Source organism: Pseudomonas syringae pv. tagetis (genome assembly GCF_022557255.1).
GTDB lineage: Bacteria > Pseudomonadota > Gammaproteobacteria > Pseudomonadales > Pseudomonadaceae > Aquipseudomonas > Aquipseudomonas caricapapayae.
In genome coordinates this window covers 1,776,404-1,834,074 of sequence record NZ_CP092923.1, presented here as the reverse complement: position 1 = coordinate 1,834,074, position 57,671 = coordinate 1,776,404, and the positions used below count along the sequence as shown (strand labels likewise).

General features: G+C 58.9%; 49 protein-coding genes and 3 tRNA genes (1 of these 52 cut by a window edge). 9 read left to right on the top strand and 43 right to left on the bottom strand.

All coding sequences use genetic code 11. From position 1 onward, the window contains the following. Positions 1 to 129: 129 nt before the first annotated feature. Together araD1 and MME58_RS08310 are read right to left on the bottom strand one after the other, a co-directional pair. Positions 130 to 1,122, bottom strand: a complete 993-nt coding sequence (gene araD1 / locus MME58_RS08315; RefSeq protein ID WP_054986981.1) for an AraD1 family protein — start codon at positions 1,120 to 1,122, stop codon at positions 130 to 132. A 71-nt stretch (positions 1,123 to 1,193) separates the two neighbouring features. Next, positions 1,194 to 2,501, bottom strand: a complete 1,308-nt coding sequence (locus MME58_RS08310; RefSeq protein WP_055005834.1) for an MFS transporter — start codon at positions 2,499 to 2,501, stop codon at positions 1,194 to 1,196. Positions 2,502 to 2,715: 214 nt separating this feature from the next. Between MME58_RS08310 and MME58_RS08305 the strand changes: the two genes are divergently transcribed. The 5 genes from MME58_RS08305 to MME58_RS08285 all read left to right on the top strand — a co-directional run bounded on the left by MME58_RS08305 (position 2,716) and on the right by MME58_RS08285 (position 7,559). Continuing rightward, positions 2,716 to 4,458: an IlvD/Edd family dehydratase gene (locus MME58_RS08305; RefSeq protein ID WP_055005833.1), complete on the top strand. Its 1,743-nt coding sequence runs from the start codon at positions 2,716 to 2,718 to the stop codon at positions 4,456 to 4,458. A 94-nt stretch (positions 4,459 to 4,552) separates the two neighbouring features. Beyond that, on the top strand, positions 4,553 to 5,266 hold the full coding sequence (locus MME58_RS08300; protein WP_054986978.1) for a FadR/GntR family transcriptional regulator: 714 nt from the start codon (positions 4,553 to 4,555) through the stop codon (positions 5,264 to 5,266). A gap of 336 nt (positions 5,267 to 5,602) precedes the next feature. Next, a complete protein-coding gene (locus MME58_RS08295) occupies positions 5,603 to 6,190 on the top strand; it encodes a PAAR domain-containing protein (RefSeq protein ID WP_055005832.1) in 588 nt (195 codons plus the stop codon). A gap of 5 nt (positions 6,191 to 6,195) precedes the next feature. Continuing rightward, positions 6,196 to 7,122, top strand: coding sequence for a DUF6402 family protein (locus tag MME58_RS08290; protein ID WP_055005831.1), 927 nt, complete (start codon positions 6,196 to 6,198; stop codon positions 7,120 to 7,122). Next, on the top strand, positions 7,119 to 7,559 hold the full coding sequence (locus MME58_RS08285) for a hypothetical protein (RefSeq protein ID WP_162491450.1): 441 nt from the start codon (positions 7,119 to 7,121) through the stop codon (positions 7,557 to 7,559). The genes MME58_RS08290 and MME58_RS08285 overlap by 4 nt, the downstream gene beginning before the upstream one ends. A gap of 670 nt (positions 7,560 to 8,229) precedes the next feature. On the opposite strand, the gene MME58_RS08280 is transcribed toward MME58_RS08285, so the two are convergent. The 17 genes from MME58_RS08280 to MME58_RS08200 form a co-directional block, all read right to left on the bottom strand. Beyond that, positions 8,230 to 10,620 carry an efflux RND transporter permease subunit gene (locus MME58_RS08280; RefSeq protein ID WP_055005830.1) on the bottom strand — a complete coding sequence of 797 codons (2,391 nt, stop codon included), beginning with the start codon at positions 10,618 to 10,620 and terminating at the stop codon, positions 8,230 to 8,232. Positions 10,621 to 10,647: 27 nt separating this feature from the next. After that, the gene (locus MME58_RS08275) at positions 10,648 to 11,694 is read right to left on the bottom strand and encodes a YCF48-related protein (RefSeq protein WP_082427317.1); all 1,047 of its coding nucleotides are present in this window, start codon (positions 11,692 to 11,694) and stop codon (positions 10,648 to 10,650) included. Positions 11,695 to 11,922: 228 nt separating this feature from the next. Next, entirely contained in the window at positions 11,923 to 13,278 is a 1,356-nt protein-coding gene (locus tag MME58_RS08270; protein ID WP_055005829.1) for a DUF1329 domain-containing protein, read from the bottom strand. A gap of 500 nt (positions 13,279 to 13,778) precedes the next feature. Further along, positions 13,779 to 14,936 (bottom strand): glutathionylspermidine synthase family protein, encoded by a 1,158-nt coding sequence (locus tag MME58_RS08265; protein WP_055005828.1) that lies wholly within the window; start codon positions 14,934 to 14,936, stop codon positions 13,779 to 13,781. 9 nt (positions 14,937 to 14,945) lie between these two features. Continuing rightward, a complete protein-coding gene (locus tag MME58_RS08260; RefSeq protein ID WP_054986972.1) occupies positions 14,946 to 15,692 on the bottom strand; it encodes a DUF1190 domain-containing protein in 747 nt (248 codons plus the stop codon). Positions 15,693 to 15,719: 27 nt separating this feature from the next. Further along, complete coding sequence (locus tag MME58_RS08255; RefSeq protein WP_032614232.1) at positions 15,720 to 16,145, bottom strand: DUF350 domain-containing protein; 426 nt, start codon at positions 16,143 to 16,145, stop codon at positions 15,720 to 15,722. A 13-nt stretch (positions 16,146 to 16,158) separates the two neighbouring features. Continuing rightward, complete coding sequence (locus tag MME58_RS08250) at positions 16,159 to 16,824, bottom strand: YjfK family protein (RefSeq protein ID WP_055005827.1); 666 nt, start codon at positions 16,822 to 16,824, stop codon at positions 16,159 to 16,161. 49 nt (positions 16,825 to 16,873) lie between these two features. After that, positions 16,874 to 17,428, bottom strand: a complete 555-nt coding sequence (locus MME58_RS08245; RefSeq protein ID WP_055005826.1) for a rhomboid family intramembrane serine protease — start codon at positions 17,426 to 17,428, stop codon at positions 16,874 to 16,876. Positions 17,429 to 17,458: 30 nt separating this feature from the next. Continuing rightward, entirely contained in the window at positions 17,459 to 18,166 is a 708-nt protein-coding gene (locus tag MME58_RS08240; RefSeq protein ID WP_054986969.1) for a PspA/IM30 family protein, read from the bottom strand. Between the two features lie 26 nt (positions 18,167 to 18,192). Next, entirely contained in the window at positions 18,193 to 18,846 is a 654-nt protein-coding gene (locus MME58_RS08235; RefSeq protein WP_054986968.1) for a YjfI family protein, read from the bottom strand. Between the two features lie 257 nt (positions 18,847 to 19,103). Beyond that, entirely contained in the window at positions 19,104 to 21,770 is a 2,667-nt protein-coding gene (gene pepN / locus MME58_RS08230; protein WP_055005825.1) for an aminopeptidase N, read from the bottom strand. 12 nt (positions 21,771 to 21,782) lie between these two features. Continuing rightward, positions 21,783 to 22,616, bottom strand: a complete 834-nt coding sequence (locus MME58_RS08225; protein ID WP_054986966.1) for a DUF2797 domain-containing protein — start codon at positions 22,614 to 22,616, stop codon at positions 21,783 to 21,785. Further along, complete coding sequence (locus tag MME58_RS08220) at positions 22,613 to 22,873, bottom strand: YeaC family protein (RefSeq protein ID WP_003368468.1); 261 nt, start codon at positions 22,871 to 22,873, stop codon at positions 22,613 to 22,615. Before MME58_RS08220 ends, MME58_RS08225 begins: the two co-directional genes overlap by 4 nt. A gap of 28 nt (positions 22,874 to 22,901) precedes the next feature. After that, the gene (locus MME58_RS08215) at positions 22,902 to 23,774 is read right to left on the bottom strand and encodes a rhomboid family intramembrane serine protease (RefSeq protein WP_055005824.1); all 873 of its coding nucleotides are present in this window, start codon (positions 23,772 to 23,774) and stop codon (positions 22,902 to 22,904) included. Continuing rightward, positions 23,771 to 24,742 carry a metallophosphoesterase gene (locus MME58_RS08210; protein WP_055005823.1) on the bottom strand — a complete coding sequence of 324 codons (972 nt, stop codon included), beginning with the start codon at positions 24,740 to 24,742 and terminating at the stop codon, positions 23,771 to 23,773. Before MME58_RS08210 ends, MME58_RS08215 begins: the two co-directional genes overlap by 4 nt. Then, the gene (locus MME58_RS08205) at positions 24,742 to 25,632 is read right to left on the bottom strand and encodes an NAD(+) kinase (RefSeq protein ID WP_002554505.1); all 891 of its coding nucleotides are present in this window, start codon (positions 25,630 to 25,632) and stop codon (positions 24,742 to 24,744) included. The genes MME58_RS08210 and MME58_RS08205 overlap by 1 nt, the downstream gene beginning before the upstream one ends. A 142-nt stretch (positions 25,633 to 25,774) precedes the next feature. After that, positions 25,775 to 26,842, bottom strand: a complete 1,068-nt coding sequence (locus tag MME58_RS08200) for a GGDEF domain-containing protein (protein WP_055005822.1) — start codon at positions 26,840 to 26,842, stop codon at positions 25,775 to 25,777. Between the two features lie 323 nt (positions 26,843 to 27,165). On the opposite strand from MME58_RS08200, the gene MME58_RS08195 reads away from it, so the two are divergent. Continuing rightward, positions 27,166 to 28,149: a DUF1853 family protein gene (locus tag MME58_RS08195; protein WP_054986963.1), complete on the top strand. Its 984-nt coding sequence runs from the start codon at positions 27,166 to 27,168 to the stop codon at positions 28,147 to 28,149. Here MME58_RS08195 and MME58_RS08190 read toward each other — a convergent pair. The 5 genes from MME58_RS08190 to MME58_RS08170 form a co-directional block, all read right to left on the bottom strand. Continuing rightward, entirely contained in the window at positions 28,115 to 29,395 is a 1,281-nt protein-coding gene (locus MME58_RS08190; protein WP_054986962.1) for an arsenic transporter, read from the bottom strand. The genes MME58_RS08195 and MME58_RS08190 overlap by 35 nt on opposite strands. After that, positions 29,395 to 30,603: an MFS transporter gene (locus MME58_RS08185; RefSeq protein WP_054986961.1), complete on the bottom strand. Its 1,209-nt coding sequence runs from the start codon at positions 30,601 to 30,603 to the stop codon at positions 29,395 to 29,397. The genes MME58_RS08190 and MME58_RS08185 overlap by 1 nt, the downstream gene beginning before the upstream one ends. A gap of 439 nt (positions 30,604 to 31,042) precedes the next feature. Then, a complete protein-coding gene (locus tag MME58_RS08180; protein ID WP_054984183.1) occupies positions 31,043 to 32,377 on the bottom strand; it encodes an MFS transporter in 1,335 nt (444 codons plus the stop codon). A 149-nt stretch (positions 32,378 to 32,526) separates the two neighbouring features. Continuing rightward, the gene (locus MME58_RS08175) at positions 32,527 to 33,471 is read right to left on the bottom strand and encodes a 1-aminocyclopropane-1-carboxylate deaminase/D-cysteine desulfhydrase (RefSeq protein ID WP_055005557.1); all 945 of its coding nucleotides are present in this window, start codon (positions 33,469 to 33,471) and stop codon (positions 32,527 to 32,529) included. Positions 33,472 to 33,543: 72 nt separating this feature from the next. Continuing rightward, positions 33,544 to 35,583 (bottom strand): NADPH-dependent 2,4-dienoyl-CoA reductase, encoded by a 2,040-nt coding sequence (locus tag MME58_RS08170; protein ID WP_055005555.1) that lies wholly within the window; start codon positions 35,581 to 35,583, stop codon positions 33,544 to 33,546. 203 nt (positions 35,584 to 35,786) lie between these two features. Between MME58_RS08170 and MME58_RS08165 the strand changes: the two genes are divergently transcribed. The 3 genes from MME58_RS08165 to ilvA all read left to right on the top strand — a co-directional run bounded on the left by MME58_RS08165 (position 35,787) and on the right by ilvA (position 40,061). Beyond that, positions 35,787 to 36,920 carry a nitrilase-related carbon-nitrogen hydrolase gene (locus tag MME58_RS08165; protein ID WP_054984185.1) on the top strand — a complete coding sequence of 378 codons (1,134 nt, stop codon included), beginning with the start codon at positions 35,787 to 35,789 and terminating at the stop codon, positions 36,918 to 36,920. 2 nt (positions 36,921 to 36,922) lie between these two features. Next, the gene (locus MME58_RS08160; protein ID WP_055005556.1) at positions 36,923 to 37,963 is read left to right on the top strand and encodes an AraC family transcriptional regulator; all 1,041 of its coding nucleotides are present in this window, start codon (positions 36,923 to 36,925) and stop codon (positions 37,961 to 37,963) included. 562 nt (positions 37,964 to 38,525) lie between these two features. Then, positions 38,526 to 40,061: a threonine ammonia-lyase, biosynthetic gene (ilvA, locus tag MME58_RS08155; protein WP_277623055.1), complete on the top strand. Its 1,536-nt coding sequence runs from the start codon at positions 38,526 to 38,528 to the stop codon at positions 40,059 to 40,061. Positions 40,062 to 40,259: 198 nt separating this feature from the next. On the opposite strand, the gene MME58_RS08150 is transcribed toward ilvA, so the two are convergent. The 19 genes from MME58_RS08150 to MME58_RS08060 all read right to left on the bottom strand — a co-directional run. Continuing rightward, positions 40,260 to 41,081, bottom strand: a complete 822-nt coding sequence (locus MME58_RS08150) for a DUF2242 domain-containing protein (RefSeq protein ID WP_055006635.1) — start codon at positions 41,079 to 41,081, stop codon at positions 40,260 to 40,262. 234 nt (positions 41,082 to 41,315) lie between these two features. Beyond that, a tRNA-Asp gene (locus MME58_RS08145) sits at positions 41,316 to 41,392 on the bottom strand. Between the two features lie 114 nt (positions 41,393 to 41,506). Next, positions 41,507 to 41,583: transfer RNA gene (locus MME58_RS08140), tRNA-Asp, on the bottom strand. A 79-nt stretch (positions 41,584 to 41,662) separates the two neighbouring features. Then, positions 41,663 to 41,738: transfer RNA gene (locus MME58_RS08135), tRNA-Val, on the bottom strand. 149 nt (positions 41,739 to 41,887) lie between these two features. Then, the gene (locus tag MME58_RS08130; RefSeq protein WP_055007245.1) at positions 41,888 to 42,706 is read right to left on the bottom strand and encodes an SDR family oxidoreductase; all 819 of its coding nucleotides are present in this window, start codon (positions 42,704 to 42,706) and stop codon (positions 41,888 to 41,890) included. Further along, on the bottom strand, positions 42,703 to 43,914 hold the full coding sequence (locus MME58_RS08125) for an O-succinylhomoserine sulfhydrylase (protein WP_054984662.1): 1,212 nt from the start codon (positions 43,912 to 43,914) through the stop codon (positions 42,703 to 42,705). Before MME58_RS08125 ends, MME58_RS08130 begins: the two co-directional genes overlap by 4 nt. 20 nt (positions 43,915 to 43,934) lie before the next feature. Next, a complete protein-coding gene (gene purF / locus MME58_RS08120; protein ID WP_055007244.1) occupies positions 43,935 to 45,443 on the bottom strand; it encodes an amidophosphoribosyltransferase in 1,509 nt (502 codons plus the stop codon). A gap of 12 nt (positions 45,444 to 45,455) precedes the next feature. Beyond that, positions 45,456 to 46,043: a CvpA family protein gene (locus MME58_RS08115; RefSeq protein WP_003318487.1), complete on the bottom strand. Its 588-nt coding sequence runs from the start codon at positions 46,041 to 46,043 to the stop codon at positions 45,456 to 45,458. Positions 46,044 to 46,161: 118 nt separating this feature from the next. After that, complete coding sequence (locus tag MME58_RS08110; protein ID WP_055007243.1) at positions 46,162 to 46,827, bottom strand: SPOR domain-containing protein; 666 nt, start codon at positions 46,825 to 46,827, stop codon at positions 46,162 to 46,164. Continuing rightward, the gene (gene folC / locus MME58_RS08105) at positions 46,811 to 48,115 is read right to left on the bottom strand and encodes a bifunctional tetrahydrofolate synthase/dihydrofolate synthase (RefSeq protein WP_055007242.1); all 1,305 of its coding nucleotides are present in this window, start codon (positions 48,113 to 48,115) and stop codon (positions 46,811 to 46,813) included. The genes MME58_RS08110 and folC overlap by 17 nt, the downstream gene beginning before the upstream one ends. After that, positions 48,112 to 49,032, bottom strand: coding sequence for an acetyl-CoA carboxylase, carboxyltransferase subunit beta (gene accD, locus MME58_RS08100; RefSeq protein WP_054984658.1), 921 nt, complete (start codon positions 49,030 to 49,032; stop codon positions 48,112 to 48,114). The genes folC and accD overlap by 4 nt, the downstream gene beginning before the upstream one ends. Positions 49,033 to 49,283: 251 nt before the next feature. Next, positions 49,284 to 49,904, bottom strand: coding sequence for a phosphoribosylanthranilate isomerase (locus tag MME58_RS08095; RefSeq protein ID WP_054984657.1), 621 nt, complete (start codon positions 49,902 to 49,904; stop codon positions 49,284 to 49,286). Positions 49,905 to 49,965: 61 nt separating this feature from the next. Beyond that, positions 49,966 to 50,790, bottom strand: a complete 825-nt coding sequence (truA, locus tag MME58_RS08090; RefSeq protein WP_054984666.1) for a tRNA pseudouridine(38-40) synthase TruA — start codon at positions 50,788 to 50,790, stop codon at positions 49,966 to 49,968. A gap of 159 nt (positions 50,791 to 50,949) precedes the next feature. After that, on the bottom strand, positions 50,950 to 53,772 hold the full coding sequence (locus tag MME58_RS08085) for a FimV/HubP family polar landmark protein (protein ID WP_055007241.1): 2,823 nt from the start codon (positions 53,770 to 53,772) through the stop codon (positions 50,950 to 50,952). Positions 53,773 to 53,881: 109 nt separating this feature from the next. Next, a complete protein-coding gene (locus MME58_RS08080; protein WP_054984655.1) occupies positions 53,882 to 54,895 on the bottom strand; it encodes an aspartate-semialdehyde dehydrogenase in 1,014 nt (337 codons plus the stop codon). A gap of 85 nt (positions 54,896 to 54,980) precedes the next feature. Beyond that, positions 54,981 to 55,541, bottom strand: a complete 561-nt coding sequence (locus MME58_RS08075) for a DUF1285 domain-containing protein (protein WP_054984654.1) — start codon at positions 55,539 to 55,541, stop codon at positions 54,981 to 54,983. Positions 55,542 to 55,562: 21 nt separating this feature from the next. Beyond that, positions 55,563 to 56,165, bottom strand: a complete 603-nt coding sequence (locus MME58_RS08070; RefSeq protein WP_054984653.1) for a DUF4823 domain-containing protein — start codon at positions 56,163 to 56,165, stop codon at positions 55,563 to 55,565. A gap of 123 nt (positions 56,166 to 56,288) precedes the next feature. Beyond that, on the bottom strand, positions 56,289 to 56,957 hold the full coding sequence (locus MME58_RS08065; RefSeq protein WP_054984652.1) for a TetR/AcrR family transcriptional regulator: 669 nt from the start codon (positions 56,955 to 56,957) through the stop codon (positions 56,289 to 56,291). 157 nt (positions 56,958 to 57,114) lie between these two features. Next, positions 57,115 to 57,671: the 3' portion of a LysE family translocator gene (locus MME58_RS08060; RefSeq protein WP_054984651.1), read on the bottom strand. It continues 97 nt past the right edge of the window; the window shows 557 of its 654 coding nt (coding positions 98-654); the start codon falls outside the window, past its right edge — the gene reads right to left on this strand; the stop codon is at positions 57,115 to 57,117.

The following is a 57,671-nucleotide window of genomic DNA, read 5'->3' as shown; positions in this document are numbered from 1 at the left end:
AAAAGGCAGGCGCAGATACACTGATCTGCGCTGTGAGACAGCCAAGAGCGGACGCAGAGCGCCCAGAAAGGCATGCCAACGCAAAGCGCCGGCACGATGAGCAATCAAACAGGTACTACTCGCCGGCTCTCAGAGCTTGCCGATGCCGCCCGGCTGAAACACTGGCTCACTCGGTGCCAGACCGTTGACCAACGGCTGGCCGAACTCGGCCTGGCTGACCTCGAAGCGATCCCCCGGCTGAGTGCGCACGCCGTCGGCAAACGACAGGGTCGCGGTGCCGAAAAAGTGCACATGCACATCACCGGGCCTGAGGAACTGGGCGTATTTGAAATGATGATATTCAAGGTTTTCCAGGCTGTGGCACATATTGGCCTCGCCGCTTAGGAACTCTTTCTCCCACAGCACTTGTCCGTCGCGCCAGATCCGGCTGGTGCCCGTCAGGCTCTGGGGCAGTTCGCCAACGCGCAGCTCCGGCCCGAATGAACAGGCGCGCAGTTTCGAATGCGCCAGATACAGATAATTGCGACGCTCCATGACGTGGTCGGAATACTCGTTGCCGATGGCGAAGCCCAGCCGGTAAGGCTTGCGGTCATGACCGATCACGTACAGGCCACTCAGTTCCGGCTCTTCCCCGCCGTCTTCGGCAAAGGGTGGCAATGAAAACGAATGCCCCGGCCGCACGACAATGCTGCCGTCACCTTTGTAGAACCATTCCGGCTGAACACCCGCCTGCCCCGCCGCTGGCTTGCCGCCTTCCACGCCCCATTTGAAGATGCGCATGGTGTCGGTCATCGTGGCTTCGTCGCCGGACTGCTGGTGCATCTTGTCGCGCGCCGACGCGCTGCCCAGGTGCGTCAGCCCCGTACCGCTGACCAGCAAATGCGCCGGGTCAGGATGGTCGAGCGGCGGCAGAATCCGCAGTTCTCTCAGCAGTTGCGGGTAATCGTGGGTCTCGCCCACGCCACGCTGTTCGACCTGACGCGCCAGCACAGAACCTGCCTCGATAGCCGCCAGCGCCAGCTCGCGAACACTCTCGACACCCAGTACCTCACGTACCTGATCACCGTCGACCAGCCCGACCCGGCGCTGACCATCACTCAATTCAAATTGCACTAACCGCATGAAATACTCCTTACACAATCATTGAAAACGCCCAGGTCGACTGCTTCTTGCCGCTTAAAGCGTGCAGCTGTTCATCTGGCACTCGCCGCGAACTCGTCTGCCGGCAGCACATGCTTGCGCTCCAGCACGTGATAAACGATCCCGGTCAGCAGCAGCCCGAACACCATCACGCCTGACAGGAAGTACAGGCCCGACGCCAGACTGCCGGTGATTTCCTTCAACGCACCAATCACGAACGGGCCGATGTAGCCGCCCAGATTGCCGACCGAATTGATCAGCGCGATACCGGCTGCAGCACTGGCACCGGCGAAGAACCGCCCCGGCAAGGTCCAGAACACCGCCGTGCAAGAAAACAGCGCAAAGGCCACGACACACAGCGCAGCCAGTTGCGCCACCGGCATGGTCAGCCAGGCACTGCAGAACAGGCCGATGGCCCCCAGCACATACAGCACCGCCAGGTGCCCGTAACGGTCATTGAGCCGGTCGGAACTGCGCGGCACGATCAACAGGCCAATGATGCCGAAGATGTAGGGCACCGAAGATACGAAGCCTGTCGTCAGGTCACTGCCACCAAACTGTTTGATCAGCGTTGGCAACCACAGGCCCAGACCGTAGATGCTCAACGTCACCGGCAGATAGAAAAGCGCCAGCAGCAGCACACGCTTGTCCTTCAAGGCGTGCAACGGATTGCCGTGGCGAGTCTGACCGTATTCTTCCAGGTCCTTTTTCAGTTCGCCGGTCAGCCAGTCTTTCTCGGTCTGATCCATCCACTTGACCTGCTGCGGACCATCCGGCAGCCAGCGCAGCACTGGCCAGGTGAGCAGAATCGCCGGAGTACCGATCACGATGAACAGCCACTGCCAGCCATGCAGACCGAGTATGCCGTCCATCCCCAGCAAACCACCGGACACGGGGCCGGTGATCATCATGGCAATGGGTTGCGACAGAATGAAAAGGCCGAGGATCTTGCCGCGATGACGCACCGGAAACCACTGGGTGATGTAGTACAGCACTCCGGGAAAGAAGCCCGCTTCGGCCGCCCCCAGCAAAAAGCGCATCACATAGAAACTGTGGGGCCCCTGCACGAAGGCCATGCCGATGGTGATTGCGCCCCAGGTGATCATGATTCGCGCGAACCAGCGGCGCGCGCCGAAACGCTCGAGCATCAGATTGCTGGGGATTTCAAGCAGGAAGTAGCCGATGAAGAACAGCCCGGCACCCAGACCGTAGGCAGCATCGCCGATACCAATGTCCGCGCCCATGTGCAGTTTGGCGAAGCCCACGGCAGAGCGGTCCACATAGGCGATCAAGTACAGCAGGATAAGGAAAGGAATCAGTTTGAACGTGATGCGGCGTATAAGCCGCAGTTCCTGGCTCATGTAGGCGGTCTCCCATTGTTTTTGTTATGGAACCTGCGGGGATCGCCTCTGTGCCTGGAGGCTGAATGAAGCTGCACATGCGCCAGGATGATCCCTCGTCTGCGATCGACTATATAGTAATACTATTTGAACTGACAACTCTTCCAATACGCGTTTTTTAGGCTTACCTTAGCCAGCAGCATCGCCATTAAGTCTTACAATAAGAGAGCCGATCATGTCTGACTCCGATAAAAAACCGACCCTCCGTTCTGCCCAGTGGTTTGGCACCGCCGACAAGAATGGCTTCATGTACCGTAGCTGGATGAAGAACCAGGGCATTGCCGACCATCAGTTTCAGGGCAAGCCGATCATCGGTATTTGCAACACCTGGTCGGAGCTGACCCCCTGCAATGCGCATTTCCGGCAGATCGCCGAGCACGTCAAACGTGGCGTGATCGAAGCCGGTGGCTGGCCGGTGGAGTTCCCGGTGTTTTCCAATGGAGAATCCAACCTGCGCCCGACGGCCATGTTTACCCGTAACCTGGCGAGCATGGACGTCGAAGAAGCGATTCGCGGCAACCCTATCGATGGCGTCGTGCTGCTGACCGGTTGCGACAAAACCACGCCTGCCCTGTTGATGGGTGCTGCCAGTTGTGACATCCCTGCCATCGTCGTGACCGGTGGACCGATGCTCAACGGCAAGCATCAGGGCAAGGACATTGGTGCCGGAACCATCGTCTGGCAGATGCATGAGTCGTACAAGGCCGGGACCATCAGCCTGGATGAGTTTCTGTCCGCCGAAGCCGGCATGTCGCGCTCGGCAGGCACCTGCAACACCATGGGCACGGCCTCGACCATGGCCTGCATGGCCGAAGCGCTGGGTACTTCATTGCCGCATAACGCCGCCATTCCTGCTGTGGATTCGCGCCGTTACGTGCTGGCGCACATGTCCGGCATGCGTGCGGTGGACATGGCCCGCGAAGACCTGCGCCTGTCGAAGATTCTCACCAAGGCGGCGTTCGAAAATGCGATTCGGGTCAACGCGGCCATCGGCGGCTCGACCAACGCCGTTATCCACTTGAAAGCCATTGCCGGACGCATCGGCGTCGATCTGGATCTGGATGACTGGTCACGGATGGGCCGTGGCATGCCGACCATCGTTGACCTGCAACCTTCCGGACGCTTCCTGATGGAAGAGTTCTACTACGCCGGTGGCCTGCCTGCCGTCCTGCGGCGCATGAACGAAGCCAACCTGCTGCCCAACCCCGACGCACTGACCGTGAACGGCAAAAGCATCGGCGAAAACACCTGCAATTCACCGATCTATGGCGAGGATCAGGTGATCCGTGCGTTGGACAACCCGATTCGCGCCGACGGCGGCATCTGTGTCCTGCGCGGCAACCTCGCGCCACTTGGCGCTGTACTCAAGCCTTCAGCTGCCACACCGGCATTGATGCAGCACCGTGGCCGTGCGGTGGTGTTCGAGAATTTCGAGATGTATAAATCGCGGATCAACGATCCGGATCTGGACATCGACGCCACATCGGTAATGGTCCTCAAGAACTGCGGACCCAAGGGTTATCCGGGTATGGCCGAGGTTGGCAACATGGGTCTGCCAGCCAAACTGCTCGCTCAGGGCGTCACTGACATGGTGCGTATTTCTGATGCGCGCATGAGCGGCACGGCTTACGGCACGGTGGTTCTGCATGTGGCACCGGAAGCCGCAGCGGGTGGCCCGCTTGCCGTGGTTCAGGAGGGCGACTGGATCGAACTCGACTGTGCCGGCGGCCGCTTGCATCTGGACATCCCGGAAGCCGAACTGGCTGCGCGCCTCGCCGACTGGCAGGCCCCGCCACAATTGTTGCTGGGCGGCTATCGTCAATTGTACGTGGACCGGGTGATGCAGGCCGATCAGGGCTGCGATTTCGATTTTCTGGTCGGCTGCAGGGGTTCCGAAGTGCCACGCCACTCGCATTGAACGAAACGGCGGTCGCCTGACGCAGGTGGCCGCCGCAACCGTTTCGCGATGGTATGATGCCCAGCAATCACCGCCAGGACCGAATTGCGTTCTCATGGATTACCGAAAGCCTTCCGACCGTAAAAGCATGCACGCGCGCATTGTCCAGGAACTGGGCATGCAGATCGTATCCGGGCGTTTCAAGCCTGACGAAAAACTGCCTCCCGAAGCGCTGCTCTGCGAAGAGTACGCCGTCAGCCGTCCAGTGCTGCGTGAAGCCACACGGGTTCTGGTCGCCAAGGGGCTGGTCTACTCGCGCCCGCGTGTCGGCACAGTGGTCAAGGCCCGACGCGAATGGCACCTGCTGGACCCGGATGTGCTGCATTGGGTCATGCAAAGCTCGCCACAGAATGAATTCTTCAACCTGCTGACCAGCGTACGCGCTGTCATCGAACCGGCGGTTGCAGCACTGGCTGCGCAACATGCCACGGACGCAGAAATCGAGTCGATCCACGAAGCCTACCTGCGCATGGAAGCCGCACCGACGCCGGAAGACCTGCTGCAACCCGATCTCGACTTCCACAGCCGCATCGCCGACGCCACCCACAACGACCTGCTGGCGCACTTGTGCAACATGCTCTCACTGGCGTTGCGCGAAGCGCTCAAATACTCCAACAAACGCCCCAATCTTCACGAACTGGCTATGCCCCGCCACAAAGCCATCCTCACTGCCATCCAGAACCGCGACGCACTGGGCGCACGCCATGCCTCGCTGGTGCAACTGGACGATGCGCGCAATGCGCTGAGCGTAGTATTGGGCGGCGGTTGATCAATCGGTTCAACTGAATCGATCACGTCTTGGGTCTGTCTGTTCGTCGTGTTTATCAATCAAGCAGGGCGAACCCTATCGATTACCGATACCCACCTCTGAGTATTCTATTTCTGTGGGATATATCCAGCCTATATGTAAGAGCTTTATCAACCCAGCGTAAGCTCAGCCCTTAAATACCATAAATAGCGATCTGCCATTTCCGAAAACATAAAGTAATGATATCTCTCCTTGCACCTTAATTAAAACGCCGCGCCTGTTCATACACGTCGATTAGAAAAATCAGACGTCAGGGATTCGTGCGGCCTGCAGAAAACATTACTCAGGGAGAGTTGCATGAAACTTCTGGCCATCGTCCAGGGCGATACTACAGACCACGGAGGGTCTGTTATCAATGGCGATCAAACAACGCGCATCAATGGTTTCCCCGTAGCGCACAGGGGCTGCGACGTCATCTGCCCGCTACATGGCGCCAGCAAAATCATCGGCGAAGAAAACAACTTTCATATCGAAGGAAATATCATCGCACTGGAGGGCAATCTGACCAGTTGTGGGGCTCGGTTGATATCCAGGCAACAAAACTTCTTTTGGATCGAAAGGCGGTCCAGTGCTGTGGGGGCTGCGCCCGACAGTTCGGCCGGCCTTCATCAGGAGGTGGCCAGCGACGAAGGTGTGGTGCACGGCTGCGTACAGGCCATTGATTCGTTGCTGAGCCCGCAGAACTCAATGGCATGCGACGAACGTTTTCGTCTGTTCAACCAACAGCGTTCCAGCCTTGGCCATCTGGGCTATGTGGTGATGCAAGACCAGCGCTGCACTGCCGTCGGCGCGCTTGACCTGCAAGGCTACAGCCGCAGCCATACAAGCCCCGCGGTCACCGCTCTACAACTCGCAACCACCGCCCCTTGGCCGGTCATGGAGTAACCCCGATGTCCCTGAACGATTTCCAACGCACCAACGCCTTGGGCCCCGACACCTTCTACGCCTTGCCGCAAGGAGCCTCACATACCTACGCCCCGACAGACACCCCGGCCAAAGAAGTCATTATCCAAAGCCTGGCCCTCTCCCGCATCCCCGGAGCCATGCGCAACATGGGTTGGAACACCGCAGCGGCGCTGATGCAGCGATGGTTTGACAGTCCAGCGTGGGAGATGCCGGAGGAGTGGAAGGAGCGAGAAACGCAGCCTGACCCAATGAGCCTGTCTCCCGCGCAGTGCGATGAAAGCATCGTGAAGATGGAATGGGCAATGCAGTTTGAGCGATGCAGGCAGGCTGTTGAAGTGGCTGAGTCAAGATTGAATACAGCTAACGCCGTCAATCGACTGAAAGAACTGCTAAAAGAAGCTGGCTGGCGTGATCACATTGACTGCCAACTGGGTTCAAACACGATGTCCGCCAGACAAATGGACGCTTGTTCTCAAGTAAACTTCGCTAAATTTGGTAGTACATGGAGCACGCTGGATGATATGTACGGAGCATTGGGCTTTGCAACGATGAAAATTGGTGTAACAGGAAAAACCTTTAGCAAGGAAATTTCTGGCACCCAACATCGCCAGCATTACTTTCAAGTTGAGCAGGTAGGTCTTTATATCCGAGATCATTACGACTTCAATGGCATACAATACTTGGGCACATGGACAGAAGATCGCGTACTCACCAAATCGGAAACACTCATAACATTGCACCCTCAAGGAAACTTAATAATCAGATTGAAAGATGGGCCCTTTGCTGCAATAACAAACGCAAACTTTCGAAATTATCGTGTAGAAAAAATCAAAGGGGGCGACTTCATAATTTATTCGGACATCCTGTGGAAGAAATCCGATCAAATCATTGAGCTAGGGACATGGCTATGAAAAAATCATCTCGCACAATAGTATTTTTTTTGTCATACGTCATCATCGCAGGCGGTCTCTGGATAGCTTCTGAATGGTGGGAAAAAGGACTGGCTGAAAAATCGAGCGGCCCGCATATAAGTCCGGGCGGATGTTATCGGGTAGATATATTTAAACCATTTTGGGTCTTACCTATGATGTTTCATCGAGAATCCGATCCCAACGAAGATCGACCACCCACGTGGTTTCCCTGGTGGGGTTACCCAGCCTTTTTTCGACTTTATGATCACCGCACTGGCGTATTGATTTCAGAGACGAAGATTTACGATCTGGAATCAGCGGGCGATAAACTGTCGTGGGGAAGTGGATCGGGAGTGGTAATGTCCGGTTTGATCTTGATTGGCCCCAATCTCCCTGATTGCATGGGTGATCGCCCTACTCGCATGAACCCTCAATAACGAGGGCATCACGATGCTGGACATTTTTAAATGATCGTTCCAACGCTCCGCGTGGGAATGCCGTTCTGGACGCTCTGCGTCCTGTGCCAAGTAAGCAGCGCGGTGCAAATTTGTGACGCAGAGCGTCACTAACTGCATGCCAACGCAGAGCATTGGCACGATATTCATCTTGAGGCGTAAGTCATCGTCCCAACGCTCCGCGTGGGAATGCCGTTCTGGACGCTCTGCGTCATGTGCCAAGTAAGCAGCGCGGCGCAAATTTGTGACGCAGAGCGTCACTAACTGCATGCCAACGCAGAGCATTGGCACGATATTCATCTGAGGCGTAAGTCATCGTTCCAACGCTCCGCGTGGGAATGCCGTTCTGGACGCTCTGCGTCCTGTCCCAAGTAAGCAGCGCGGCGCAAATTTGTGACGCAGAGCGTCACTGACTGCATGCCAACGCAGAGCATTGGCACGATATTCATCTTGAGGTGTAAGTCATCGTTCCAACGCTCCGCGTGGGAATGCCGTTCTGGACGCTCTGCGTCATGTGCCAAGTAAGCAGCGCGGCGCAAATTTGTGACGCAAAGCGCCACGCACTGCGTGCCAACGCAGAGCATTGGCACGATATTCATCTTGGGGCGTAAGTCATCGTTAAAAGGATACCGGGTTACAGGCCGCCCCAACCTCAATGCGAAAACAACGAATTCCCCACCTTCCCCGCCATCTTCTCTGGCTTGATCAGGAACCGCGCCAGCGCGGGCAGCAGCCACAGTGCGCCGAACATGTTCCACAGCAGCATGAAGGTCAGCATCAGGCCCATGTCGGCCTGGAACTTGATCGCCGAGAAGATCCAGGTGCACACACCGATTGCCAGGCACAGGCCGGTGAACAGTACGGCTTTGCCGGTGGATTTCAGCGTTTCGTAATAAGCCTGCTGTAACGGCAGGCCAGCGCGCAGGAAGCTTTCCAGGCGGCTGTAGATGTAGATGCCGTAATCGACACCGATGCCCACTCCCAACGCCACCACCGGCAAGGTCGCGACCTTGACGCCAATGCCCATGAACGCCATTAGTGCGTTGCCCAGTACCGAGGTCAGTACCAGCGGCAGGACAATGCACAGGGTGGCTGCCCATGAGCGGAAGGTGATCATGCACATCGCTGCCACGCAGAGGTAGACCAGCACCAGAATCACCAGCTCGGACTGCTTGATCACTTCGTTGGTCGCCGCCTCGATCCCGGCGTTGCCGGCAGCCAGCAGAAACTGCAGGTCCGGCGTGTCATTGTCTTTGGCGAAGTCCTGAACGGCGTGCACCGCGCGGTCGAGGGTTTCGGCTTTGTGGTCATTGAGGAATACCAGCAGCGGTGCCAGCGAGCAATCGGTGTTGTACAGGCCGTCGGCGCGGGCGATGGAGTTGTTCAGCACGTCCTTGTTGCGCGACAGGCTTTCCCATTTCAGATTGCCCTCGTTCATGCCTTTGATGACCTGTCTGGAAACGGTCACCAGCGAAATGGCCGACTGCACACCCTGGGTGTTCTCCATCTTCCACGCCAGTTCGTTGATCGCCGAGAGCGTCGAATACGCCGAACAGCCCTCGGGCGGTGTCTTGACCATGACCACCAGCACGTCGGAACTGGTCGAGTAATGATTGATGATGAACGCGTTGTCCTTGTTGTAGCGCGAGTCCGGACGCAGCTCGGGGGCTCCTTGGTCCAGATCGCCGATCTTCAGGTTCTGGCTGTACCAGAGCCCGCCACCGAAGGCCAGTAATGCCAACACGATCGATACCGGCGCGACTTTTGCGCTGGCAAAGTTCGACAGCAGTCGCCAGAAAGGATGCTCGCAGACCGCATCCTGTTTGCTGCGGTTCACCGCCCGTTTACTGATGCCTGCGTAGGAAATCGCCACCGGCAACAGAATCAGGTTGGTGAACACGATCACCGCAACGCCGATGGACGCACCGATGGCCAGCTCGCGGATTACCCCGATGTCGATGATCAGCAGCGTGATAAACCCCACTGCATCGGCCAGAATCGCGATCATGCCGGGCAGGAACAGCTGGCGAAACGTGCGACGTGCAGCGGTCAGGGCATTGTCAGCCTCACTGGACTGCAGGGCGATACCGTTGATCTTCTGTACGCCGTGAGAAATACCGATCGCGAAGATCAGGAACGGCACCAGCATGGAATACGGATCGATGCCGAAGCCGACGACATGCATCAGCCCCAGTTGCCAGATCACTGCGATGAGTGTGGTGCTGAGTACGGCGATGGTGCTGCGGATGCATCGGGTGAACCAGATCAGCAATACCAGCGTGATCAGAAAGGCAATGCCAAAGAACATGACTACCATGAACAGGCCATCGATCAGGTCGCCGACTTTTTTGGCGAAACCGACGATGTGAATCTTGATGTTTGGGTTCTGCGCCTGGTACTTGTCGCGAATCTTCTCTTCAAGCTGATGGGAGAATTGCTGGTAGTCCAGGGCCAGCAACCTGCCCTGGTCTGCCGGGTCCGGGTAGGACTCCTGCAGCGGCACATCGATGATGCTCGACCTGAAATCGTTGGCGACCAGTCTCCCGACCTGTCCGGATTTGAGCACGTTGTTGCGCAACTGATCCAGGCTGGCGTCCGAGCCGTCGTAACTCTGCGGTATCACCTCGCCCCCGGCAAAGCCCTCTTCCGTCACTTCGGTCCAGCGTACGCTGGGGCTCCACAGCGACTTGAGACCGGAGCGGTCTACGCCGGGGATGTAAAACACTTCGTCGCTGATCTGGCGCAGGGTCTCCATGTAGTCCTTGGAGAAGATATCGCCATCCACCGCTTCGACGGATATACGCACGGTATTGCCGAGATTCGCCAGGTCGTTGCGGTGTTTCATCATGTTCTGAATGAACGGATGAGACAGCGGGATCATTTTCTCGAAACTGGTGGACGGCCGGACCTGAGTGGCTTGCCAGAACAGGAAAATACTCGCCAGCAGGCAAAGGATGATCACCGCCGGGCGATGATTGAAAATCAGGCGCTCAAGGAAGGTTGCCTTGTCATCTGAATATTGCGTGTGTTGAAGAGTGCTCATGCCGGAATGTCCCCGCCCTGAAAGGTCTTATTGTTGGGTCGTATCGGCGCCCGTCGGCGAGGTGATGCGCACGCCGCCTTGTCCTACCAGAATCAGATTGCCTTGCAGGTTGCTGGTAACGCCGGCCAGCGAAATGCGGTCGGGACGATTGAAGACCTCGAACGTTTCGCCGTCGTCATGGCTGCGCATGACGCTGCCACCGTTGCCGACCAGTACCAGCGAACCGTCAGCCAGCAGCGTGGCGCTGGCCAGACCGAACTCGACCGGGCCACGCGCGCCTTTCAATTCGATGGGCTGCCAGCTGTCACCAAAATCGCTGGAGCGAAACAGGTTGCCGCGCAGACCATAGGCCAGCAGCGTGGAAGGCTGAGCGGTGCCGATCACGCCGAACAGCGAGCCTTGATAAGGACCTTGAAGTTTCTCCCATGTCTGTCCCTCGTCACTGGAGCGAAACATGCTGCCCGCCTCGCCGACGATGAACAGGCCGGCATCTTTGACCTGAGCGATGCTGTTCAGGTGATACTGGTCTTCGTTGTCCAGGCGCTCGCTGACATCCTCCCAGTGCTGACCGCCATCACCGGTGCTCAATAATGCACCGTAGGCGCCCACGGCAAAGCCGTTATCGAGGTCCTTGAACCAGACGTCCAGCAGCGGGGCCTCGCGCTTGAGGTCCTCGAACTGCTTGCTCCAGCTCTTGCCGCCATCATTGCTGGCCAGTATCTGTGCGTCATGCCCCACTGCCCAGCCATGCTGTTCGTCCACAAAAAACACCGCCGTCAACAGTTGGCGGGTCGGCACGCGCGCCTGGCTCCAGCTCTTGCCTTGATCGTCGGAAAACAGAATGTGCCCGTGATCACCCACCACGACCAGGCGCGCGCCGGCATGGGCCACGTCCAGCAACAAACTGCGCGAAGCTCTGGCCGATTCGACAGCGTAGACAGCCTTGTCTGCGGAAGTCGCTGCACTGGCTACCGAACCGGAGTCGGCCGTTGCAGGCAGCACAAAGCATGCAGCACAAATAGCCAGGTACATGCCCGTACATGACCGGATGCGCAGATGGAAAAACTCACGCATGGACTTCTCCCCTCTTATTATCAGGTGAGCGTTATCGGATTCGGGTATCCGTCAGCTCGACTGACTCCGATACCCACAGCCCTCCGGCGTTACCCGTCTGGAAGACCGGTCATCCTAGGCAGTTTTGCAAATGCCTGACAATCGACATGTCGTTATCTTTTGTTAAGCGCACAGAATGTGATTGACGGATCATCACGACAGTTGATCGAACGGGTTAGCCGAGACCTGTCAACGAATACCCCTGCGACGCAATGCATCAGGTTTGAAAGCGTTCATACCAGGCGCAGGCTGGGAAAAATCACTGGTGCCGGGCTCCTGATTGTCTAGGTTCTGTACGTGATAACGGCGTGCCTGCAAGTCGTGAAAGACATCCAGCGCAGACCATGTGGTGGGTAACTCGTAATAGTTTTTCAGGTAGGCCATGGAGACCCGCCACAGCTGTCCGCGACCGTCATACTGATCGACAATTGCAGCCTGCCAGCTGTCTTCATCCAGATACAGGGTGCGCCGCGAATAGACGTGCCGTGCCGTAGGTTTGAGGGTGCCCTCGACCACCCAGACACGGTGTAGCTCATGGCGTGTGTAAGCAGGGTTGAGGTGACCGACCTGCAACAATTTTCGGTAACTGATAGAGGGACTGGATATCCGGTAGTTGTTGTAAGGAATGTATATTTCGCGTTTGCCCAGCAACCTCCACTCGTAACGGTCCGGTGAACCGTTGAACATGTCGGTGTCATCAGCGGTGCGCAATCCCTCCGAAGCCGGGATCGGCATGTCGTAAGCCAGACTCGGCGCCCGCCTTACCCGACGTTGTGCCGCACTGTAAGCCCACGCCTGCCGAGGCTCCTGCACCTGATCAAGTGTCTCGTGAACCAGCACGGCGGAGCCGGCCATCCGTGTCGGACACTGGATAAATGACAGGTAATAAAACAGTACGTTGTCCAGACTGGCAAAACTGCCAGCGGGATCATAGAAACGGAACAGCACTTCCTGACGCGAGGTGTTCAATTTGAAGCTGCCGTCGCGCTGGATCGCAACTTCCGACGTACGTCGCACCACGTAATGACCGCGGTAGCGGGCAATGTGATTCCACACGGCCTGAATACCCTTTTCCGGCAGAGGAAACGGAATACCTCCATAGGCATCGACAAACCCGTTACCGCCACCGATCAAGCGGGCTTTTTCCGCATTACGACGGGTGTTGTCGTATACCCACTGGGGTGCCGATCCGGAACGTCGAGTGGTGTACACCGGCATCTGATAGCTGTCCGGATAGGTTTCGAACATCGCCACCTGACCAGGCGTGAGGTGCGTGCGATAGTGCTGCATGTTGGCGTGGGTAATGGTGAACAAGGGCTTGTCAGCGGCATACGGGTCCACATGCCGTGTGCCGGAGCCCTCGTATCCGGGCGGCGGGCGGGTGATGCCGCCGCTCCAGGCCGGGATGGTGCCGGTCGCGTTACCCGCCACCTCGCCTCCCAGCGGTGTCAGACGTTTTCCGAGCAGCGTTGCGTCGACTGCCAGGCTGGTATTGATCGCGAGCAGTATCGCCAGTGCGATCCCCAGCAGTTGTTTCATGAGCATGTTGGCTCTCCTTGCGTGGCCGGTCCGGGACAAGTGTCTGGCGTCCAGGCCAATGGTATTTCCGATATAAACGGCGTGTGATGAGAGGCGTATAGCGTGGCGGCCTGGTAATAACGAGTTATTAAACGGACGAACACAGTCAACTTCACCAATGATCCCGCGAACGCGGTGCAGGCAGGCATGAGCCTGTAGGAAACTTCCTGAACTTACAGCGCACTGTTACCGATAAAGCACCCACCGGGACCGCCCCAGCAATGCAACGCAAATGCCAATACGTGTAAAAAAAACAGATTAAAACGAAGCGTCCATACAGATCAGTTAATGGCCGACTGTATTGATAACGTCAGGATTGAAAATACGATAACGTTCGTTTGATTGTCAGACATCTCATCAGCAAAGCGACCGACTGAGTCCATTCATTATTGGCGATATAGCAGGTCGGTAACAGCGAACGTGTTACGTGCCCCGGGCAAGTAACACTTATCGAGAATACCCGCAGCTCAATCAATGACAACGTGAGGCAGGAACCGACTGGTGTCTTTGGTAATCAGGCTGTCATCTTCGCGAATGCCTATTCCGGAGGCCAGATCGCCGATGACCCAGGAGCCGATCAGCGTGTAACTGTCAGCAAATCGCGGAAGCGGTGAATACGCCTGCAGAATGTAAGGCGCGTCGGTGTAAGGCCCATCGACTGAAATCAGCTGATCGCCAAGTGTGCGCATTTCGATGTTGGCACCCTCGCGGGAAAAGTAAGGCTTGCGCACGCAGCCTCTGGGGACCGGCCGGGTCGGATCCTGATCGACGCAAGAAGGCAGCAGGTTCGGATGGCCTTCATTGAACTGCCACAACAACGGCAGAATCCCCTTGTTGCTGAGAATGGCCTTCCAGGCGGGTTCAACGAACTGAGTGCCGCTGCCTGGCACGTGCTGGCCGAACTCTTCGTGAAAGATATGCTCCCACGCGTGAAGCTTGAACAGCCGTTCGATCCAGCGCCCGTCCAGATCGACAAAACGCCCCTCGGCATTGAGCCCGATATCCTCGATATCGATATGCCGGGCATCAATCCCAACGTGCGCCGCCATACGCCGCAGAAAATCGGTAGTGCCACGGTCTTCGACAGAGCCCGACATCGCCGAAAAGTAGAACGGACTCGCGCCCGGAAACTCGGCGAAGGCCCGAACCAGGTCCTCGGCAATCGAATTGAACTGACTGGCGTGCGCAGGCAGAACGCCACGCGCCATCTGCTCATCCAGCCAGAGCAACTGAAACGCACCGGCTTCCATCAGACTGGTCGGCGTATCGGCATTGATTTCGTACATCTTTGCCGGTCCCGTACCGTCGTAGGCAAAGTCGAAGCGCCCGTAGAGATGCGGATGCCCATCCTTCCACGAAGCACGGATCACATCGAAGAACGCTTCCGGGATCGCCAACTGGTGCAACAACGCCTCGCTCTCTACGACCCGGGCGACCGCGTCCAGACACATCTGGTGAAGTTCCTGCGTAGGAGCTTCAAGGTCGCGGGTAATCTGCTGTTCGGTGAACAGGTAATACCCGCGCTCATCCCAATAGCGCTCGCCGTCGATGGTGTGGAAGTTGAGCCCTTCACGCTCCGCCGTGGCGCGCCAGTCCGGGCGTTCCTCGATGCTGATCTTTTTCATGACCGACCGTCAGCCTCCGAAACTGCTACTGCCACTGCTGCTCTTGCCGCCCCAGCCGCTGCGTGCCGACGCCTGACTGCCGAAGCCGCCACGCGAGATGGTCGATGATACCGACGACGAGCCTGACCCCGAACTGCCAAGGTTGCGCCCAAGTGTGCTCTTGCCATAGCTGCGGTCCGGGCTGGATTGCGCTTGGGTCGAACGCCCGAACGTCTTGCCTCGATCGATCTGGCTTGGCAAGGACGAGCTGTAGTAGCCACCGCGGTCATCGCGAGTCTGGTAAATGGGCTGCGAGTAATAGCGGTTATTGCCAAAACCGTTGCTGAGCAGATTACCGATCAGCAGCCCGGCCATCAGCCCGGTGGTACCACTCATGCCTGCGGGGGCGGACTGAGCGGCTTCCTGATTGGCCCGGTCCAGCGCCTCTTTGGGCACACGGCCGGAAAAGCCCAGCTCGAAACCGCCGAGCTTCGGCATGTACTTGCCGTCAGAGGTGACCTGGCAATAATCCGGCACGAAGTCCGCGTCGCAGGAAGCCTTGTCATCGTAGGTCGGCGCTATGCGGCGATGGTCGGATAGCGCCTGCATGTAGGCGTCCGAACAGACATTTACCGGCACCTTGGCATCGACGCATTCCTGCACCGAGCTGAAGTTGGCCTGGGCATTGAAAGTGTCCTTGTCTTCCGACGGACCGCAGCCGGCAAGGGCCAGGGGAAGCGTACTGGCGAGCACCAGCTTTACTGAACTACGTCTCATCATGAGTCTCCTTGTTCAAGGCCGCCATCAGACCGAAGGGGTCATGCAGGCTGCATTGAGAAGACCGACGCTGATCGCGACACTCGCCGAATAGATAGCTGCCGCCATCTCGCCCTTGGCAATGCGTGTCGACAACCCCTTGAGTACAAGGCTGGTAACGCCGAACGCCAGCAGTTGCACAACGGCTGCAATCACTGCCCAGACGATCACGTCCAGAATACTGATGCTGTAACTGATGATGTTGCTGGCCGGCAGTGCGAAACCGATCAGCGAACCACCCAGCGCCAATGCGGCAGCACTGTTGTTCTCGCGGATCAGCGCAAACTCCTTGTGCGGTGTAATTCTGCTGTAAATGAACTGGAACAGCGCAAACAGGATGGCCGCCACCAGAATGTACATGACGAAGCCAAACACGGCAGTGGCATTGAGCGACATACGCAGCGCGTCGATCATGAAGATTTCCTTGTCAAAGAACGTTGATATCGGTGGATTGCAGCGTTATGCCAACCGCCGTGGTGAGCGTGATGCTGCCCTCCTCGTCCTCCTCTACGGAAAACAGCAGAAACTCACGGCGGTTGATCAGACCCGTTTCGCGGGCATACAACATGCTCAGGTGTTTGACGCGATACGCGGCGTCCGGACTGACGATGTCCTCATCCAGAGGCGTCAGCTCGGTCTGGCCGGGCGACGTGCCCCACTGCCGTTCGAACACCTCGCCATCGTGCTCATAGGTGGGCAGGCCGATCTTCGACGACGGGCCGGTCAGGCGCAGCAACTCGTTCTTGCTGGTGATCGGCTCGACACTGTAGTAACCGAACAGGATGATGTCCTGCACGTCCTGCGCAGAGGGGCCGTTGCTGACCACCTGCAAAAAATAGTCCTCGTCATCGAGGTAGAAACGATGAAGCGCCATCGACTGGCCGAGGTCGACATTCCCCACGGCCCAGACCTTTTCGTCGCCAGGAACAACCACCTCCGAGTGGCCATCGAGCAACAGCTTCAACGCACTGTCCAGACACAACATACGACCGGAGGCCAGGCCAAGCGGACTGACCGTACCGACGGACTGTGCGCCATCCCCGCCGGCTGCCTTGGGTGCTTCCAGCCCCATGGCACGTTTGAACCAACTCATAGTGCATATCCTTGAAGACCGGAATAAACCAACGGTTTGCGAAACGGGCTCAGTTCTGCGCCAGCAACGCCCTGGAATGCATCAGCCACGCCACACCAATACCGGCAACGGCCCCGGCAATATGTGATTCAAACGAAACACCCGTCACCGGTACGAAGCCAAAAATCAATCCGCCGTAGCCTGCCAGCACCATCAGGGCCAGCAACAGGCTTGCAATACTGCGTTGATAGCACGCCCGCGCCAGCAGATAAGACCACAGGCCGAAAATCAACCCGCTTGCCCCGACATGAATATTACTGCGACCGAACATCCAGACCAGCAACCCGCCCACCAGACAAACCAACCCCACCACCCACGCATAGCGCCTGACACCCTCGGTGGCTACCAGCCAGCTGAGCACAATGAACGGCAACAGATTACTGAGCAAGTGCTGAATCGAACCATGCAGAAACGGCGCAAACACAATGCCACGCAACCCGGTCGAACTGCGCGGCATGATACCGAAATGGACCAGGCTGTTACCGGTGACCGAGTTCAGCACTTGCACGGCGATCATCACTGCCGACAGCGCGAGGATGACGTTGAGTCGTCTGGAAAACTCCATTCACCCTCCTTGTCTGCGCCGCTGCTCCGCTTACTGGGACGGTGTCTGGTTTTTGGCTTTGAGGCGTGCCAGCACATCTTGCGCGCCGCCACTTTTGGCCCCAATCCCGGCATCCTGCAGACGACGCTCCAGATCGCTGCCGCTGGACTGGCTGGCCAGCTCCTCGGCCGCTTCGAGCTTGGCGTCCTGTTCGTCCTGGCGTTGCTTGAGACGCGCCAGCGACCCTACCGCGGTTTCGACGGCACCACTGGCACCGCCGGTTGCGGTTGCCGTTGCAACGCGAGCCTTTTGCACGGTTTCACGGGCCTTGGCCATCTCGACCTGCTGCTTGAGGCTCTTGATTCGCGATTCGGCCTTGATCACCTGATCCTGCAGCAGGTTGACCTGCTTACTGAACTGATCGGCCAGTTCCTGCTCCTGATCACGCAGGGCTTCGATCTCGGCAATCTTGTTTGCACATTCGACAGCCAGGGCTTCTTCACCCTTGTTCAGGGCCTGCATGGCGCGGCCTTCCCAGTTGGCAATGCTGGTGGCGTGCTCTTCAAGACGCTGTGCCGAAAGTTTGTGCTTGGCCTTGATCGTGATCAGCCCGTCGCGGGCCTTGACCAGCGCGTTTTCGGCGTCGCGGATTTCCTGGTCCAGAATGCGGATGGCATTGGCGTCGGCAATCGACTCGCCCACTTCGGAAGCGCCGCCACGAACAGCGGTCACCAGTTTTTTCCAGATACTTGTCGTCATGAATGTTCTCCGCCTGACAGCGCTGTTCAGTAGATGAAATGATCTTCAAAAGCGTCGGCCGCACGGATCACGTTGTCCGCGAGGGTGAGGATTTCCTGCACCACGACCGTGAGCGACGATGCCGCGCTCAATGCGCCGAACAGGCAGTAGACTTCCTGACCGCCGCCCAGCTTTTCGATGCCGACCGAGGACAGCGGGAACAGGTCGCGGCTGCGCAGGACCACGTCGTTGAAAGCCTGCACGTTCTTGATCTTGTTCACTTCGATCAAGGTCGCGTCAGCGAGAATCTGCTCGCCTTCCACGGCGATGTAGATCGGCAGGTCGCCGTAGTCGGCCATGGTCAGCCTGATCCCCGAGGCATCGCCCTCGGTCACGTCGAGCTCGATCTTGCCGTTCGTCACCAGCTCCAGTTCGCTGAGTGCCTTCTGCAGAGAGCTGATGGTCCAGTGGGTATTCTCGGTCATGAAATCCTCCAGTTTTATTCTGTCGCCCAAAAAGGGCTGTCTCAGGGCTTTTTCAATGCCACGCAGGGCATCGACGTTCTCGGGCCGTATCCAGAATTCCCGCTTGACCAGCCCTGCTTCCTTGAGTCGCAAACGCATTTCACGCATGTAATCGGTGGAGCTCTTGGAAACCCTGGCCTGGACTGCTGCGTTATCGCCTTGGATCTTGCGAGGCATAGGCGCTTCCCCTTGTCACTGCCGTGGATCAGGTGAGCAACGTAGCAGATGTTTTCGAGGATGGATATACCTCACATGTGAGATTTTTTACGGGCAACCTTTGCGTGTGAGCCCTTGTGGGAGTGGACTTGTCCACGAAGACGGATCACCAGGCACCGAATGAATCGGTACAAAAAACTCAAAAAAAGCGCCATCCACATCAGCAGATAGCGCCTTTCTCCTGAGCCCTAACCACGCACTCAGCACCGCATCACCCATTATTCAGCCAGGCTTTTGCTCACCACTTCATACACATCTGCCGACAGTTTGCCGGAGGCAAGGATGCGCTCAAGCTCGGCCTTCATCAGCGCCTGACGGGCACTGTCATATTTACGCCAGCGGGTCAAAGGAGCCAGTTGGCGAGAAGCGATTTGCGGGTTGAGGGCATTCAGCTCGATGACCAGATCCGCCAGGAAGCGGTAACCTGAACCGTCTGCTGCATGGAAGTTGATCAGGTTCTGCCCAGCGAAGGCACCGATCAAGGCGCGGACCTTGTTCGGGTTTCTGATGCTGAAGGCCGGGTGCTTCATCAGTTCCTGCACGCGCTGCAAGCCACCGGGCTGAGTGCTGGCCGCCTGGACACTGAACCATTGATCCATGACCAGCGCGTTGGCTTTGAAGTTCTCGGCGAACACTGCAAGTGCCTGGTCACGCTCCTCGGTAAAGGGCGAGTTGACCAGCACCGCCAATGCCGTCAGGCGCTCGGTCATGTTGTCGCTGGTATCGAACTGGTCGATGGTCGCCGTCAGCACCTCCGGCTTGCCGCTGAGCATCAGGTAAGACAGCGCAATGTTCTGCAGGGCACGCCGTGCGAAATGCGCTGCTTCCGCGACATAAGGCGTGACTTTCGAGACCTCACGGTTGGCTTGATAACGCGCCAGCAGGCCATCGAACAGCCCTTCTGCCAGCTGCTGACGGGCAAACTCGCGAGCCGCGTGAATAGCGTCGACATCTGCTACTTCACTGATTTCGGCCAGATAAGCCTCGCCTGGCAGCGAAAGCATTTCTGCCACCATCGCCTGATCGAGCTGCTCGTCCGCCAGCACGGTGCCCAGCGCGGTAATCAACCGCTGATCCATGACCAGCGGCTGACCTTGCTGATGCTGAACGATCAGTTCCTGTAACACCTGAACCGACAATTGCTGGCCGGCGTCCCAGCGATTGAAACCATCGCTGTCGTGCTGCATCAGGAACATCAGTTGATCGCGGTCATATGGAAAGCTCAGCCTGACCGGCGCAGAGAATCCACGCAGCAGCGAAGGCAAGGGCTTTTCAGCGACGTCGACGAAGGTGAACGTCTGCTCGGCTTCGGTAACCGACAGCACACGTGTGGTGCCGGTAGCGGCCGTTTCGTTTGCCAGACGCAGGGCCACTTCGGCACCTTTGCTGTCCAGCAGTCCCAGCTCGACCGGTATCACGAACGGTTGCTTCTGATCACCGGGCTGACCCGGCGTGGTCGGGCAGCTCTGGCGGAAGGTCAGGCTGTAGGTTTTTGCAGCGGCGTCATAGGACTCGCTGACGGCCAGGCGCGGCGTACCCGCCTGGCTGTACCAGCGCTTGAAACGGGTCAGATCGACACCGTTGGCGTCTTCCATGGCTTTGATAAAGTCGTCGCAGGTCACGGCCTGGCCATCGTGGCGCTCGAAATAAAGGTCGCTGCCCTTGCGGAAGCCCTGGGCCCCCAAAAGGGTGTGAAGCATGCCGACCACTTCCGAACCCTTTTCATACACGGTCAGGGTGTAGAAATTGGAAATTTCGATAAAGCTGTCCGGGCGCACAGCATGCGCCATCGGCCCGGCATCTTCGGCAAACTGGTGAGTACGCAGATAAGCCACGTCCTGGATACGCTTGACCGTCGCCGAGTTCATATCCGCAGAGAAACCGGCATCGCGGTAAACCGTGAAGCCTTCCTTGAGCGATAGCTGGAACCAGTCGCGGCAGGTCACGCGGTTGCCCGACCAGTTGTGAAAATATTCGTGGGCGACGATCGCCTCGACACGCTGGTGTGCCGCATCAGTCGCGGTTTCGGCACGCGCCAGTACGGCGCTGGAGTTGAAGATGTTGAGGCCTTTGTTCTCCATCGCACCCATGTTGAAGTCGTTGACCGCAACAATCATGAAGATGTCCAGGTCGTACTCACGGCCATAGGTTTCTTCGTCCCAGCGCATGGACTTCTTCAGACTGGTCATGGCGTGCTGGCACTTGTCGATGTTTTCCGGCTCGACGTAAATGCGCAGGGTCACTTCCCGCTGACTCATGGTGGTGAAGGTGTCTTCGATGCACCAGAGATCACCGGCCACCAGCGCAAACAGGTAAGCCGGCTTCATGAACGGGTCTTCCCAGGTCGCCCAGTGCCGTCCGCCCTCTTCTTCACCGCTGGCCACCGGGTTACCGTTGGACAGGAGGATCGGGAAGCCCTGCTTGTCGGCGCTGACCGTGGTGGTGAACTTGCTCATCACGTCGGGTCGGTCGAGGTAGTAGGTAATCTTGCGGAAGCCTTCGGCCTCGCACTGGGTGCAGAACATGCCGCTGGACTTGTACAGGCCTTCCAGCGCGGTATTGGTTTCAGGATGAATGCGCACCGTGCTGTCAACCGTGAACCGTTCAGCCTGAGGGTGCAGCGTCAGGTGATCGTCCGTCAGTTGGTAATCCGCAGCGCTCAGCTCCACGTCGCTCAGTTTGACCGACACCAGTTCCAGATGCTGACCGTCCAGCACCAGCGGCGGCAGACCTGCACCGCGCTCCGGGTTGCGGCGCATGACCAGTTGGGCATGCACCAGCGAGTGGTCGTCGAACAGTTCGAAGGTCAGGTTCGTCTCGTCGATAAGGTACTCGGGAGCCTGATAGTCCTTCAGGTAAATCATTTTCGGTTGTTCGGTGCGCATGCTGGAATCCTTCTACTGATGCACGGCCAGTTGATAGGCCGTGTATTTGCGAATATTGATCACGCCGGTATCGAAAATCAGGTATTGGCCCTTGATCCCCAGCAGCGTGCCCTCGGCAATCGGGTGCTTGTCCAGGTTGAAGCTGACTATCTTGGCTGGATAAGCCTCGACCGGGTAACGAAACTCGACAGGCTCGGCGTCATGTAGCAGTTGGATGGCTTGCAGACCGAATCGTTCTTGCAATCCCAGCAGTCCCGCGCCGCAACTGTCGAACAGCTCCTGACGAATGGCCTTGAGGTCTACCGGCTGGGCATCGCCCTTGAGCAGGGCACGCCAGTTGGTACGGTCGGCCACCTGACTGCGCAGCAGGTCTTCGACAAAGCCGGACTGCTGGCGGGTAGCCACGCGCAGAATCGGCAACGCCTGGCTTGCGCCCTGATCCAGCCAACGGGTCGGCAACTGCGTTGAGCGGGTAATGCCGACCTTCACGCCTGACGAATTGGCCAGATAGACGATGTGGTCCGTCATGCAGAACTGCTCGCCCCACGCCGGATCGCGACAGGTGCCCTGATCGTGATGGCATTTTTCCGGGCTCATGATGCACATGTCGCATTGCGCCAGCTTGAGCATGCATGGGTAGCAATAGCCCTGGCTGTAGCTGGATTTGGTCTTGCGCCCGCAATGACTGCAATGAATGGCGCCGAGAAACTCCAGGCGCAACGTCTTGCCGATCAGCGGGTTGACCGCAATTTCAGTATCACCAAGACGAAAAGCGTATTGCACACACGACGCGTCATCCTGACGCGCCGACATTTTGTTGACGGCTCCGCGACCAATTTCGATCAATGAATTGCATCCGATTTGAACAGAATATTGGGCACTGGCGCTGATTTGGAGGCGCATTCCTGCGGCCCCATATAGCCGGTGCGCTGGTCTTCAGGCAGGTTCTGCGCTTCCCAGGCGATCAGCGCCTGCAAAGACAGCTCGCGCTGCTCCTGAGTCAGCTTGCGACCGTCGGACCATTTACCGATTTCCACCGCCAGTTTCAGGCTCTCGTAGATATCCGGGGTGATGTTTTCGATCATTTCTATAAAAGACGACATGGCGCGCTCCAGAAAATAGCGGATTATTTTACGCCTTACGGCGCGCGAGCGCACCGCCCAGGAGGCCGGTGACACAACCGATGACCAAACCGCCGACATGTGCGCCGTTGGCGATTTCGCAAAAGCCGAGCATGCTCACCAGCCCGGACAAACAAAGTGCCAACCAAATCAGCATCATGATCAACACCCCGCGCGGCAGACGGTAGACCGGATTGGGTGCCAGCAACTGGAAGATCCAGCAATGGCCGAGCAAACCGTACAGCACGCCGGACAAACCACCGAACAGGCTCGGGCCGCTGAACAGGTATTGCACATAATTTGAAACGGCTGAAAACAGCAGCGTGAGCAGCAACAGCGCCAGGCTGCCCTGACGAATTTCGATACGCCGCCCCAGTTCCCAGAACCACATGCCGTTCATGGCCAGGTGCAGGATGCCAAAGTGGATCAGCATCGGTGACACGATCCGCCACCATTGCCCGTCGGCCAGGCTGGCGGACAACGGCAGAAATGTCGCGTATTCGCCATTGATACGGAAATCCTGAAAGGTCAGCCAGCGGATCACCTCAAGGTTGTCGCCCAGCAATGTCATGCCAGCCACAAGCAAGGTGACCAGCAACACCAGAGCCGTCACCGGGCTGTTACGTAACTGTTCAATCAGGCCTGGCGGCTTGTAGGCGGGGCTCGGAGTGTCATGCGCCAGTTGAAAATGCTCGTCGCCTTCCGGAAAGCGCGTGTACAACTCGCGAACTTCGTCAGCCAGTCGCGGCGCGTCCGGTACCCAGAGCACTTGCTCGCCCGCCTCTTCGCTGACCCGGTGGGGAATCCGCAAGCGCTGCAGCAGGCTCACAAAACCACTCAGGTTGGTGGTCAACGGCAAACGCAGAACTGCAACAGCACTCATTCTGAAACCTCGGGACGCTGCACGTCGACCCAGACGAACTTGTCCGGGTCGATCTGTGTTTCATGGTCCAGCCGATAAGCGACCAGCTTGCCATAGAGCACGGCACTGTAATCCAGACAGGCCAGGTTCGGCCGGATCGGCGCAGGGATGCCGCTGCGCCAGTAATGGCCGACAAACAGCAGCGGTTCATTGATGCCGTACCGCAACAATGCGTTTTTTTCGGACGTGGAAAGCGGCGTCTTGGCGACGCCTTCGGGTAGCGCGTCCGGCTGAAAGACCACATCGCCATAGGTCTGCGGGTCGTCTTCCCAGAACTTGGTACGGAAAAACTCACGGGTCAGCCCATCGCCACCGGTCAGCGTCAGGCCATGTGGCAGACGCATGTCGGTGCCGCGCAACAGACGGTTGAAGACGTTGCTGGCGAAGCTGCCGGGCACTGCCGACGCCTGGACGAAATGCCTGTCGATACAGCCATTGCCATGCAGGCCACGCAACGGGTCGATCAGGGCCGCATCCCAGCAGGCATGCACTACCCTGAAACGACCGGCATCGATATACAGCGGCAGTTCGTAGAACCAGTTGACGAACTCGCTCCACTCATCCGGATAGCGTTCGAACTGCGCCAGGGTTTCACCGATAAGCCGAGCGTGCCGCGGAGTGTGCTCGCGCACAAACTGATGACCGCTTTCCGGCAAGGCCAGCGTCACCCAGCCCAGCGCATTGAACTCATGGTTGCCCATGATGCAAAGGGCATGGCCGGCCTGAACCATATCGCGGACGATGTGCAGCGACTCGCGAATACGCGGACCACGATCGATGATGTCGCCAAGGAAAAGTGCAATGCGCTCAGGGTGGCGCCACACGCCAGCCTGCAGACGGTAACCGAGAAGCTCCAGCAAGTGCTCGAGGGTATGGGCACACCCATGCACGTCACCGATCAGATCGTAGCCACGCGCCGGATCGAGCATTAATCGCCCCCGCCGCCGAGCTTGCTGCCCCAGCCAAGTTTGGTGCGGCAGACTTCGTAATAGTTGTGATCCAGTGGATGAATCAGACGCAGCTTCTGCGGTTTCTTGCTGACCGTGATGGTGTCGCCCGGCGCGCAGGTAAAATGATTCTGGCCGTCACAGGACACTTGCGGGTAGATGGTCATGTCCTTGGACACCACGATTTTCAGCTCGCTGTTACCGTCCACCACAATAGGCCGCCCGGACAGGGTGTGCGGGTACATCGGCACGATGACGATTGCGTCGAGCTTGGGATGCATGATCGGCCCGCCCGCCGACAGCGCGTAGGCCGTCGATCCGGTCGGTGTGGCGACGATCAGGCCATCGGCCTTCTGACTGCACACGAACTGACCGTCGATATAGATCTCGAACTCGATCATGCGCGTGGACTTGCCTGGGTGCAGCACCACGTCGTTGAGCGCATCGCCCTGGCCGATGGCCTCGCCATGACGGCGCACTTCGGCCTGAAGCAGAAAGCGGTTTTCGACCAGATAGTGCCCGTCGAGCACTTCGGCGCACTTGACCTCCAACTCGTCGGGACGGATGTCGGTCAAAAAGCCCAGGCTGCCGCGATTTATGCCCAGCACCGGCACGTTGTGCCTGGCCAGCGCGCGCGCGGCACCGAGCAGGCTGCCATCACCACCGACCACAATAACCATGTCGCAGACCTCGCCGAGCATCTTGCGCGACGAGGTTTGCAGACCATGACCGGGCAGAACTTCGGCAATCGTCTCTTCGAGAATGACGTGCAGGTGGCGGTCCAGCAGGAATCTCTTGAGTCGGCGGACGGTATCGAGCACCTGAACGCTGCCCAGACGACCGATGATGCCGATATTGCGAAATTGCTCCATGAGGCTCCTGCTGCGGGTTCGATGCGACTTAAAAACGTGATTATGGGCGAAAGGACCTTACAGCAGCAAACCGGGGCGCAAAAGGAGGCAGGAAGACGTTGCAGGGCTGTGCGCGGAAGGCGCTGAAAAGTCCGCTTGTGGCCTAGGGTGTCAACGCCTGGGTGCCGTCATACGCAAGGCCCGTGCTGCCCGCCGGCACCTCCTCCAGCGGCACGCCTCTCCAGAACGCCCGATCCTTGCCGTCTCGCTTGGCTTTGTACAAGTTGATGTCGGCTGTCTTCAGCACTTCCGGGCTGCTCGACGCAGAGAAGATGTCGGCCAGCCCTGCACTGCAGGTCAGCGGGCTGACGACGAGCGATGTTCTGATCCTGTCCAGAAGACGCAGGACATAATCCCGAACGTCATTTTCACTGCACATCGGCAGGATAACGCCGAACTCCTCTCCGCCCATTCGTCCAACAGCGAGACTGCCCCGGGTTTCCTTCAGGCAGGCCGCCATGACACGAAGCGCCTGATCACCTGCGTCATGGCCGAACTGATCATTAATGCGTTTGAAATCATCAATGTCGAGCATCAGAAAATAACCCGCGGTGTTATTCAGTACATGATTATCCAGTGCCTGCATCAATGCCCGACGATTCAATATCGCGGTCAGGTCATCGGTCAGCGACCATTCACGAAACTGGCACTCCAGGCTCAATACGGTGCGCAAGGCGCGGGTATAAGTGTGATTGAGCACACTGCCCATACTGGCAGACGCAATAAAGAACAGTGTCATGAAAACAGACGCCACGCTGTCGCCCTCAACCCTCTGGGCGGGAGAGAGAATACACCAGACGAGCAACGTCACCAGAAGATAGTCACGGGTATAAACCACTAACAATGCCGAGACCAGGATAATCATCACCGCGACCGGCAATGCCCCGTCGATACCCAGCCCGATATTCAGCTGGCTGGCCCGGGAAAAGCACAGGGCAGCGATGATCACAAACGCAATGCCGGCCAGCCGCCAGGCTCTGAAATCGGCGACCCGATATTGCCAGAAACAGGCCGCCAGCAACCCCAGCGTCAACAGTATTTCCCGCACGCCATATTGAACATGTGGTGTGACAAACAGAACAATCAGCCAACAGACAATCGCAATACATTGTACGCGTGCAATGGCGGGTGAGAGCAGATGTTTTATCCGCGCCTGCATATCACCATTCATAAAAAGCTCCAGGCATCCCGTTGGCAAGACAGACTATCCGCCGTCTGAAATCTTTTGTATAGACGGCCGATATTCAACCGGTGGAGTGCAGAATACCCATGACAATTGAATGACTGTTCATAGGGCCTGCGTCAATAAACATGTTTGGCACAGGCGAGCAGTATTTAACATTGAAAACAGACAATCCCTCAATGGCAGCGCGCGCTCAATTTCATATCAGTGTCTGCTCACTTGATGTCCATTCAGCGCGCGTTCATACGCCGCAGCACCCGCTCTGCCGAAACAGACTGTCTGTCGGCAGCGAGTCACGCTATCCTCGGTGCATGACTCTATTTCCCAGCCTGCTTGACCTCCCCCACCAGTTACGGCACCCCGAAGTGCGTGACCTTGCCTGGGTGATACTTGCCCCGCCCATGCTGGACGTCACGCCCTGGCCGCAGCGCCATCCGCTGGCGGGCAGCGACTGGGTACAAGCCCCTGGACAGCTCGCGGAGTTTCTCTGGCAGCTCGACCGCGACAGCCATCCGCTGGAGGAGTGGCTGGCGCTGGCGACGACACGTCGACTGGGCCGCTATTACGAACGACTCTGGCAGTTCGCAGTGCAGCAGGCACCGGGGGTAGAAATCATTGCCGCCAACCTGCCCATCCGGCTCGGCAGCCAGACGCTGGGCGAGTTGGACATGTTGCTGCGTGATCGTGAGGGCGTGCATCACCTCGAGCTGGCAATCAAGCTCTACCTGGGTCCACAGGACGGAGACGGTCGCGATCCGGCCTGCTGGCTGGGGCCTGGCTGTCAGGATCGTCTGGACCGCAAGCTCGCCCACCTGAGCCAGCATCAGTTGCCGATGTCGGCACGCCCGGAAAGCCGTGCCGCGCTGGCAACCCTGGGTGTCGAAGCCTTCAGCGCACAGCTATGGCTGGGCGGTTATCTGCTGTACCCATGGCCAGGCTCATGCGAATCACCCGCAGGTGTTCATCCGCAGCACCTCAAGGGCCGCTGGTTGCATCAACGCGACTGGCGATCGTTTCTGGCACAAAGCAGCCCAGGACGCTGGCAACCGCTGCCGCGTCATGCCTGGCTGGCACCTGCGCGGTACAGCGAGGCCTGGAGCGATCAGCAGTTGCACGAGTGGCTGGCAGAGCTCGACCCGCTGGCGCCAGCACAACTGCTGGTGCGTCTGAGGGAGAATACCGAGGGTAGCTGGGAAGAAGCCGAGCGGCTTTTTCTTGTGTCGGACATGTGGCCGAATCTGGCCGACACCAGTCACCTGCTCAATTCAATCGCAGTGCCAGCGCAGCCAGTGTGACAAGCAACACAGGCACGGTCAGTACGATACCGACCTTGAAGTAATACCCCCAACTGATGGTTATCCCCTTGCGCTGCAACACATGCAGCCAGAGCAACGTGGCCAGGCTGCCGATGGGGGTGATTTTCGGCCCCAGATCGCTGCCGATCACGTTGGCGTAGATCATTGCTTCCTGGACAGCACCACTGGCATGGCTTGCGTCGATAGAAAGCAGCCCGATGAGCACGGTGGGCATGTTGTTCATGATCGAAGACAGAAATGCCGTCATCACGCCAGTGCCCATCGCAGCGCCCCAGATGCCGTAGCCCGCGAACCAGTCCAGCAGACTGGCCAGGTAACCGGTGAGTCCTGCATTGCGCAGGCCGTAGACCACCAGGTACATGCCCAGCGAAAAGACCACAATGTGCCACGGCGCTTCTTTCATGACCTTGCGCGTCTTGATCGTATGCCCTTTCGCGGCGATAGCCAGCAACAGCAATGCGCATACCGACGAAATCGCACTGATCGGAATGCCCAGCGGCTCAAGGGCGAAACAGCCCACCAGCAGAATCAGCAGGACAGCCCAACCGGCCAGGAACGTGGCACGGTCATGGATAGCTGTCTCGGGCTTATCCAGATGCTCGGGCTCGAATTCGCTGGGGATATCCCGACGGAAGTACACCATCAGCACTGCCAGGGTGGCCGCGACACTGGCCAGGTTCACCGGCACCATGACGGCTGCGTAGCGGTTGAAGCCGATCTTGAAATAATCCGCCGAGACGATGTTCACCAGGTTTGAAACCACCAGCGGCAGACTGGCTGTATCGGCAATAAAGCCGGCCGCCATGACGAACGCCAGGGTCGACGCAGCGGAAAAGCGCAGCGCCAGCATCATGGCGATGACGATCGGGGTCAGGATAAGCACTGCACCATCGTTGGCGAAAAGGGCCGACACCAGCGCACCGAACAGCACGAACAGCGCGAACAGACGACGCCCGTTGCCCTTGCCCCAACGCGCTACGTGCAACGCTGCCCAGGCAAAGAAACCGGCCTCATCCAGCAACAACGTGATAATGATCAGCGAAATGAACGTTGCCGTGGCGTTCCAGATGATGCCCCACACCACAGCAATGTCGCCCAGGTGCACCACCCCTGTCAGCAGTGCCAGAACCGCCCCCAGTACCGCACTCCAGCCTACGCTCAGGCCTTTGGGCTGCCAGATGACCAACGTGATGGTGAACAGGAAGATCAGCGTTGCTATCAGCATTATTTAGTCCGGGGCAGAAAAATCGCGAGGATGCCGAGCAGCGGCAGGTACGAGCACAGTGTGTAGACAAACAGGATGCCGTGGCTGTCAGCCAGATAGCCGAGCAAGGCGGCTCCGATGCCGCCGAAGCCGAACATCAGGCCAAAGAAAAGCCCGGCAATCATGCCCACATTACCCGGCACAAGCTCCTGGGCGTAGACGACGATGGCGGAAAAAGCCGAAGCCAGTACAAATCCTATGATCACGCTGAGGACGCTGGTCCAGAACAGATCCGCATATGGCAATGCCAGTGTGAACGGCGCAGCGCCGAGAATCGAAAACCAGATCACAGCCTTGCGGCCAATGCGGTCGCCGATAGGACCGCCGAAAAAGGTCCCCGCCGCTACCGCGCCCAGAAACAGGAACAAGTGCAACTGCGAACTGGCGACCGACAGGTCAAACTTCTCGATCAGGTAGAAGGTGAAATAGCTGGTCAGGCTGGTCATGTAGAAAAACTTGGAAAACACCAGGAATGCCAGCACGGCCAGTGAGGCAATCACGCGCTTTCTGGACAGGCCATGAGTGGCAGCCTGACCTGCCTTGAGCTTGAACAGATTGAGGTGCGCGCGATACCAGCGGCTGATTGCATACAGCAACCCCAGGGAAAACAGCGCGAACAAGCCGATCCAGGCGACGTTGCCCTGGCCGAACGGGATGATGATCGCCGCCGCCAGTAACGGTCCGAACGCAGAACCGGTGTTGCCGCCTACCTGAAACGTCGATTGCGCGAGCCCGTAGCGACCACCGGAAGCCAGCCGCGCAATACGTGAGGCCTCCGGGTGAAACGTCGAGGAGCCGATGCCGATCAATGCGGCGGCCAGCAGAATCAAGGGGAAGCTACCCACCATGGACATCATGACAATGCCGATCAGCGTGCAGACCGAGCCGACAGGCAGCACCAGCGGATTGGGATGGCGGTCGGTGTAGTAACCGACCCAGGGCTGCAGCAGCGACGCAGTGATTTGAAACGTCAGGGTGATCAGGCCGATCTGTGTGAAGCTCAAGTCGTAGCTGGCTTTGAGCATTGGGTAGATCGACGGAAGAATGGCTTGAATCAGGTCGTTGATCAGGTGCGCGAGGGCAACGGCACCGATAATGCGCATGACCAGCGGGCTGGCTTGAGGGGGGGTCGAGGCCTTCGCCGTCGCAGGCTGAGCGCTGGTCGCCATTGATATTCATCCGTAAAAAAGGTTTCGGGTCGCCCGGACGGATGATTACAAGATGTGTCACGCGCACCAGGGCGCGCCAATGTGCCATTTTTCAGGGCGACTGTGCCACGTTTTGTTGCGTTTTTGCTGACGAATCGGAAAGCGCTCTGCCGGGCACGGCGGTGTCCTGTGTCTGACTGTCGCGACGATGCTGCGCGTGGGCATGCAGTTCGTGGCGCTCTGCGATGTCAGGTGGATTGGGGCTGATTATCGTGCCGACGCTCTGCGTCGGAACGCAGTTCGTGACGCTCTGCGTCACACAGCGGTTCTGGGATGTCAGATGGATTGGGGGTCGACTCAGATTCTCGTTCCCACGCTCCGCGTGGTAATGCAGTTTGTGACGCTCTGCGTCACACGGCGGTTCTGCGGTGTCGGTAATGTTTGTTTCCGGCCCTTGCCCTCAGGCAATTGACCCCACCGGCTCATTGCCTGCAGCAGGCACATCATGCAACGAGATTTTCGAGGTTTCCGGCAGGGCAAGGCCGCCTGCCATCGCCAATACTGCCACGGCGATGAGATAGAACGCTGGCGACAGGTTGCTGCCGGTCATGCTGATCAGCCAGGTAGCCATCAGCGGTGCGGTGCCGCCGAACAGGGTGTAAGCCATGTTGTAAGTGATCGCTGAGGCGGTGTAGCGGGTGCGGGTCGGAAAGGTTTCCGACAACAATGCGGCCGTTACCACGCCGCATAGCACTGCGCCCACGGCGAGTAGCATGACGCCGATGATCGAGGCAATGAACGAGCCGGAGCTGGCCATCAGGAACGACGGAAACACCACGACCATCAACAGTGTACAGGCGGTTGCCATGGTGACCCGACGCCCTACCCGGTCCGAATAGGCACCCGCCAGCGGACACAAAGCAGCGGCGAAGGCCAGTGCAATCAACGATACGAGTAACGCCGTCGCCCTACTCAAGCCGCCAGCGACTTGCAGGTAGGTCGCGAAATACGTCGTGAACATGTAGAACGACAACGCCGTCAACGAAACGAATGCGCCCAGACAGCCTATCGCCGACGCGTGGTGGCGCAAGGTGTCCTTGAGTGGCGAGTGAGCAACGGCATGCTCTTGCGCGACAGCCTGAAACGCTGGCGTTTCATCGAGTTTCCAGCGCAGGTACAACCCGACCAGACCCAACGGTGCTGCAATCAGAAACGGCAGACGCCAGCCCCAACTGCCCATGGCCTCAGTCGACAGTGAAGACTCCAGCGCGTAAGCCACTACTGCCGCGGCAGCGAAGGCCGAAAACGTCGAGACCGGTACGAAGCTGCCATACCAGGCCCGCTGCGTGCGCGGCGCGTGCTCCATAAGGTAAGCACAGGCACCGGCATACTCACCGCCGGCCGAAAAACCTTGCGCACAGCGAATGATCGTCAACAGGATCGGTGCCATAACGCCAATCGCTGCATACGTGGGCAGCAGGCCGATCAATGTAGTGGCACCGGCCATCAGCAGGATGGTCATTGCCAGGGTCTTCTTGCGCCCGATCCGGTCACCCAGCATGCCAAAGAAAACCCCGCCCAGCGGCCTGAATGCGAAGGCCACGGCAAACACGGCGAAGGTTTTCAATAACGCAGCGCTGTTGTCACCACTGGGAAAGAACTGCAGTGCGATGGTGGTCGCCAGAAAGCCATACACGGCGAAATCGAACCACTCGACGAAATTGCCGATGGCCGCCGCAACGATGACTTTTTTCAGCGTGGCAGGGTCGACTTGCTCTACGGGGGTGGTTGTCATGGCTGACCTCGGCGTCTTGATCTGGAATGGATCGATTATCGAGACAGCGCCACGGACGCCTCACTCCAGAAGTGTCATCCACGTAGTCGTGGCCGACGTCTCGTCATCGATCTGCGCAGAAATTCATGCCAAAGGCTCTGCCACGAGGCTTACAGCCCCATCGCACGCCGCCCCTGCAGGCCACCGGTATGAATGACGACCAAGCGGGTGCCTGACTCAAAGCGACCGGCCTGCACCTCATCATGCAAGGCCAGCAAAGCCTTGCCGGTGTACAAGGGCTCCATAGGTACGCCGCTGTATGCCTCGCCGCTGGCGATGAATTCCAGCAGCGAGGCATCGGTTCTGGCGAAACCGCCACGGCAGGCCTCAAGCAGAACGCAGTTATCGGGCAGGTCCGGCGAGATGTTCACCTGCCGTCCTGCGGACTCGTTCAGCACAGCCATGATATTTTCAACGACACCATGATCGCCCGGCACCGCCATCGCGCCATACACCGGACGGGCACCGGCCTCGGCCAACAGCAGACCGGCTAGTGTTGTGCCTGTACCCACCGCCAGCCACCAGCCGTGATAATCGTCCCAACCGAGTTGCTCGAGCTGCTCAACGACCATTTCCCGCAACCGGCCGCAACCCACGGCACCGGGTAGCCCGCCACCGCCTTCGGCAATAGGATATAGACAGGGATGAAGGGCCTGCCAGGGCACCCAGAAATCTGCGGCATGCCGCGCCCGATAACCGGCATACCCCAGCCAGTGCAGTTGCATGCCGAACGCCTGCAAGTCGAGTACGGTAGGCGTCTGCCGGGCATGGCCACGCAACAGGCCTGCCGTCGGGAAGCCGAAACGCTTGCCTGCGGCCGCCAGAGCATGAAGGTGATTGGAGTGTGCACCACCGAGGCTGATCAACCCCTCGGCACCCTTATCGATAGCCAGGGTCAGGTGCTCGCTGAGCTTGAACCACTTGTTGCCGCTGATCAGCGGATCAATGAGGTCCAGACGCAGGATCGCAACCTCGACCCCGGCGTCTTGCAGCCAGGGCAGGTTCAAGCGTTCAAGGGGGGCGATGGGTTGCCAGCCCAGGGCGTCGATAATCATGCGCGGCAGTCTACAGGCAAGGTGCTTCAGGGTCTGCGCCAATTCACAGACGCCTGATCAAGCATTGTGCCTTTACAGGGCTGCGGCCAGCCGTGAGCCCTGATCGATTGCCCGTTTGGCATCCAGCTCTGCAGCGACATCCGCGCCGCCGATCAGATGGACGCTCTGCCCGACCGCCACCAGATCGTCATACAGCTCGCGCAATGGGTCCTGCCCGGCACAGATCACGATGTTATCCACTGCCAGGAGCTTTTCCTCGCCGTCTTCGCCGATGCGAATATGCAACCCGGCATCGTCGATTTTCAGGTACTGGACACTGTTGAGCATCTGCACCTGCTTGTTTTTCAGCCCCGTGCGGTGAATCCAGCCGGTAGTCTTGCCCAGGCCGTCACCCACCTTGGAGCTCTTGCGCTGCAACAAAAACACCTGTCGCGCCGGAGCATGCACTTCGGGCTTGACCCCGGCGACACCTCCGCGCGCCTGCAGGGTGGTGTCGATGCCCCACTCTTTCCAGAACGCCTCACGGTCCAGACTGGTGGCCACGCCCTGATGCACGAGAAATTCCGACACGTCGAAGCCGATGCCACCCGCGCCGATCACTGCTACGCAATGCCCTACCGGCTTGCGCTGCAAGATGACATCCAGATAGCTGAGCACTTTGGGGTTATCGATGCCGGGGATCGCCGGAGTGCGCGGCGCAATGCCGGTTGCCAGAATCACCTCGTCAAAACCGGCCTCCAGCAGATCGCCGGCCTTTACGCGAGTGCCTAGGCGCAACTGCACGCCGGTTTCCTGCACTTTGTTGCGAAAGTAACGCAGGGTTTCGGAGAACTCCTCCTTGCCCGGCACACGCTTGGCGATATTGAACTGGCCGCCGATTTCACTGGCCGAATCGAACAGGGTAACCTCATGTCCACGCTGTGCGGCAACGGTTGCAGCGGCAAGGCCGGCAGGACCGGCACCCACCACGGCAATCTTTTTGATCTGCAGGGTTGGCAGGTAGTTGAGCTCGGTCTCGTGGCAGGCACGCGGGTTGACCAGGCAGCTGGTCAGTTTGCCGCCGAAGGTGTGGTCAAGGCAGGCCTGATTGCAGCCGATGCAGGTGTTGATCCGTTCGGCGTGGCCCGCTACCGCCTTGTTGACGAACTCAGGGTCGGCCAGAAAGGGACGAGCCATCGAGACCATGTCCGCGTCGCCTTCGCTGAGGATACGTTCGGCAACTTCCGGGGTATTGATCCGGTTGGTGGTAATCAGCGGGACCTTCACCGAGCCCCGCAATTTGGCAGTGACTTTGCTGAACGCTGCCCGCGGCACCTTGGTGGCAATGGTCGGTATACGCGCTTCATGCCAGCCAATCCCGGTGTTGATCAGGGTCGCGCCGGCCTGCTCGACCGCCTTGGCCAACTGGACGATTTCCTCCCAGGTGCTGCCGCCTTCCACCAGATCCAGCATCGACAGACGAAAGATAATGATGAATTCCGCGCCGACTGCCTCACGTACCCGCGTCACGATCTCGACCGCCAGGCGCATACGATTTTCATAGCTGCCACCCCAGCGGTCAGTGCGGTGGTTGGTATGCGCGGCGAGGAACTGATTGATGAAGTAGCCTTCCGAGCCCATGATTTCGACACCGTCATAACCAGCGCTACGGGCCAGTGTCGAGCAGGTAACGAAATCGGCGATCTGCTTTTCGATGCCGTCTTCGTCCAGCTCATGCGGCGTGAACGGGTTGATAGGCGCCTGGATGGCGCTCGGCGCAACCTGCTTGCGACTGTAGGCGTAGCGACCGGCATGCAGGATCTGCAGGCAGATCTTGCCGCCAGCATCATGGACCGCCCGGGTCACGACGCGATGCCGATCCGCCTCTTCGGCGTTGGTGAGTTTTGCCGCGCCGTCGTAGACACCGCCCTCCTCGTTCGGCGCGATCCCGCCAGTCACCATCAACCCGACCCCGCCCCGGGCCCGCTCGGCAAAGTAGGCTGCCATGCGCTCGAAGCCACCCGGACGCTCTTCCAGACCGGTGTGCATCGACCCCATCAGGGTCCGGTTGCGCAGGGTCGTGAAACCCAGGTCCAGGGGGGCCAGCAGGTGCGGGTAATGAGCAGCAGTCATGGCGAAGCTCCATCGAGTCGATCACGGGAAAACAAGGACCTCTGCGTGTCCTCTCATGGGCAACAGTAAAGACGCATCCAGCCACACACTCAATGACCGAAAGTGACAAGTTATTGATCCAAACGTGCAGCGGCACTTGGCAAGCGTCCGACGCCGCCCTACCCTAGTCGTCAATTTCCTGATGGCAGCTACCCGGCCTTTTTATGCGCAAACTCTTCGCCATCTGTCTGATTCTGCTCAGCGTAGCCAGCCTCGTCAGTTACGCAGTCTGGACCGGGCAACGCCCGGCGGGCCACTACCTGTCCGATCTGCGCATTCGCCTGGCGATCAATGAAGGCGAGCCCAGTGAACGCGGAAACCTGCTGGGCATCGAGCCGGAGCTGTTCCCCACTGACTATCAGAACACTGATCGACTGCACCGCAAGCTGGCCGCTTACCTGCAACAGGCCCGCAATTACGGACTGATCAACCGCAGAACGGTAGTGGTGTTCCCCGAGCATATCGGTACCTGGCTATTCGCCAGTGGCGAGAAGGATGAGCTTTATCAAGCTGCGACGGTAGACGAAGCAATGGACTGGCTGTCCTGGAGCAATCCACTGCAGTTTATCGTGGCCATGCTCGGTGCCGAAGGCAGAGACCGTGTCGACGACGCCCACCTGCGCCTAAAGGCGCAATCGATGGCGCGGGACTATCAGACACTGTTCGGCGGCCTGGCCAGAGAGTTCGGCGTAACACTGGTGGCTGGCTCGATTGTGCTGCCAGAACCAAGCATCGAAGGCGGTCAGCTGAAAATCGGTAAAGGCGCGCTCTATAACAGCAGCGTGACGTTCGGCAGCAATGGCCAACCGCTCGGTCAGCCACAACGCCAGCTCTATCCGGACCGCTATCAGAAACGTTACGTGCACACCAGGAGCGACGCGCCCTTGAATGTGCTCGACACACCTGCGGGACGTCTGGCCGTGCTGATCGGCAGCGACAGTTGGTATGCGGAAAACTACGCGCGCCTGAATCAAAGCGACGCACAGCTGATTGCGGTTCCCGCCTTTGTGATCGGCAAGGCCAGTTGGTCCGAACCGTGGCGCAAGCCCCGGCACTCGGGTATCGACATGGCGGCTGACACTACAAGCGAGGGCGAAGCCTGGCATCGTCTGACCCTCACAGGCCGTCCTGCGCAAAGCACTGCACAGGCCGGGGTCAGCGTGTTCATGCGCGGGCAGTTCTGGAATCAGGGTGTTGCCGGGCAGAGTTTTGCCAGCCACGCGGGCCAGACAATAGCCGATCCGTTACCGGAAAATGCTGCCGCTGGCGGCGCACGTCTGATCAATCTCTGGCTTTGACGATGCCGACATTGACCCTGCGCCTCGGTGACCTGTCAGTGGGTTTTATCCAGAGCCTGACCGATGCGGTCATCAGCTTCGACGAGAACCCTGATCCTCTACTGGAGCAGTATGGTCTTGACCCTATTCGCCTGAGTCAGGCCGGGGCGCGGTTATCGATCCCGCGTTACATGCGCCTGGGGCATGCCGCTATCCAGCTCACCGGCCAGCCTGGACTGGGGTTGCGCATGGGCCAGCTCAGTCGCTTCGCTCAGGCAGGTCTGGCGGGTGTCACCGCTGCGCAGGCACCCAACGTGCGCGAAGCCGCCCGCACCCTGATACGCTTCGAGCCCTTGTACGGGTCCAATTATCGCGGACAGTCGACTTTCCACGAGGATGCGTCAGGTGCCTGGATGCGATTTTATTCAATCAGCCCCTATAACGCCTACAACCGCTTTGTCGTGGACTCGATTCTGGCCGGCTGGCTGACTCAACTCTCGGCCCTGACGGGCACCGGACTGCGCGCTCAACGTATCGAAATCGAGTTTGAGGCGCCTGAGTACGCAGCGCAATACATCGCATTGAGCGATAACCCGGTGGTGTTTGGTGCAGCCACCAATCAACTGCGTCTGGATCAGACCAGCCTTGCGCTGCGCAATCCGGGCCATTGTCCAAGTACCTGGCGGCATCTGCTGCAATTATGCGAAACCGAGCTGGAGCAGCAGACCCGCACCCGCAGTCTCCGTGAACGCATCATCCAATTGCTCGGGCCGCTATTGAACGGCGGAAGGGAGCCGGATCTGGAAGAAGTGGCGGCAAGGCTCAAGCTGCCTACGTGGACGTTGCGCCGCAAGCTGGCCGAGGAAGGCACACGCTTTCGCACGGTGCTCAATGACACACGGCGTGATCTGGCAATGACGTATATTCGCGACACTGAACTGGCGTTCGGAGAGATCGCCTACCTGCTGGGGTTCGCTTCTGCCGAAGCCTTTCAACGCGCCTTCAAGCGCTGGAACGGACAGACTCCGGGAGAGTTCCGCCGCAGCCAGCGCCAAAGCGCATGACCCCGTTCATAACTCGGTAGCGTCGTCGGCAGGTTCTACCGGGTCCAGTTCAGATGCACGGTATTCAAGCAGTTCTTCCTGGTATTCGTCCATTTCTTCGCCCTCTTGGCTGATCAGGTGTGGCTGAGAATCAAGCTGAAATAACTGACCGCAAGATCAACATTAAAGTGCCAATGTGAAATAAAAATGTTGATTCCTGTCAAACAGACGAAAAAGATCGTGGCAGATTAAGCACGCGACCAGGCCCCTTGCCGGTCAAGCGCTATTGACTTGCAGGGTCGTGTCGACCTAACCTCCAGAGCATGAACCTCATCCAGCAAAACGTCGGCCAGATTATTATTACCGTCATTCCAGTCATGGCGGGTTAGCCGACGTTTGCAAAAAACCCGCCCTGGAGGCGGGTTTTTTCTGTCTCCTGGGCAACATTATCGAACCAGGAGTCAGACATGATCGTCATCCCTCGCTCTATCGCCCTTCTCGCCTCCTTTAGCCTGATTACCGGTCAGGCGAATGTACCGGCGTGCGCCGTGTATCGCGGAGCAGCGCATGAAGGAGCGATGCGATGAGTCAGGACCGGCACGATCTGCTCAACAACTATGCTCGCAAAATCCTCACCTCCCGCGTATATGACGTGGCCATCGAAACCCCGCTGCAGGGTGCTCGCCAACTGTCCGGACGGCTGGGCAATCAGGTGTTGCTCAAGCGCGAAGACCTGCAGCCGGTGTTCTCGTTCAAGATTCGCGGGGCGTACAACAAGCTGGCGCAACTGACCCCACAAGAGGCCGCATGCGGCGTGGTCACCGCTTCGGCGGGCAACCACGCGCAGGGCCTGGCGCTGGCAGCGCGTGAACTGGGCATTCTGGCCACCATCGTCATGCCGCGCACCACCCCGGAAATCAAGGTCGAGGGCGTGCGCTCACGAGGTGCCACAGTGGTGCTGCACGGCGATTCATTCCCCGAAGCGCTGGCTTACTCGCTGAAACTGGTCGATGAGCAGGGCTTCGTTTACATCCATCCCTATGACGATCCCGACACGATTGCCGGGCAAGGCACCGTGGCGATGGAAATCCTTCGTCAGCAGCCGGGCCGCCTGGACGCCATTTTCGTGCCGGTCGGTGGCGGCGGTCTGATTGCCGGTATCGCGGCTTACGTCAAATACCTGCGCCCGGAAATCAAGGTGATTGGTGTCGAACCGGACGATTCCAATTGCCTGCAGGCCGCAATGGCCGCAGGTGAGCGCGTGGTGTTGAACCAGGTAGGTCTGTTTGCCGATGGCGTGGCGGTGGCGCAGATCGGCCATCACACCTTTGAGGTGTGCCGTCATTATGTCGATGAAGTGATCACCGTCAGCACCGACGAGATTTGCGCTGCGATCAAGGATATCTACGACGACACCCGCTCGATCACCGAGCCTGCGGGCGCGCTGGGCGTGGCCGGGATCAAGAAATACGTCGAACAGCGCGGCATCAGCGGCCAGACGCTGGTGGCGATCGACTCCGGGGCCAACGTCAACTTTGACCGCCTGCGTCACGTTGCCGAGCGCGCCGAGCTGGGCGAAGGCCGCGAAGCGATCATTGCCGTGACCATCCCCGAGCAACCGGGCAGCTTCAAGGCGTTCTGCGAAGCCATCGGCAAGCGCCAGATCACCGAATTCAACTACCGCTACCACACCGACCGTGAAGCCCACATTTTCGTCGGCGTGCAGACCCATCCGGAGAACGACCCGCGCAGCGCGCTGATCACCAGCCTGACCGGCCAGGGTTTTCCGGTGCTGGACCTGACCGACAATGAACTGGCCAAACTGCACATCCGTCACATGGTCGGCGGGCATGCCGAGCGCGTCGACGATGAGGTGGTGCTGCGTTTCGAGTTCCCTGAGCGGCCGGGCGCGCTGTTCAACTTTCTCAACCGCCTGGGCGGGCGCTGGACCATCTCGATGTTCCATTACCGCAACCACGGCGCAGCCGATGGCCGCGTGGTTGCCGGGCTGGTCGTGCCCGAAGAGGAACGGCATCTGGTGGGGGCGGCGCTGGACGAGATTGGTTACCCGTACTGGGACGAGAGCGAGAACCCGGCGTACCGGTTGTTTCTGGGCTGAGGTCTCTACGCGGAGCGCTGGCACGATAGTTACAGCGCTATCGTTGCTCACGCTCCGTGTCACAAGAGAACACGGAGCGTCCAGACCGGCATGCCCACGCGGAACATGGGCACGATAGATATTCTCCGGACACCTGTGCCTATCGTACGCAAGCTCTGCGTACGCTGTTGAGACTGCCGTGCATGATCATGACAGCCATTATTGAGCGGGCGCAGCCTCGGTTGGCGTGACGCCTTCTGCTGGCTCGGCTGCCGGTGTTTCGACTGTTTCCGCCTTGAACGATGCAGGCTCGGCAGGTGCTGGCATGGGCTGGCTCACGGCGGGCGGCGCGGCCGGCTCTGCAGCGGGTTCAGCCTTGGCGGGCGACTCCTTTTCTGCTGGAGCCGGTTTGGCGCGCTCTTCGGCCGCCTTGCCTGGTTCGGCTGCGGCAGGGGCTACATCAGGAACACCGAGGTCGGCTTTTGGCTTCTCGACAATATGTGCAGCCTTTTTCACTTCCGGCGGCAGGAAATTCTCTACCAGGCCAAAAAAGCGCTCATAGAACTTCGCCGAGGAAACGGTTTCGCTGGCGACCTTGACCATCGAATCGTCCGTAGAGCCTATCGGCATCGAAACAGAGCCCAGCACACCGACCCCGAGGCTGGCCGAGTTATTGGTTTTCTTCAACGCATAGCGGTCCTGCAGGGCGTTGGCGAACATGGTTGAGCTGCCATCCTTCGCATCGGCGGCGCACACAAGATTGAAGCTGATCTCGATATGCGTGTCGCCGGTCTGTTGAAAGCTCTTGCGACCGGCAATCATCTTCGGGTCGCTGCTGGTGATGATATAACCCTGACTCAACAAGGCGCGCCGCCCCGCCTCACAATAAGCCAGGTCGGTCGCAGGATAGCTTCGGGAAAACGTCCCGGCATCATCGAAGTGTTCATGGTCGTAGACCGCCTGCTTCGGCGAGGAACAGCCAGCTGCCATCAACACGGCAGATATCCAGAATGCGGTACGAACGTTCAGTAGCTTAAACATCGAAAATCCTGAGGAAGGAAAAGACTGCCAGCAAGACTGCGAACTGGGAAATGGCGGTAAGTCTGCAACAAGGCCGACGCTGGATCAACGTACAGTTCAAAAGGATTTGAATACAACACGTGTTCAAGCGAACCAGGCCTGCTCGCGAGCCGACAAAACACAGGCAACAAAAAAGCGACCCTCAGGTCGCTTTTCTGTTTGCTTCAAGGAGTTCAAGGGCCTTGAAACTATGTATGGCGCAGCGGACGGGACTCGAACCCGCGACCCCCGGCGTGACAGGCCGGTATTCTAACCGACTGAACTACCGCTGCGTATCGCTGTAAACCTGTTTGAAACAAACTTTCGGTAGTCTGTTTCCTGTACACCTGACTGAAAACCCTTGGGCTTTTCAATCGCAAACCGGGAAAACCCGATCTGTACAAATATGGCGCAGCGGACGGGACTCGAACCCGCGACCCCCGGCGTGACAGGCCGGTATTCTAACCGACTGAACTACCGCTGCGCATTGTGGACTTGCGTCCGTGTAACTTTTGTAGAGTCACATTTGAAAGCCCTCGTACTTCAGCCTCCAAACTCAACGATGGTGGGTGATGACGGGATCGAACCGCCGACCCGCTGCTTGTAAGGCAGCTGCTCTCCCAGCTGAGCTAATCACCCTTTGCTTCGTTGAGGCCGCGAAATTTACGCACCTAACGAACCTAAGTCAATAGCCTGATTGAAGTTTTTTAAAAAACAGGCTCAATCGCAAAACCGCTACCACACATCAAAAGCACAACAAAGAGTCAATGTCGGCAGACTGCACAAAACTATTCGGCGTAGACCATCTTGCGTGTCATGCCGCCATCGACCACAAACTCCTGTCCGGTAACGAAACCGGCGTTTCTGGACAGCAGCCACGCCACCATCGCAGCAACGTCTTCCACTGTCCCTACCCTGCCGGCCGGATGCTGGGCATGATCGGTCTCGGACAACGGCTCGGCCTTGCGCAACGAAGGGTCACGCGCGTCGATCCAGCCCGGGCTGACGGCGTTGACACGGATCTCCGGCCCCAGACTGATCGCCAGCGCGTGCGTCAGCGCCATCAGGCCGCCCTTGCTGGCCGCATAAGCTTCGGTATCGGCTTCGGACTGGCGGGCGCGAGTGGACGTCAGGTTGACGATACTGCCGCAGTGCGCACGCAGGTAAGGCGCGCAATGCTTGGCCAGCAGCATCGGGCCACCGAGGTTGACGGCCAGCACACGGTTCCAGTGCGACAGTTCGAGGCTTTCCAGCGTGGTGTTGTGCGGATCGGCGACCGCGGCATTGCACACCAGGGCGTCCAGACGCCCAAATTGCCGGAGCACTTCGGCCACGCCCGCTGAAACCTGCTCTTCACTGGCCACATCCATGGCGATGAACAAGGCGTTTTCACCCAGCGCACCCGCCACTTTAGAACCTCTTGCACGGTCCAGGTCAGTCAGCACCACTTGCCAGCCCTCGGCAATCAGCCACGCTGCGATGCCGAGACCGATGCCGCGAGCGGCACCGGTCACCAGAGCGACACGACCGTTGTGAGTGCTGGCAAACTTCAACGCCCACTCACCGCCCACCTCGCCACCGGCCCCGTCACGCGCCTTGTCGCTCACAACGCCGCCAGGCCGCGAGAAAGGTCGGCCTGCAGGTCAGCCACGTCTTCCAGCCCCACTGCAACCCGAATCAGGCTGTCGCGAATACCCGCCGCTTCGCGCTCCTGCGGCGCCAGGCGGCCATGAGAAGTGGTGCTAGGGTGAGTGATCGTGGTTTTACTGTCGCCCAGATTGGCTGTAATCGAGATCAGTCGCGTGGCATCGATGAAGCGCCATGCGCCATCCTTGCCACCCTTGACCTCGAAACTCACCACTGCGCCAAAACCCTTTTGCTGACGTAGAGCCAGCTCATGCTGCGGATGGCTCTTCAGCCCTGCGTAATGAACCTTTTCGACACCGTCCTGCTGCTCAAGCCACTCGGCCAGCGCCTGGGCATTGGCGCAGTGAGCGCGCATCCGCAAATTAAGGGTTTCGAGCCCCTTGAGGAAGATCCACGCATTGAACGGGCTAAGCGTCGGCCCGGCCGTACGCAGGAAACCGACCACTTCCTTCATCTGCTCGCTGCGACCGGCAACCACGCCGCCCATGCAACGACCCTGGCCGTCGATGAACTTGGTGGCCGAGTGCACAACAATGTCCGCACCCAGCAACAGCGGCTGCTGCAAGGCGGGTGTACAGAAACAGTTATCGACGATCAGCATCGCGCCTTTGGCATGCGCAATTTCAGCCAGTGCAGCGATGTCGACCAGCTCGGCCAATGGATTGGACGGGGATTCGACAAACAGCATTTTGGTGTTGGGCTTGATCGCCGTGTCCCAGCCAGCAAGATCTGCAAGCGGAACGTAGTCCACCTCGATGCCAAAGCGCTTGAAGTACTTGTCGAACAGGCTGATGGTCGAACCAAAGACACTGCGTGACACCAGAACATGGTCCCCGGCACTACACAGGCTCATCACCACCGCCAGGGTCGCTGCCATACCGGTGGCCGTGGCGACGGCCTGCTCGGCACCTTCCAGCGCAGCAATGCGCTCTTCGAAAGAACGCACAGTCGGGTTGGTGTAGCGCGAGTAGACATTGCCCGGCACCTCGCCTGCAAAACGCGCGGCCGCATCGGCGGCCGTGCGAAATACGTAGCTGGAGGTAAAGAACATGGGATCACCATGCTCACCTTCCGGGGTGCGGTGTTGCCCGGCACGTACGGCAAGGGTATCGAAACCCACGCCCTCAAGGTCGCTGTCCAGCCGACCTGCATCCCATTCCTGAGTCATGCCGCCCACTCCTTGTCCAATTAGTTGTTGTACAGATCGATGATCGCGCTCACGGCCTGAGTCTTGATCTTGGAGGCGTCGTTACGCGCGCTCTCGATCCTGTTCAGATAATGCTCGTCGATGTCGCCGGTCACGTACTTGCCGTCGAAAACCGAACAATCGAAGTTGTCGATCTTGATTTTCTTGCTGCCACTGACCGCCTCGATCAGGTCATTCAGATCCTGATAGACCAGCCAGTCGGCACCGATGAGGTCGGCAACGTCCTGAGTGGTACGGTTGTGAGCGATCAGCTCGTGAGCGCTCGGCATGTCGATGCCATAGACGTTGGGGTAGCGCACGGCCGGGGCCGCCGAACAGAAATAGACATTCTTGGCACCGGCTTCGCGGGCCATCTGGATAATCTGCTTGCAGGTCGTACCACGCACGATGGAGTCATCCACCAGCATCACGTTCTTACCGCGGAATTCCAGTTCGATCGCGTTCAGCTTCTGGCGCACGGACTTCTTGCGCGCTGCCTGACCCGGCATGATGAAGGTCCGGCCGATGTAACGGTTCTTGACGAAACCTTCGCGGAACTTGACACCCAGATGGTTGGCCAGTTCAAGCGCAGCGGTACGGCTAGTATCCGGAATCGGGATGACCACGTCGATGTCGTGATCAGGACGTTCGCGCAGGATCTTGTCGGCCAGCTTCTCGCCCATGCGCAAACGCGCCTTATAGACCGAGATACCGTCGATGATGGAGTCCGGACGTGCCAGGTAGACGTGTTCGAAAATGCACGGCGCATACCTGGGGTTGGCCGCACACTGACGGGTGTGCAGCTTGCCGTCTTCAGTGATGTAGACCGCTTCGCCCGGTGCCAGGTCGCGAATCAGGGTAAACCCCAGCACGTCCAGCGACACGCTTTCCGACGCGATCATGTACTCGACACCTTCGTCGGTATGACGCTGGCCGAATACGATGGGACGAATGGCGTCCGGGTCGCGGAAACCGACGATGCCATAACCGGTGATCATGGCCACGACCGCGTAACCACCACGGCAGCGATTGTGCACGTCGGTTACTGCCGCGAAGATGTCCTCTTCGGTCGGCTGCAACTTGCCACGCACGGCGAGCTCATGGGCGAACACGTTGAGCAGCACTTCCGAATCGGAATTGGTGTTCACATGGCGCAGGTCGGATTCGTAAATCTCCTTGGCCAGTTGCTCTACGTTGGTCAGGTTGCCGTTGTGCGCCAACGTGATGCCGTAAGGCGAGTTGACGTAGAACGGCTGAGCCTCGGCCGATGTCGAGCTGCCCGCAGTGGGATAGCGCACGTGACCGATGCCCATGTGCCCGACCAGCCGCTGCATATGGCGTTGATGGAACACATCGCGCACCAATCCATTGTCCTTGCGCAGGAATAACCGGCCATCATGGCTGGTCACGATACCGGCAGCGTCCTGGCCGCGGTGCTGGAGGACGGTAAGCGCGTCATACAGCGCCTGATTGACGTTCGACTTGCCGACGATACCGACGATGCCACACATGCGACACAACCCCTACTTAGTGGAACTGGATTTACCGAGCACATCCTGCGGCATTGTAGACGGCAGGATCTGTTCCTTGAACGGCATATCAGCGGGTACGCTGATGCCGCTGGCGAGCCACTTGCTGGACATCCCGAGAATCAGGTTTTTCGACCAGTCAGCGACCATGAGAAATTGCGGCACCAGCCTGGACTGCTGCCACCATTGATCCTGTTGCACCGGACCCAGGCTCAACAGCCCTACCGCCACAACGACAAGCAGGCCTCCGCGTGCTGCGCCGAAGACCATGCCGAGAAAACGATCGGTCCCGGAAAGCCCGGTGACACGAATCAGCTCGCCTATCAGAAAATTGACCATGGCGCCTACCAGCAAGGTGGCGACAAAAAGAATGGTGCAGCTCGCAATCACGCGGGCCGAGGGTGTTTCTATGTAATTGACCAGATACTGCGACAGCCCTGCGCCAAACATCCAGGCCACAACACCTGCAATGATCCACGTCGTCAACGACAATGCTTCTTTTACGAAGCCGCGTTTCAGACTGATCAGGGCGGAGATGGCGACAATTCCCAGAATTGCCCAGTCAACCGGAGTAAATGGCACGTTGCAGCCTGCAGACGGATAAGGCGGCGCATTTTAGCAGAGCGCCCGCCTGCCGGTAAGCAGGGATTACCGGCGCGAGGCATTTTCCTTTGACGTAAAGGCACAAGGTGCCGAACGGTCAGCCCCGTTCAGGCTGAAAGCGCACCACAATACCCTTGAGCTTTTGCTGCTTGTCGAGCTGATCGCGCAGCCGGTCAGCCTCGGCGCGCTCGATGAGCGGGCCGACAAATACCCGATTAACGCCATCGGCAGTGCGAATGTAGGCGTTGTAGCCCTGCGTTCGCAGGGTCTTTTGCAGATTGTCGGCATTGGCACGGTTGGACATGCTTGCCAACTGCACCGACCAGTTGATCGACAGACCATTGGCGTCGACGCCAGCAGGAGCCGCAGGTTTCGTAGGGACCGCAGCTGTCGCTGGTGCAGGTGCAGGTGCAGGTGCAGGTGCAGGTTTGGCAGCAGGCTTCGAAGCCGGGGCGCTAGCAACCGGAGGCGCAGCGGGTACGCTCGGGGCGGGCGCGATCGGCGTGGATGGCGGCTGGCTGCTGCTCATGTCATCGTCATTCGGCACCGGCTCCTGGGGCAGGGCCTGAGGCTCCGGAACAGGCACTGGATCGACCCGAACCTGCGAGGCAGAAGGTGCCTGGGGTGCGGACGGTGCCTCGACCTGCACCTGGCGCGTTTCATCTTCACGCGTGAAGAGCATGGGAAGAAAGATCACCGCCACGGCGATCAGCACCAGCGCTCCAACCATCCGCTGCTTGAATACGTTATCCAGCAAAGCCATTTGCAGCGTCCTCATCGGTGTACCGGGCCAACCACTCCAGGGCCTCGGCAACACAGTAAAATGATCCGAACAGCAGTATCTCGTCATCGGGCGTGGCATGCGCGCACTGAGCCTCCAGCGCCAACGCAACACTCTGATAGGACGTCACGCGAGCGCCAAGGTTCTGCAAGGCCGAATGCAACTCTTCTGCCGGACGACTGCGCGAGGTAGGCAGCGGTGCTACAGCCCACTCATCGATAAACGGCACCAGATGCGCGACAACACCGTCAAGGTACTTGTCACTCAGCAGACCAAACACCGCGCGACGTTTGCCGACAACCGGCTGACGCGCCAGACACTGCCCCAGAAATTGAGCAGCATGGGGGTTGTGCCCGACGTCCAGAAGCACCCCGAGCTGCTTGCCGTGCCAACTGACGGTTCTGCGATCGAGTCGACCGGCAAGCCGGGTCCGGACCAGAACCTGCGCTATGGCATCCAGTTGCAGTGGATACCCCAGCAAGGCAAACGCCTGAAGCGCCAACGCTGCATTCTGCATGGGCAGGTCCAGCAGCGGCAGACCGCGCAGTTCGACTTGCTCGCCATGAGCGACACCACGCCAGTCCCAGCTGTCATTGCCTATGGCAAGGTCGAAATCCTGACCACGTATGAGTAACGGGGAGCCCAACTCGCGAGCCTTGGCCAGCAGCGGCTCCGGCGGTGCCGGATCGCCGCACAGCGCAGGGCAGCCCGGGCGGAAGATCCCTGCCTTCTCGAAGGCCACCGACTCACGGGTATCACCCAGATACTCGGCATGATCGACACCGATACTGGTTACCAGCGCGACATCTGCATCGACAATATTTACCGCATCCAGACGCCCGCCCAGACCGACCTCCAGGACGACTGTATCCAGCCCGGCCTGCTCGAACAGCCAGAATGCCGCCAGCGTGCCCATTTCGAAGTAAGTCAGGGTGACATCGCCACGTGCCGCTTCGACCGCAGCGAACGCATCGCATAATTCGAGATCGGTTGCTTCGACGCCCTGCACTTTCACTCGCTCGTTATAGCGAATCAAATGCGGTGAGCTGTAGACACCGACTTTAAGGCCCTGAGCCTGCAACAAGGCTGCGACAAAGGCACAGGTCGATCCTTTGCCGTTGGTGCCTGTCACGGTGATCACCCGACGTGCCGGGCGTGTCAACCCCAGTTGCAGCGCCACCTGTCGGGAACGATCCAGCCCCATGTCGATGGCAGACGGATGCAATTGTTCCAGGTAAGAGAGCCAGTCGCCCAGGGATGTAAATGTCATAGGCTGGTCGGTGCCGGTGGGACGACGATAGGCTCGATGACGGGTGCTACAAAGCGAGGCGTAGGCAGGTTCATCATTTGAGCCAGCAGGTTGCCCAGACGCGGACGAAGCTCGCTACGCGAGACGATCATGTCGATAGCGCCGTGATCCAGCAGGAACTCGCTGCGCTGGAAGCCCTCAGGCAGTTTCTCGCGAACGGTTTGCTCGATGACGCGAGGGCCGGCGAAACCGATCAACGCCTTGGGCTCGGCAACGATAACGTCACCCAGCATGGCCAGACTGGCGGAAACGCCGCCATAGACGGGGTCGGTCAACACCGAGATAAAGGGCAGCCCTTCTTCGCGAAGACGCGCAAGAACCGCCGAGGTCTTGGCCATCTGCATCAGCGAGATCAGCGCTTCCTGCATGCGCGCACCGCCCGAAGCAGCGAAGCAGATGAACGGGCAACGGTTTTCCAGGGCGTAATCGGCTGCACGCACGAAGCGCTCGCCGACAATGGCACCCATCGAACCGCCCATGAACGAGAACTCGAACGCCGAGGCGACCACCGGCATGCCCAACAGCGTGCCGCTCATGGAAATCAGCGCGTCCTTTTCGCCCGTCTGCTTCTGCGCAGCGGTGAGACGGTCCTTGTATTTCTTGCCGTCGCGGAATTTCAAACGGTCGACCGGCTCAAGATCGGCACCCAGCTCTTCGCGCCCTTCGACGTCCAGAAAAATGTTCAGGCGTGCGCGTGCGCCGATGCGCATGTGGTGATTGCACTTGGGGCAGACGTCCAGGGTCTTCTCCAGCTCCGGCCGATACAGCACCGCCTCACAGGACGGGCATTTGTGCCAGAGGCCTTCGGGAACCGAGCTCTTCTTGACCTCGGAACGCATGATCGATGGGATCAGTTTGTCTACCAACCAGTTGCTCATGCTTTATATCTCCAGTACCGGTGTGGCTCGAACGACTGGCAGTCAACACGCCAATCGCATGCCCTCAGATAAATTCGTGTATGGACGATGATGAAGGATAGCGATCGACCCAGGGCCGGACCTGCGCATCCCTCATCCCGATTTTTCACAACGACGGCGTTGCGCATCGGCACCACCGCTTACTTGATTCGACCCGCATGCCTCATGGCAGGGACAGGCTTATGGACGGCGGCCGACAGGCAACCGTCACATCAGGTGCCGTGCACCGCACTCATGAACGCAAGGATCTTTTCCCGATCCTTGATGCCCTTGCTCTTTTCGACACCACCGCTGACATCTACAGCGTAGGGCCGTACTTGGGCAATGGCCTGCGCCACGTTGGCCGACGTCAGACCGCCAGCCAGAATCACCGGCTTGTCCAGATCGCCAGGAATCAGCGCCCAATCGAAGGTTTCGCCGGTACCACCGGGGACCCCCTCTACATAGGTGTCGAGCAGCACGCCTCGCGCATTGCGATAGCTGCGACAAGCCTGGGCGATATCATCACCCGCCTTGACCCGCAGGGCCTTGATATAAGGGCGATGGTAGCCATCGCATTCATCCGGCGTTTCATCGCCATGAAACTGCAGCATGTCCAGTGCAACCGCATCCAGCGTCTCGTTGAGCTCGCAGCGACTGGCGTTGACGAACAGTCCGACAGTGGTGATAAAAGGCGGCAGCGCGGCAATAATGGCACGAGCCTGCAACACCGTCACCGCACGCGGACTTTTGGGATAGAACACCAGGCCAATTGCATCGGCTCCTGCCTCGGCAGCAGCCAGAGCATCTTCTATGCGGGTAATCCCACAGATCTTGCTGCGAACGGCTGACATGTTGTGAGTAACCTCAGACCTTTCGGAAAGTCCCGGATGTTAGCAAATGCTGCTCGGGACGTCAGCCGTCCAGTTCCGCAAAGCCAGTAAGAAAGTGCGGACCGATGAAGCGCTCGGGCAGCGGAAACTCATCACGGTATTCGACCTGCACAAGATACAGCCCGTAAGGATGAGCCGTCACACCGCCGGTGCGTCGAACCCGGCTTTCCAGCACATCACGGGCCCACTCGACCGGACGCTCTCCGGTACCGATGGTCATCAAGACGCCAGCGATGTTGCGCACCATATGGTGAAGGAAGGCATTGGCGCGCACATCGATTACGATCATCTTGCCGTGACGGGTCACGCGCAGATGGTGGAGCTGCTTGACGGGCGACTTGGCCTGGCACTGTCCAGCGCGAAAAGCACTGAAATCGTGGGTACCGACCAGGTACTCGGCTGCCTGTGCCATGCGCTCGACATCCAGCGGCCGGTGGTTCCAGGTAATCTCCTGATTCAGGTGCGCCGGGCGAATCTGGTCGTTGTAGATCACGTAGCGATAACGACGAGCGATGGCCTTGAAACGCGCATGAAACGTGGCAGGCATGACCCTGGCCCAGGTCACACTGACGTCATGGGGCAGATTGATATTTGCGCCCATGACCCACGCCTTCATGGAGCGCTCGGCCTGGGTATCGAAATGCACCACTTGCCCGCAGGCATGCACGCCAGCGTCCGTACGCCCAGCGCACATCAATGAAACCGGTGACGCAGCCACCTTCGACAGAGCGTCTTCCAAGGTTTCCTGCACAGTCAGCACACCGGACGCCTGGCGTTGCCAGCCGCAATAGCGCGAGCCCTTGTATTCAACGCCCAGCGCGATTCGGGAAAAGCCCTCGGCCGCCATCTCGGCGGCCGGGTTATCTATGTTCGCCAAAGTGGTACAGCCTGTCGGTTCGCGAAAAGTCGGTCATTATACGGTCGCAAAAAAAACACGCTACTCAAGCCGGACAACTGAAATGCAAACGGCCGCGTATGCGGCCGTTTGCAGGTTGCCCAAGTCGAATCAGGCCAGCCGCGAAAGCATCTCCCGCGCTTCGCTTTTCTGCCCGTCATCGCCCTCGGTGACCACCTCGTCCAGAATATCCCGGGCGCCGTCTGCATCACCCATGTCGATATAGGCACGTGCCAGGTCGAGCTTGGTCGCCGCCTCGTCAGTACCGGCCATGAAGTCGAAGTCAGGCTCCTCATCCAGTGCCGCTGCATCTTCGGCTGTGAACCTTGGCTCATCGAGCGGCGGGTGCTCGAGATTCTGCGACAACCGGTCAAGCTCGGCGTTGACGTCATCGATTTCGGTGGCGAATGCCTGACTTGCCTGATCGGTTTCAATCTCGTCAGCCAGCGAAAGATCAAAATCTTCCGGCAACTCCAGGTCGTCACTGATTGGCGGCGCAGACGGGGTTTCGCCCAGATCAAGCGGATCACTGCCAAGCCCCAGCAGGAAGTCATCTTCATTCTTGAGCGCCGGATCTTCCTCGGACAGGTCCAGGTCGAAATCGGCAAGGTCCTCCGGCGTTGCAGCTGCGCGGGCCTCCTCCTGCTGCTGCATGATCGATTCAAAGCTCAGCGGCTCATCATCCGCTGCTGCTGAGACCTTCGGCTCGTCCAGCATCAAGTCATCGAGATTATTCACCGTGGCGACTTCAGGCGTGGACGTTTCTTCGAACTCGTCCAGGCTCAAGTCAAAATCGTGATCGAACGGATCTTCCTCTGCGGGCTGAGCGGCCAATGGAGTAACGATCTCAGGTTCAGGCTCGGGATCCGGCGTAGCCGCAATTTCAGGTTCAGGCTCAGCCTTTTGCTCTGCCGAGTCGTCGGCCAGCAGTTCTTCGACATATTTGGCATCAAGCTCTGCTGCCAGGGCAGCGGCACTGGCCGCTGCAGCCCCTGCGGCCACCGCAGGGGCAACCGACGCGGTTGCAGATTCAGAAGCCAGCGGTGCGGCAACAGGTGCCACAGGCTTCAGGGTCGAGTTGAATTCTTCCTGCTGCTCGACCTCAGCTTCACGCTTTCCCGCTGCCACCAGTTTACGCTCGTGCGCGGCATAGGCTTTGTTGTTGCCCTGCTCGGCGTAGATTTCCATCAGTTTCAGGCGAATATCATCGCGCTTCGGATCTTCCTTGACGGCTTCCTCAAGCAGCTCGACAGCCTGGTTCATGCGGCCGTAAGCAATATGAATCTCGGCCTGAAGCAGCGGATCGGCAGGACGTTCGCGAGCAGCGGTTGCGGCGGCTGCGGCAGCCCCCATGCGCACGTTGGGTGGCGGCACATCAAGACCATCGAAGCTGGCTGGCGGTGCGTTCATGTCCATGTCTGAAACAAAATCTGACTCTTCAGCCAGCGCACGCGCCATGCGCTTGTGCTTCTCGGCCTCAGCCTTCGCAGCGCGACGACGCGCCAGGAACAACAGCAGCAAGGCCAGAATCAACAATACAGCGCCGCCGATCAAGCCAAGCAGTACCGGGTTGTCGAGGATTTTCTGCAGCGCATCCTGGTCTTCTGCAGGGGCAACCGGCTCCACGGCCAACGGCTGATCGGCCGCCGGGGTCGCAACCTCGGCGGCACCTGCCGGCAATGCATCTTCCGGAGCGATCTCGCCAGCCGGTTTGACCGGAGTACCGTTGGCATCCACAAGCGATGCGGGCACTGCCGCATTGGCAGGCGTCGCAGCTTCCGGGGTGGCAGCAGCCGAAGCAGGAGGCACGGCAGCACCGGCTGCCTGCATTTTGGCCAACTGACCGTTTTTCAGTTCGATAATACGCTGCAGCTTGTCAAGCTGGCTTTGCAGGTCGTTCATGCGGCTTTTCAGCTCGGCATTGTCACGACGCGTGGTGTCCAGTGCTTCCTGAGCCACCGCCAGCTTGTTGCCAAGATCACTGTCGCCCGCTGCGCCTTTTGCCGCAGGCTTGCCGCTGGCCGAAACCAGGCTCAGGTTGTCGGAAGTTTCAACCCTGGAAGGTGCCGCGCCAGCACGGTCACGACGAGTGGCGTCGACTTGACGTGTGCCGGCAGGCAGACGACGGCCTTCACGCCAGGCGCTGTATTGCCGGGAAACTTCCGCAACTGCCTGCGGTTGTGGCAGCGCGGCGGTTTGCTGAGGCGTCGGAAGGCGCAGCACCTGCCCCTTCTTCAAGCGGTTGATATTGCCGCCGATGAAGGCCTCCGGATTGAGTGCCTGTATCGCCAGCATGGTTTGCTGAACGGTTCCGCCATTACGCACTTTGGCGGCAATTTCCCACAAAGTGTCGTTATTGGCGGTGACGTATTGCGCCGGCTTGTCTGCAGCTGGCGGCGGCAATGCAGTTGCATTGTCCGCAGGCGCTGGGGCTTCGGGCGTGGGAGCCTCTGCCGAAGGCGCTACCGTTGCCAGTTGTGCGGGTGCTGCAGCTGGGGCCGGAGCGGCTGCCGCTGCGGCTGCCTCGGGAGAAAATTTTGGCGGGTCGAGCAAAAGACTGTATTCACGCAGCAGCCGACCGTTTGGCCAGAGCACCTGAACCAAGAACTTTACGTAGGGTTCACGCACCGGTTTGCTGGAGGTAATGCGCAGAACGCTCTTGCCGCTGGCGTTGATAACCGGGGTAAAGGTGAGGTCGTTAAGAAACGCCTGACGGGTAACGCCCGCCTGAGCGAAATCCGCGGTGGTTGCCAGACTGGGCACAACTTGCGTTGCATTGAGCCCCTGTGCTTCGGTCAACTCGATTTCCGCTACCAAAGGCTGATACAGGGTCGACTTGACCGACAATTCCCCGAGTCCCAGCGCCTGCGCCATACCCGATGACAGCGCTGAAGCCGCAGCGATTGCTAATACCAGTTTACGAACCTGAACCATAGCCCATCCCTTGTTTAAAGATTCCCCGATATCCGGAGAGGTAGTCCTGCAGTTGGGTGTAAGGCGTATCGCCGCTAAAACAATTATTCAAATAGTTGCCAAGTATCTTTTACACATAGTCTTTTATCAACAATTCGCCAACCTGGACAGCATTCAGCGCAGCACCCTTTCGCACATTATCCGATGTCAGCCACAGATTGAGCTGCTCCGAATCGTCAGTGCCCGACCGAACCCGCCCCACATAAACCACGTCCTGACCCACAGCATCACCCACCGCGGTAGGGTAATCGCCGGCATCGACCAGCTCGATCCCGGCTGCAGACTCGAGCGCGGCATTGATCGCTGCCACGTCGACCGGGCCGGCGGTGCGCAACGCTACGCTGAAGCTGTCACCAAAGAACACCGGCACCTGAATGCAGGTAGCTGACACTTTGAGCGACGGCAGCGCCAGCAGTTCGCGTATTTCTTCGACCAGACGCTTTTCAAGCGGCAAGTGCCCCGACTCGTCAGGCGTGCCCACCTGGGCCAGTACATTGAATGCCATCTGACGATCGAAAAAGCGTGTTTCCAGCGGACGGACATTCAGCAGCTCGGTAGTCTGGCGCGCCAGCTCGCTGACGCCTTCGCGGCCCAGTGCAGATACAGCCAGACACGCTGTTACCGTCACGGACTGGATATCGATCAGCGTACGCAGTGGCGCAAGAGCCAATGCAACCGCAGTGGCAGAAGCGCTCGGGCTGGCCACCAGACAGGGTGCGACGCCGTAGCTGTGCAAAAGCGTAGCATTTATTTCAGGCACGACATTCGGGGCCTGCGCAAACGGAAAGGCGCCCGACAAATCCACGACTGAGCAGCCCGCCGCTACGGCCTTGTCGGCGTAACTGCGACTGACGGCCGGGCCGGCAGCAAAGAACGCCATACGCACCGTGCCGAAGTCGAAACTGTCGACTTCGCGTACGCGCACATTCTTGCCCCGAAACGGCACCGAGTGGCCAGCAGACTCGATACTTGCCAGCAGGTGCAGATTGCCCACCGGGAAATTGCGCTCCTCGAGCACCTGGACAATGGTTTCGCCGACAGTACCGGTTGCGCCGACGACGGCGATATCAAAGGACTGGCTCATGCAAAAACCTCAGGAAAATCAGGGAGCGGCACTTTAACTGCCGCACTGCCGACAGGCAATTCAAGCCGGAAAATAGCCGTGTCGTTCAAGGCTCGAGCCCCACCGGGAAAAATACGCCGTGGCTCCAGACCCCCAGCCAGCGCTCTCCATCGATCTCGCGGGAAACCGCCAGCTCGACCAACTGATAGAAAACATTGCGATGAATCAGCGCCTCAAGATTGCTCCGTATATGGATATACGGCGCTGGCTCCTGAGTATCGGGGTTTGTGACAACGCGCAGAGGGTGCTCCGGCCCTGCTTCAGCCTGATCTTCGACGTTGGTCAGGAAACGCAGCACCTGACCTTCGCCCTCGCCCAGGACCTCAAGGCTAACGGCGACAAAGGGCGCGTCATCAACCCTGATGCCGACCTTCTCGACGGGGGTAATGAGAAAATAGTCATCGCCGTCACGGCGCATGATGGTCGAAAACAGCCTGACCATTGGTTTACGGCCGATCGGCGTACCCTGGTAGTACCAGGTGCCATCGCGGGCGATGCGCATGTCGATATCGCCACAGAAATCCGGATTCCACAGATGAACAGGCGGCAACCCCTTGGTTTTGGGGATCTGTGCAAACAGGTCACCCGCCTTGTTTGAATCGGTCACTCCACTCTCCTGACGCGGGCTTTAACGTTCGACGCCCAATAAAGTACGAGCGTAGTCCTCAAGAGGCGGACCCAGCAAATCCTCGGGACTTTTGTCGTAAAGCGTCAGCAATCCGCCACGGCTGCGAATGCGCGCGCTGTCGATAAGATAGCGGGTGCTGGTTTCGATCAACATCAGTTGAATGACGCCGCTGTCGACGCCCAGGCGGTCCACCGCTTCCTGATCAGACCACTGATCGCCATTGCCAATACGGTCATCGGCCTTGGCAAAACGGGTATAGAGCAAATAATGTGCGCCTGCGCTGCGCGCCTCGATCATGGCTTCATCCAGCCCCATGGGCCCTCTGGCACGGCGGACCATCGGGAAGTATTCGACAAAGCCCTTGAAAGCCTCCTCGGCCACCACATTGGGTCGCGGGTAAGCATTACCCGGCGGAACGAAGGCACCCTGCGCGATATAAATAAACGAGTCGGGCTGCACGCGCCAGTTGGCAGTACGGCGGGTGTCACTATGATCGAGCAGCCCTGCATCGCTGAATTGCTCGCGAACACCTTCACCCATGTCACTGACTTTCATGCAGCCGCTCAGCGCCAACAGCGCGAGCAGCAGAACCAGGCTACGCATTATCCCCTCCCAAATACCGGTGACGGAAAACCGGCGAATGGTCGTCGGATGCAGCTTCCGCGCCATCTCTGACGCAGCCGGCGCCAAAGCCTTGAAGCGAGCGTTCAAGACCCGAACGGGGTCTTATTCGGCGGAGGGCTCGGGCTTGAGCCTGGGCTCGGCAGTGACATCGACATCACGCTTGCGCTTGTTGCCCATGCGTACGCCAATGTCCATCAGGAAGTGGAAAAAGCCTTCCTGATCTTCCAGCACATTGCTCCAGAACGGCGAGTGGTACAACGCAACTGCGCCGTGCACCAGCGCCCACGCAGCACAGTAGTGGTAATAAGGCGGGACATCTTCAAGCTTGCCTTCGGTAATGCGCCCCTTGATCAGCAGTGTCAGGTGTTCGAAGTTGGAGGCGCGGATCTTGTGCAGTTCTTCGACCAGTTCGGGCACCTGATTGCCCTTGACCACTTTTTCTTCCAGTCGGTCAAACAGACGATAGCGCTGCGGATCACGCATGCGGAACTCAAAATAGGCACGCGAGAGCGCTTCCTTGTCCTTGTCGACATCGGCGGAATGCAGCAGCGCGTTCAGGTCCCGCTCGTAATCGAGCATCAGGCGCAGATAGATCTCTGCCTTGGACTTGAAGTGCTTGTAGATGGTGCCTTTGCCAATGCCGACAGCGTCCGCGATCATCTCGACAGTGACGCTGTCTTCGCCCTGCTCCAGGAACAGCTTTAGCGCGGTGTCGAGAATTTCCTGCTCGCGGCGGCGAAATTCACGGACCTTACGAGGTTCTTTCTGCATAGAGAGGTCTGTCAGGATCGAAATCGAAGCCGGGTATTATGCCCAATCGGCGCTAAATTGCACGGATCATCCTTACTTGTCGACCTATACGAACGAATCGGGCTAGAAAAATCTGCCGGTTGTCGACAACCCGGTAAAGCGGATACCGGACGGCACGCTAAGACGCAGGCCCCACCGGTGCTGCAACGACAAACTCCAGATACCCCGTGATCACCACATACAGCGTGAAATAGGCAAAGATGAGCGCAGAGGCAATGTAAGACCAGCGCAGCATCCGCTCGCCCATGAAACGCCCGCCCTGGTGTGCCAGCGCGCACAGCGAAATCGACCAGACCACGCCCGCTGCGACGAACCCCGCGAGGAAGGTCGAGGCACTGGCGAGATCAGAGCCCTGCCGGGCAATCAGCGCACCGCCGACGGCAGCAAACCAGAGAATGGCGCTGGGTGAAGACATCGCCAGAAAAATCCCGCGCAGGAACAATGCCAGGCTGGACTTTTCCGAGTGAACGTCCTGATTCTCCAGACCAGCGCTGACCGTAGTAGCACTCATGACCATCCTGAAGCAGAACCACGCCAGCACGGCCGTACCGCCAAGCCAGAGCACGTAGCGTACAGCTTCGTATTGCAGCAACACCGCCATGCCGAGCATGGCCAGAATCGCGTAGGCCAGGTCGCCGACACAGGTTCCCAGCCCCAGCCATAAGCCCTTGGAAA

Excerpts from the sequence above, each read along its gene's own strand:
- MME58_RS08295 (WP_055005832.1), top strand. The coding sequence starts at position 5,603 with ATGAAACTTCTGGCCATCGTCCAGGGCGATACTACAGACCACGGAGGG.
- MME58_RS08280 (WP_055005830.1), bottom strand. The coding sequence starts at position 10,620 with ATGAGCACTCTTCAACACACGCAATATTCAGATGACAAGGCAACCTTC.
- MME58_RS08080 (WP_054984655.1), bottom strand. The coding sequence starts at position 54,895 with ATGAGCCAGTCCTTTGATATCGCCGTCGTCGGCGCAACCGGTACTGTC.
- MME58_RS08240 (WP_054986969.1), bottom strand. The coding sequence starts at position 18,166 with ATGACGACAAGTATCTGGAAAAAACTGGTGACCGCTGTTCGTGGCGGC.
- MME58_RS08175 (WP_055005557.1), bottom strand. The coding sequence starts at position 33,471 with ATGATTATCGACGCCCTGGGCTGGCAACCCATCGCCCCCCTTGAACGC.
- MME58_RS08085 (WP_055007241.1), bottom strand. The coding sequence starts at position 53,772 with ATGGTTCAGGTTCGTAAACTGGTATTAGCAATCGCTGCGGCTTCAGCG.
- MME58_RS08110 (WP_055007243.1), bottom strand. The coding sequence starts at position 46,827 with ATGGCTTTGCTGGATAACGTATTCAAGCAGCGGATGGTTGGAGCGCTG.
- MME58_RS08200 (WP_055005822.1), bottom strand. The coding sequence starts at position 26,842 with ATGAATGGTGATATGCAGGCGCGGATAAAACATCTGCTCTCACCCGCC.
- MME58_RS08210 (WP_055005823.1), bottom strand. The coding sequence starts at position 24,742 with ATGCTCGATCCGGCGCGTGGCTACGATCTGATCGGTGACGTGCATGGG.
- MME58_RS08310 (WP_055005834.1), bottom strand. The coding sequence starts at position 2,501 with ATGAGCCAGGAACTGCGGCTTATACGCCGCATCACGTTCAAACTGATT.
- MME58_RS08285 (WP_162491450.1), top strand. The coding sequence starts at position 7,119 with ATGAAAAAATCATCTCGCACAATAGTATTTTTTTTGTCATACGTCATC.
- purF (WP_055007244.1), bottom strand. The coding sequence starts at position 45,443 with ATGTGTGGCATCGTCGGTATCGTCGGCAAGTCGAACGTCAATCAGGCG.
- pepN (WP_055005825.1), bottom strand. The coding sequence starts at position 21,770 with ATGCGCACCGAACAACCGAAAATGATTTACCTGAAGGACTATCAGGCT.
- MME58_RS08275 (WP_082427317.1), bottom strand. The coding sequence starts at position 11,694 with ATGCGTGAGTTTTTCCATCTGCGCATCCGGTCATGTACGGGCATGTAC.
- MME58_RS08290 (WP_055005831.1), top strand. The coding sequence starts at position 6,196 with ATGTCCCTGAACGATTTCCAACGCACCAACGCCTTGGGCCCCGACACC.
- MME58_RS08250 (WP_055005827.1), bottom strand. The coding sequence starts at position 16,824 with ATGAGTTGGTTCAAACGTGCCATGGGGCTGGAAGCACCCAAGGCAGCC.
- MME58_RS08165 (WP_054984185.1), top strand. The coding sequence starts at position 35,787 with ATGCGCAAACTCTTCGCCATCTGTCTGATTCTGCTCAGCGTAGCCAGC.
- MME58_RS08065 (WP_054984652.1), bottom strand. The coding sequence starts at position 56,957 with ATGCAGAAAGAACCTCGTAAGGTCCGTGAATTTCGCCGCCGCGAGCAG.
- MME58_RS08270 (WP_055005829.1), bottom strand. The coding sequence starts at position 13,278 with ATGCTCATGAAACAACTGCTGGGGATCGCACTGGCGATACTGCTCGCG.
- MME58_RS08190 (WP_054986962.1), bottom strand. The coding sequence starts at position 29,395 with ATGCTGATAGCAACGCTGATCTTCCTGTTCACCATCACGTTGGTCATC.
- MME58_RS08125 (WP_054984662.1), bottom strand. The coding sequence starts at position 43,914 with ATGACTCAGGAATGGGATGCAGGTCGGCTGGACAGCGACCTTGAGGGC.
- accD (WP_054984658.1), bottom strand. The coding sequence starts at position 49,032 with ATGAGCAACTGGTTGGTAGACAAACTGATCCCATCGATCATGCGTTCC.
- MME58_RS08215 (WP_055005824.1), bottom strand. The coding sequence starts at position 23,774 with ATGAGTGCTGTTGCAGTTCTGCGTTTGCCGTTGACCACCAACCTGAGT.
- MME58_RS08265 (WP_055005828.1), bottom strand. The coding sequence starts at position 14,936 with ATGAAAAAGATCAGCATCGAGGAACGCCCGGACTGGCGCGCCACGGCG.
- MME58_RS08255 (WP_032614232.1), bottom strand. The coding sequence starts at position 16,145 with ATGATCGACGCGCTGCGTATGTCGCTCAATGCCACTGCCGTGTTTGGC.
- MME58_RS08170 (WP_055005555.1), bottom strand. The coding sequence starts at position 35,583 with ATGACTGCTGCTCATTACCCGCACCTGCTGGCCCCCCTGGACCTGGGT.
- MME58_RS08160 (WP_055005556.1), top strand. The coding sequence starts at position 36,923 with ATGCCGACATTGACCCTGCGCCTCGGTGACCTGTCAGTGGGTTTTATC.
- MME58_RS08300 (WP_054986978.1), top strand. The coding sequence starts at position 4,553 with ATGGATTACCGAAAGCCTTCCGACCGTAAAAGCATGCACGCGCGCATT.
- MME58_RS08180 (WP_054984183.1), bottom strand. The coding sequence starts at position 32,377 with ATGACAACCACCCCCGTAGAGCAAGTCGACCCTGCCACGCTGAAAAAA.
- MME58_RS08245 (WP_055005826.1), bottom strand. The coding sequence starts at position 17,428 with ATGGAGTTTTCCAGACGACTCAACGTCATCCTCGCGCTGTCGGCAGTG.
- araD1 (WP_054986981.1), bottom strand. The coding sequence starts at position 1,122 with ATGCGGTTAGTGCAATTTGAATTGAGTGATGGTCAGCGCCGGGTCGGG.
- MME58_RS08070 (WP_054984653.1), bottom strand. The coding sequence starts at position 56,165 with ATGCGTAGCCTGGTTCTGCTGCTCGCGCTGTTGGCGCTGAGCGGCTGC.
- MME58_RS08195 (WP_054986963.1), top strand. The coding sequence starts at position 27,166 with ATGACTCTATTTCCCAGCCTGCTTGACCTCCCCCACCAGTTACGGCAC.
- MME58_RS08260 (WP_054986972.1), bottom strand. The coding sequence starts at position 15,692 with ATGAGACGTAGTTCAGTAAAGCTGGTGCTCGCCAGTACGCTTCCCCTG.
- ilvA (WP_277623055.1), top strand. The coding sequence starts at position 38,526 with ATGAGTCAGGACCGGCACGATCTGCTCAACAACTATGCTCGCAAAATC.
- MME58_RS08205 (WP_002554505.1), bottom strand. The coding sequence starts at position 25,632 with ATGGAGCAATTTCGCAATATCGGCATCATCGGTCGTCTGGGCAGCGTT.
- MME58_RS08095 (WP_054984657.1), bottom strand. The coding sequence starts at position 49,904 with ATGTCAGCCGTTCGCAGCAAGATCTGTGGGATTACCCGCATAGAAGAT.
- MME58_RS08305 (WP_055005833.1), top strand. The coding sequence starts at position 2,716 with ATGTCTGACTCCGATAAAAAACCGACCCTCCGTTCTGCCCAGTGGTTT.
- MME58_RS08150 (WP_055006635.1), bottom strand. The coding sequence starts at position 41,081 with ATGTTTAAGCTACTGAACGTTCGTACCGCATTCTGGATATCTGCCGTG.
- MME58_RS08220 (WP_003368468.1), bottom strand. The coding sequence starts at position 22,873 with ATGTCGTCTTTTATAGAAATGATCGAAAACATCACCCCGGATATCTAC.
- truA (WP_054984666.1), bottom strand. The coding sequence starts at position 50,790 with ATGGCGGCCGAGGGCTTTTCCCGAATCGCGCTGGGCGTTGAATACAAG.
- folC (WP_055007242.1), bottom strand. The coding sequence starts at position 48,115 with ATGACATTTACATCCCTGGGCGACTGGCTCTCTTACCTGGAACAATTG.
- MME58_RS08185 (WP_054986961.1), bottom strand. The coding sequence starts at position 30,603 with ATGGCGACCAGCGCTCAGCCTGCGACGGCGAAGGCCTCGACCCCCCCT.
- MME58_RS08235 (WP_054986968.1), bottom strand. The coding sequence starts at position 18,846 with ATGCCTCGCAAGATCCAAGGCGATAACGCAGCAGTCCAGGCCAGGGTT.